Origin of the sequence: Microcoleus sp. CAWBG58 (assembly GCF_020883045.1) — a bacterium.
GTDB lineage: Bacteria > Cyanobacteriota > Cyanobacteriia > Cyanobacteriales > Microcoleaceae > Microcoleus.
The window spans coordinates 1-57671 of the sequence record NZ_JAHRFA010000041.1 but is presented as its reverse complement, the minus strand read 5'-3'; the positions used below and the strand labels follow the sequence as shown (position 1 = coordinate 57671).

Genomic DNA, 57671 nt, shown 5'->3' with positions numbered 1-57671 from the left:
CATTTATTCACATCATCGACTCGATGTTCAACCAACACGCTAAATGGTTGAAAACTACTCGTGAAATTCCTTGGCGGAGACCGATCGCATCTCTCAACTATTTACTCACATCTCACGTTTGGCGGCAGGATCACAACGGTTTTTCGCACCAAGATCCGGGTTTTATCGACCACGTAATTAACAAGAAATCTGAGGTGGTGCGAATATATTTGCCACCGGATGCGAACACTTTGCTGTCCGTTACCGATCACTGTCTCCGCAGCCGCCACTACGTGAACGTGATTATTGCTGGAAAGCAGCCGGCTTTGCAATATCTGGACATGGATGCTGCGATTAAACACTGTACGGCGGGCCTCGGTATTTGGGAATGGGCTAGCAATGACAAAGGTGGCGAACCGGATGTGGTAATGGCTTGTGCGGGTGATGTTCCAACGCTGGAAACTTTGGCGGCTGTTGATATTTTGCGCCGAGATTATCCCGAGTTAAAAGTGCGGGTGGTAAATGTGGTGGATTTGATGACGCTTCAGCCTCACACCGAACATCCTCATGGTTTGTCTGACAAGGATTTTGATGCTTTGTTCACGAAGGATAAGCCGGTGATTTTTGCTTTTCACGGCTATCCTTGGCTGATTCACCGGTTGACTTATCGCCGCACAAATCACCCGAATATTCATGTTCGCGGTTACAAGGAAGAGGGAACGACTACGACACCGTTTGATATGGTGGTGATGAACGATCTCGATCGCTTCCACTTAGTTGGTGATGTGATCGATCGCGTGCCGAAACTGAGTTATGCTGCGGCTTATGGGAAACAGGCGGTGCGGGACAAGTTGATCGAACACAGGTTGTATATCACCGAACACGGCGATGATATGCCGGAAATCCGCGACTGGAAGTGGCCTCACGGTGGGGCTGTTATGTCGGAAATTCCGAAGGAAACTAAAGATCCGACGGTGGTAGGAGATCAAGGTGTGCGATCGGGTGCTCCTGGGTAATAGTTTCGTAGTCAGGACTTTAGTCCTTCTTCACCTAGATTGATGCGGACTAAAGTCCTCACTACGAACCTGGTTTGTAGTGAGGACTTTAGTCCTTCCACTTTTTACCTAAGTCCTGTTAGTATGAATCATATCAATTCCGGTTGGATCGGAATGATTTAACCGCAGAGAACGCAGAGAACGCAGAGCAAGATAAGAGAGAGATGAATAATTTTGATGCTAAAATGAGGCTAGAGTGCGATCGAGTAATACCTCAACTTGGGCGCGAGTTACTCCCGGAAACCATTCGAGAAACTGGTCGATCGAGGCCCCATCTTTAAGGTTCTCGAAAAAGGTGGCAACAGGTACGCGCGTTCCCCTAAATACCCATGCACCACTCACCTTGCTTGGATGCCTTTCAATGACTTCAAAAAAATCTACATTCTGCATAGAGTGTATAATTAAAAGCACCAATCTCAAAGTTATCTTAGCATAAATCAATCGCGAGTCAGGATTTGTACATTCATAAGGGGCGGTAATGCTTAAAGAAATAGAAATCCAAAATTTTAGGTGTTTTGAGCAAATCAAAATTTCTGGGTTTGAAAGAGTCAATTTAATCGGCGGTAAAAACAATGCTGGCAAGACAGCTTTGCTAGAAGCACTTTTTCTAAATATTGCTCCACACGCTAGCAGTCTAGCAATCCTAAAAGAGTTAAGAAGAGAGTCATCAAAAGCTGTACAAGCTATGCCAGATAGAGCCTGGGATAACTTATTTTACGCACTAAAAAAAGATATATCTATAGTAATTATTGGAAAAGACTACAACAACACGGATCGAGTAGAAATTAAATTAGAAATTAATTCAGTTAAATCTAGTATACTTATTGAGTTTATGAGGAACGAAAATCGATCTGCCTTGTCATCAAAAAAGGTTCCTGCGACACATTTAATGAGTTATGATACTTCTACTACTGGCAAGGTACCAATCATTCCATCGTTTACCAGGATTTCAGGGAGAGAACTCACAGTAGCATACGATAACGCCCGTTTAAATGAAAAAGATAGCGAAGTCTTGAAAGCTTTTCAAATTATCGATCCGGCGATCGAATCAGTGGAGAGTTTTTATATTGGAGAACCGACACTTTACTTGAGAAGAAAAGGAGAAAAACGTTTACCTCTCTCATTGTTTGGAGATGCCATGAACCGAGTCGCAGACATTATCCTTAAACTGGTAAACAGCGAACACAAAATCTTGCTAATCGATGAGATAGAAAATGGCATACACTATACAAACCAGCGAGAGTTTTGGAGAATGTTATTTCGGTTGGCGGTTGAACTGGATACCCAGATTTTTGCGACAACTCACAGTTTAGAGATGTTGCAAGCATTTGCTGATGTGGGTTTGGAACCAAATCAAGAATGCAGCAGCGCCTATTTTGAACTAGCAAGGAAACTCAAAACAAATCAAATAATCGGTATCAGACGCGATTTAGAAACTTTGAATTACGCACTAGAGCATCAGAAAGGAGTGAGAGGTGAGTAATATTGTCATCGTAGAAAGCAAAAATGATGCAATTTTCATGAAAGCAATGGTTGAGTTTCTCAACTGCAACATCCAGATAGAACCTCCTATTTGTATAGATGATTATGAATGTTTGGAAGGCTTGAATCCAAAAAAATTAATCACTACGTTAAAAGATTTAGAAGCCGACCTGCAAAAGAGAGATATAGAAAAAATTGGGATTGTTATAGATCTCGATAATTATTCAGAGTCAGAACGGCTGGAATGGGTAAGTGAATGTATAAAAGATGTGTTTGAAGCTGAAATTTTGTCAAGCACTAAACAATTTATCGATATTTGTACAAAACTTGGCACAAATGCAAAATTGGCTTGTTACTTTACAAATGTTGGAGGCAAAGGCGAACTGGAAACTCTGTTAAAGGAAATCAAGGCTAAAGACTCTCCCTATGCTGATTGTTTGGATAGCTGGAAAACTTGTCTAGAAAATCAGGGAAAGAAAATCAGTCAGAAAGAGTTTGATAAATTTTGGATTAGCAACTATATTAGATTTGATACTTGCTCAAAGAAGGAACAAAAACAAGCAGGAGATAAATGTAGTATGTCTAAGTTTGATTATGTTATGGAACATAAAAAAGATATTTGGGATTGGGATAATCCGACCCTCGATGATTTGAAGGAGTTTTTTAAACTCTTTTGTTAATTAGACTAAACTAATTTATAAGGACTGAAGTCCTTACTACGAACCTCTCTCTTCCCTCTTCCTCTGCGCCCTCTGCGCCCTCTGTGGTTAATAAAAAAAATCTCATTCACCAATCAAACAAAACTGGTAAACATGAGCCTAAAAATCTACTTTCTGCGCCACGGTGAAACAGTTTACAGCAAAACAGGTGGCTTCTGCGGCGACCTCGATCCAGAATTAACGCCCGAAGGCGCTCAAATGGCAGCACAGTTTGGCGCAGCTTACGCAAAATTACCTTGGGATGCTGTTTATGTCAGTCCCATGAAACGGACGATCGCAACTGCAACACCTTTGTGCGATACTCTAGGAATTCAAATGCAGCTTCGCGATGGATTGAAGGAGATTAAGTACGGGAAGTGGGAAGGCAAAACCGTTGAGTCTGTTCGCGAAAAATATGCTGAAGATTACATTAATTGGCTGACTGAACAGGCTTGGAATCCACCGACTGAGGGGGAAACTTCGGTGCAGATTTCTAGTAGAGCTTCCTTAGTTATCGCAGAAATTCAGGAAAAGTACAAGACTGGTAATGTTTTGGTGGTTTCCCACAAGGCGACTATTCGGATTATTCTGTGCGGTTTGTTGGGAATCGATCTCGGAAGTTATCGCAATCGCATTGCCACTTTAGCCGCTTCTATTAGTATAGTTAAGTTTGATGTGCGTGGGCCGATGCTGGAGGTTTTGGGCGATCGATCGCACTTGGATGAAAACCTCCGCAATTTACCCGGTACTTAGAAAAGGTGTGCAGTCTTCACCTAGATTCTAAATCGCGCCAATGTAAGACAATCCTAAAATCGTACCTGCGCCCAAAATATGACCGAAGCAGGTGGTTCCCAAGACTGCACCCAAACCAAAACCGCCGAACATATTCGCTGAAGGCATGGCCCCACCTGTGCTCTGATGCTGGATTGTTAATTTGCCGAAAGCAATGGCTAGAATATTGCAGACAATCATAATCAGCCCAATGGTGGGGCTCCATTCTACGGTACGAGGCGCAACGGTTAATAAAATTGTTGTCAACATGGCGATCGGCTCCTTAAATTTTAATCAATGAAAATCTGATGACGAAGATATATCAAATAACCGTAACGCTTGACTACAGATTGCATTAATACTTAATATTTTGATAAATTTCTTAATAAATTCGTCATTAGTGAATAGCTAACAATCAATACGGGTAGCCAGAAACCAGGTTTTTGAGCAAAATACACAGGTTCCAACCAACAGAAAAGGTAAAAATCCGGTTTCTGAGGTTGGAGTGAGTAAGCCCTGAATTACCAATTCCCAATTACCTATTACCATGAAAATCTTAGTTTTAAATGCAGGTTCTAGCAGTCAAAAAAGCTGTGTTTACGAATTAAACGATGTGCTTCCCGATCGCCCGCCACAACCTCTCTGGGAAGCAAAAATAGACTGGAGTCACCGCGAAGGTGCGGGGGAGTTGCAAGTCACAACTGCTGCTGGTAATAGGTTTGAGGAAGAAATTGCCTCGGATTATCGCGCTGGGGCGATCGCTCGAATGCTAGAGACTCTGTGGCAGGGTGAAACTCAAGTTATTAACAGTTTAAACGAAATTGATATTATCGGTCATCGCGTCGTACATGGCGGGGAAAACTATCAGCAAAGCACGCTGATTTCGCCGGAAGTCAAACAGGAAATCGCCCGTTTATCCCAGTTTGCTCCCGTCCACAATCCGATTAACTTGGAAGGTATCGAAGCCGTTGAAAAAATTCTCCCAAATGTGCCGCAAGTCGCAGTTTTTGATACAGCTTTTCACTCGGATTTGCCGCCCGCTGCGTTTGTCTATCCGGGCCCCTACGAATGGCTGGAAGACGGGATTCGCCGCTACGGTTTCCACGGGATTAGCCATCAATATTGCGCGCGCAGGGCTGCTGAAATTCTGAACCGCGATTCTGCCGATTTGCGGCTGATTAGCTGTCATTTGGGCAACGGATGCTCTCTCGCGGCGGTTCGCGACGGCCGGAGTGTTGACACTACTATGGGTTTTACTCCTTTGGATGGTTTGATGATGGGGAGTCGATCGGGCGCGATCGATCCGGGGATTATAATTCATCTGTTAAGGCGATCGCACTTTACTGCTGAGGAACTCGATAATATTCTGAATCGAAATTCTGGTTTGAAGGGGATTTCTGGGGTTTCTAGCGATATGCGGCTGATTGCGGAGGCGATCGCAAATGGCAATTCTCGGGCTCAACTTGCTTTCGATATTTACGTGCACCGTTTGCGCGCCGGTATTGGGGCGATGTTGGCGAGTTTGGGCGGGTTGGATGCTTTGATTTTTACTGCCGGTGTTGGAGAAAATTCGGCTGCTGTCAGGGCTGCTGTTTGCGAGGTTTTTGGGTTTATTGGGTTAAGGTTGGATGGGGAAAAGAATTTGAATTCGCCAATTGATGATGATGTTGCGGCGGTAGATTCTGCGGTGCGGGTTTTGGTGATTCATACTCAGGAAGATTGGGAGATTGCGCGGGAATGCTGGGATATTTCTCGTAGATAATTCGGGATTTTTTCGGCGGTTGAGACGGCGGTTTTTTCGGCGGTTGAAACCGCGTCTACACAGACGAAACCCGACGGGAGCGGGTTGAAGAGTGCGGGGTTAAGTACCGAGTTTTGTGCATTTAAACGATACTATGTACATAGATTGACAAGCTGACTTCGATCGCCCGAACAGCATCCACGACAACCAATATGAACGGCAACAATAAGCTCAAGACTATTTTAACTCAGTTGCGAGATTAATTTGAGATCCTGTATGGCGATCGGCGTAGGTTTAGCAGCAGGCGGTATCGCAGCATCAAGCGGTACAGACAAAGTATTCCTATTTGTTGAGTTGCGCGATCGCCCTTATCGCAGCCAGCATCACCTGGTGGTGCACCAAACCGAAAAAATAGGTCAAAAGGTCGATCGCACAGACTAATAGCGAACATACGCGCGATCGTCCCACCCAACACTCCCACCTCTTGCTGGCGAACATACCTACCAGCCAAAATTTTCATAACTATTAAGAAATATCACATTTTTCGCCAGTTTTTGCAAAGGTGACTTATAGTTTATTTTTCACACAATTAAAACTGTAATATGAATTTAACAAATTCTCGCTATCAGCAATTAGCGCCATATTTAATATTTCTATTTATAGTCACTGTCTTTTTTGCGATCGCCTCAGTATTTCCTTACCAAATAGAGTTCGATCCAATCCCTCAAATCAAAGGAATCAACCAGTGGTTGAGCGGAGTATCTAGTTCGATCAACTCAGTTGTCACCGTAAATCCCAAAGATATATCCCAAGATATACAAACCTGGATAGTCTGGCACGCTCCCGGCGTTACCTTCGCATTTTTACCTTTAATCGCCCTCGGATTGCCTTTAGGAATTGCAGTCAGAACAACCGCATACTTTTTGTTTGTTTCAGGTGGCTTGGGATGGATAAAGGTAATAGATACTCTCACCTCTGACCAGAAAATCAAAATAATTATAGCTGTCCTGTTATCTATCTATTATATAGAAATTGGCTCATTATTGGTTTGTACAGCAGGAGATGTGATTCCTTGGGCAGTCATGCCTTGGGTATTACTGTACGCAATGTATCTGTGTTCAATTTTAGACTCAGGGAATAAATTTGACAGTCGCTTTCTAGTTCATGCAGCTCTACTAGGTCTACTTTTAGGAGGAATTTACTGGTTAAAATACTCTGCTTTTTTAGTTTCTCTAGGAATGCTCGCCTATCTAGCTGTATTTTTATGGTTTTTCAGCAAACAATATACCTTGAAAAACCGTTTTATCCTGTTAGCAGTTTGTACGGCATTCACCCTTTTGCCAGTAATTGGTCTGAGCGCTATTCACCATTCGCTTGCTGGAGTCAATAGTGCTGTAGACCAATTTGAAGCTGCTATTCCTGTGGCATCGCCTTCTACAAGAGGAATGCGTTTTTTATTGAGTTTAATAGGAGCTCCAGGTTTAGGTCTATTTAATTCAGAAATTTTTACTCAAGGCAGGCTGTTGACGTTTACAGCCACAATTGTTAAACAGTTATTTGCTTTAGATATTTCACGAAAAGCAGAAACTTTTAAAATATTTGTAGGTCTGGCAGGAACCTTAGCAGCTTTTTGGTTTGTTGCAGAGTCTGCTCGCAAAAATATATACAATAAAAAACTTATTATTCTTTGGGGCTGCATTACAACGATTCCTTTTATATTCATTGCATATATATCTTATAAAACTGGAATCAATCTATTAATGGCAGGCATCGGTCGTTACAGCAATCCTTTCTTTATACTTACTGTCTTCTTTGTGATTTCTTACTACATTTACTGGATTTCAAATCATGAAAAATCTATACTGTCAAAAATTGTATTGTCTGTTGTATTGGTATTCTTTGTATTGCTGCCCCCGCTCAATTATATAGCTGATTGGGCTGAGGCTATAAGTTTGCGGAAAAATTACGTAACAACAGAGAATTTTCTCTATGTCGATATCTTGTCAAAAAAGAATGTTAAATCGGTAGTTACTCAGATAAACTCTGCCGTTAAATCACCTAAAGATGTTGTCGTTTTAACTAAAGATACCGATGAATTGCGTTTTGGTTCGTGGCTGGAAATGAGACACAGAATCCTCTCACTCCCAATAGTTGACGGTGAAGAAGCTAAGAGTAAAATTACAACAGCGCAAGATTTGAGAGTCATACTTGTTGTCTCCAATGCTTTGGAGACAAATGAAAATCAACTGGCGCTAGTGAAGCAGAGATTTGCCCAATCAACTGGATGGACTCGGCTACCCGAAAATCCAGATGCTGAGGTTTCTATTTGGTTTTCAGATTTGAAGGCTTGACAAGATAGCAATCCTTTCTTGTATTGATTTCAGCATAAATACCTTCTGCATAAGTGCGACAATTCACTGATTGACCTTTTTTTTATGAGAGTTGTAGCCCAGTAAAAATGGCACATAGAGATTCAAACCCCAAGCGATAGGAATCAGGATCAATACAGATAATATCGTGTAAGCTAAGGCAACAATATTTGAGTGGTCTAGGGAACTTTTAGGCACTTTAAATACAAAGACTAAAACACCTGTAAAAAATGGAAATAGCAACAGATGCAACGGAAAGATCACCAGAGTATTTTTGCCGATTTCTGTGAAAAGCTTATTCGGCTTAGTCAATCGAGAAATCTGCGCCCAAAATAATATTCCCGACAGTGCAGCCAAGTAAAAATAGAAATAGTTCTTACCAAAATTTCCAATAATAAAAGCACTTTCCTCATTGAGATTTGAAAACACGATATAAGCTAAGGTTGCCAGTAGCAAAATTGGCCACTGATACCAGACTTTAAAGCTCTCATTCAAAATATAAGGTTTAACTAAGTAGCCTACGCCATAGAAAACTACTGCTGTTAAAGCAATGTCAGCGCCAAATGGCAGTCTAAAGTTGTCTATCCAGACAACTTTAAATAAAAAATAGCCAATAACAGATAAACCAAACAGCGCTAATCCTAGGGTTTTATGAGATGGTAAACGAATCAAGAAAAAGAAGAGTAATTCCGTGATAAACAAACATGGGAAAAACCAGAGAGTAGTATTATAATCTAGCCATTCCCCACCACCTACACCGTATATAATATTACTAAAAAAATGTAAAACTGGATTCGCAGGCAACACATCTCCCTTTATCTTTCCTATCACAAAAAACCACAGAAAATAGCTAAAAATACTGAAAGAAAAATAAGGAATTAGTAAGCGTTGAACCCTTGTTTTTACATAATCAATAAATGTCTGTTGTCGGATAGACTCTTTTACAAAAAGTCCTGAAATAAAGAAAAACAAAGGCATACAAAATGAAGCCACATATAAATCAAGTGCACTATCTAGACGCCCTGTATGCACTAAGACGATCGATAACATACCAAAAGCTCTTAAGTTGTCAATCCAAGCAATTCGACTGCTACTTGATTTTTGTTCAGCTACGTCACTCATTAGACCTTAATTAACCCACTAAACAATATTATTTTTCGTTGAATTTAAACATCTACTTATGATGGATTTATGACTTTGGGGATTGTCATTGTGTATCTAATCTCTTAGAATTAACTATCTAGTTTTCGATCTTACTCTGGTTCTCACATATTGTCAATTAATTAATTATGATTGTCAGGTGCAAATTTATACATTTCATTAATTTTTAATCCGGCTTTACCACGGACTCCCAATCATTACAAAAGCCGACCAATAATAAGGATGCGACAACTTCAAATCTGCAAACCCTTGCAAGGATTGCGGCAACTCCACTCCCTCACCCCGACTCGAACCCCGCAACTTGCCGCCCTCCAAACGCACATCTCCCCGCAACATCGCAATTTGCGCTTCTCGCAGCGCCGCCGCCTTAATTGGGGCAATCTTTAACTGCTGATAAAACTCAGCCATCAATCCCAAAGTACCCTCATCGGAAACATACCACAAACTCCCCAAAGCCGTTTTTACCCCCGCTTGCAGCGCCAAACCTCCAAAACCTAACTCCGCACTGTCATCACCCACGGCAGTCCGACAAGCACTTAAAACTAATAGATTTACCTGCGGATTATTCAATCTCAAATCACGCAATTGATTCAGTCTTAAGCGACTATCCCACAACTGAATAAAAGAATTATTCGGCAGTCCCGGACGAAATTCGCCGTGAGTTGCTAAGTGAATAATCCCAAAAGGTCGGCTTTCATGCTGTTGCTTCAAATTATTGTAAGTGAAACCCTCATTCAGAAAACTAATTCCCGGCCACAATCGCGAAATAGCGGCTATTTCGGCAGGAACCGCTGGCAACGGATTCAACTCCGAAAATTCCGATGCACCCATTGCTAAAACTTCAGATTTCCTGATATCCACGTAGCGAGTATCTGTTAAATTAATGCTGGGCATCAGGCTGAGATTGTACTTTTCGATCAAAAATTGCTTTCCGTCGTGCAAAGCAGCAAAGGGCATACCTCTCAAACCGCGATCGACTACAAAAGAAATAGTATCAGTTTCGCACTTCTTCAAATGCTCCTCCAAAGGCTCCACCATCCACTTATAAAGCTGTTGGGCAGATGGTAGATAACTCGTAGTATTACGCTTGGTTGGATTAGTAATCTCATTTCTAAACACAGTTACAACTTTCAGCAATTCTTCGCGGTGCGCTTCCGGCACAGTTTTGTGAACCACTGCACCGCAAGAATCTACTAACATTAAATCTAATTTTTCCGATCGCGAAAACAGATAAATTAAGCTGGGTTTCGTTTTCGTTTCGGCGCCCACCGATACTAATTTTTTCTTGATGTCGTCTACCGATAGTAAATCCTTGCTGATGTTAAGACCGAAATATTCCTCGAATTCTTGACCAAAAGATTTCTCCAGAAGAGGTAAAGCTGCTGATAGTTTCCCTGCATCAAAGTTCCTGCCGATGTCACTGCGAAATGCTGCCCCAAAAATTGGTTCTCTGGGATTTCCACCGATGAAATTTCTGAGTCCTCTGGGAGATTGCATTCTTTCCGGTAGCATCCTTTCTCCTGGTTTTCCTAAATATCGCGATATTCTGTTTTGGTTCCGTAGCTGTTCGGGATTTAAGGGTTGGTTGGGCTCGGGAAAAATCGATCGCGATTTATCTAATGGAAATCTATCGATTAGCGATGGTGGTAAGGAATTTGGGTTATTGCGATCGATTGGATTGAGTGGATTATTCGGATTATTCGGATTATTCGGATTGAGTGGATTACTGGGATTCAGTGGATTATTTGGATTTAGTGGATTATTCGGATTTATTGGATTATTCGGATTGAGTGGATTACTGGGATTGTTAGGATTGTTGGGATTGTTAGGATTGTTGGGATTATTCGGATTATTCGGATTATTCGGATTGTCGGGATTGTCGGGATTAATTGGTTGGTTGGTAGTGACGATCGCACTATTGCCCTGAGTGTAAGAATTTATGAAAGATTGCCCTTGAGTAATCGTACCAGAAGCATTGCTCGCGATCGCCCCAGCAGTCCCGTTAGTCGTCGCATTTCCCACCGCAAAAGGCGTCGGCGGATTGACATCACCGCCACCGTGGGCAATCCTCACCGTACCCGGTTGAGTGCCACCAATAGTCGAGATACTCACAGGAGTACCGTTTTGGTCAAAAGTACCCGTGACTCGCACCAAACCCGGAGTCTGGATATTCACCGTACCGCCGGGAGCATTGATTGATGTAATGCTAATATCATTTTGAGCGTTAAGATTTACTCCAGAAGTGCGATCGACAACCGCAGGATTAACATTTATTGCCCCGGTTCTGATTTGCCCTCCCGCTAAAATATCCACAACTTCCGCAGCATTGATATTACCAGTAGTGACATTTCCCCTGCGGCTGGTTAAATCAATTCCTACTCCCTGCAAATTACCCGCAGTCACGTTTTGTGCAGCTTCTAAATTGATATTACCAGTTGACAAAGTATTGCCGATCGCAATATTGCCACCGCTATTAACATCAACAGCACTTCCTTGCACATTTCCCGCAGTAAAATTAGTCGGTGTTCTCGAAACAATCCTGGCAGCAGGAGCATTTATCCCGATCGCGCTAATATTATTTCCAGCATTGAGAGTTACCGCCGACAGGGGATTAACTGGCTGTGTAGTAGGGCGAGTAATATTAACTGTCTCGGTTTGAATTTGCTGCCCCGCCGAAATCGTAACTTGTTCGGCAGCGGTGAGATTGCCAGCGGTGACATTTCCGGTGGTGCTGTTAAGATTAATCCCAACTCCCTGCAAATTTTGGGCAGTTAAATTGCCAGAAGCTGTCAACTCTACATTACCTGTAGCGTTGGTATTACCAGTGGCAACAGTTCCCGAATTGCTGGCAATATTAACTCCGACACCTTGCAAATTTCCTGAACTTACATTGCCAGGAGTTCTGATATTGATATTTCCTGTTGACGCAGTATTCGCAGTTGTAATATTCCCCGTGGTGCTGGAAACATCCACGACTCCGCCCTGCAAATCTCCGGCAGTTAAGTTGTTAGTTGCTCTCAAAGCAACGGTGGCAGTGGGAGCATTAACAGATGCAACATTAATATTAGTGTTCGCATCTAGATTGACTGTGGGATTAGTAGGATTAACTGGATTAACTGGATTTGCTGCGATCGCATTAACAGTGATTGGCGCTGTACTGATTTGTTGTCCCGCTACAACTCTGACATCTCCCGTAGAGTCGATCGCACCTGTAGCGACACTTCCGGTGCGGCTGGTGGCTCCAACAGTCGTACCCGTGAGGTTCCCCACGTTTAAGTCTCCAGGAGCTGCCAAAGTGACATTCTCGGTGGCTGTAACGCTTGCAGGTGTTGTATTCGGGACGATTGTATCGGGAGCGTTCAACACTCCCAGAGCGCCGGAGTTGCTGGTAACATTAACTTGAGAACCCCGCAAATTCCCAAAATTGACATTGCCGAATGCTGTAAGTGCGATCGCCCCAGAATTCCCAGTGTCGATCGCGCGCGTTACTATATTACCCGCAGTCGAATTCAGATTAATATTGCCCTTGATATCAGCCGGAACGATGTCATTTGTCAAATTAATATTGTTAGCAGCCTGAATATTGATCGTCGAACCAGATGTTAATCTACCTCCAACGATCGCAGATCCTTCCCTGCTTTCGAGGCGAATCGATCCAGCATTAATATCTCTAGTTACCACCTCTTGCGCCGCTGACAAAATCACAGGCCCGCCCGCAGAAATGTTTTCCACAGCAATCAAACTTCTGCCGCTCAAAATTGGCGTCGAGGTGGTATCACTATCATCATCAGGTAAACTGTCAGGAGAAATATTTACCGGATTTGCCAAACTTGCTACTCCCGCCCGGAGAATTAAGGCTGGACTGCTAGTTAAAATAGCAATATCTGGATCTGAAGTCGCATTTTCAGTCCGCAATGCAACATCCGGGCCGGTAATTGTAATATCCTCGGCCACAATGCTGCCCCTAGCCTCGACTTTCAGCGAAACCCCAGTATAATCTCCCAAGAAAACATCACCTTCGGAACTAATAATCGGGTCAAATAAACTGACAAAATTTCCCGGCCTTCCCGACAGATTCCGCACCGAAAAATTGCCCCTCGAAGCAAAGTGAGCATCCCCAGAAATGACACCGTTGCTGACTAAACTCAAATTGCCACCGCTTTGAAATTGCGGGGGAAGAGACAAGCCGCCCGTCGCGTTTAAGGTGAGAATGTCGATCGCGCGATCGCCTCGAATCTCTAAATTCCCCCCAGCCCGTGCCAAAAAAGGATTCTGCGCGCGATCGCGAACTCGCACCGCATCCCGTGCCAGCAAGTTCAAATCCCCCGCAGTTTGCAGCCTAGCCCCCGCTAACGTCAGATTTCCCGCAGCCGAAACAGTCGCACTTCCGGCATTCACCTGCGGAAGCACAGACAAGCCGGTTTCCGTAGGGGCGGTGCCCCCGTGCCCGCCCTCCACGCTGAAATCTGCTGTAGTCCCAGCAGCAATTGCCACATCCCCAGAATTCACCTGCAAACCAGAGTCCACAAGCTGCACGCTACCATCAGCAGCAACAGCAACACCTGTCGCCTGATTTTGGCCAGAACCTGTCAGCAACTGCGGCAAAGAAACAGGATTCAAACTTTGTTGAGAATTCTGAAAATTAGCACCCGTTGGTATTTCCAAATTCAACAAAAGCCCCCGTTGACCGATCCGCAAAACATTCTCGCCCGGAACAGCAACAACAGTAATTTGTCCGCCCGGTGCCGACAACTGCCCCGTACTCACAACCGTACCGCCCAGCAAAGCCAAACTTTGGCCCGGAGTCACAGCCAAATTGCCAGCATTAACAATACTTCCTGGTTGATTCGCCCCAAAATAAAAAGCATTTGGCGCACCAACTAAGGCACTAAAATTATTTGTACCTGCCGCATTAAACCAATTAGAACCAAAACCCACATTATTAGCAGTAGTCGCAGTAAAAGCACCAGGCACATTCAAACTCGCGTTCGGGCCAAACACAATCCCCGCAGGATTAATTAAAAACAGATTAGAATTGCCACCCGTGACCGTAATTAAACCATTAATTAGCGAAGGGTTCCCACCAGCAATGCGAGCTAATATATTTTGAATAGCCGAATTAGTCAGAAAATTAGCAACTTGACCTTCATTCAAGCCGAACTGCCCAAAACTGTGAAAAAGATTCGCCCCGTCTCCCGACAAACTGCCACCGTTAATATCGTAGCGGTTGCCATTGCGGATGACAGCAGTGCCAGTACCGTCAGCAGCAGGCACAACTGTTTGCGCCTGCGCGAAAGTATTAAAAATTAACAAAGAAAACGGACAAATAAATAGCCCGACCTTTTTAATCTTTAAGTTGACATTTTTCATGGGCAGCTACAGTCGATCGCAATTTCCCTCAATTATCGCACCCGCCAACAAAATAATCGTAAATAACAAATTAATTAACCCATGACAACTCCCACAATCAAAAGCTTGTACACAGACGGCGCTTGTTCCGGCAATCCAGGCCCCGGCGGTTGGGGTGCAGTCATCTGCTTCGCCGACGGCAAATGTCACGAACTAGGCGGGCGAGACCCCCAAACTACCAACAACCGCATGGAAATGCAGGCAGCCGTCGCTGCACTCGAATTTTTTGCCAATTCCGGTCAAACCGAACCAGTCACCGTTTACACCGACAGCGAATACGTTAAAAACGGCATCACCAAATGGATTCAAGGCTGGAAAAACAAAGGCTGGAAAACCTCAACAGGCAAAGATGTCGTCAACCAAGACCTTTGGCACCTGCTAGACAAGCTGAATTCCCGACAAATCAAGTGGGAACACGTCCGCGGCCACTCCGGCGACTTCTACAACGACAGGTGCGATGAAATCGCCCGCAGCTTCTCTCACAATCGCACTCCCGCCCTGCAACAGCATCGACCAACAACAGATGAGTCTGGGTCATCGCCGCTAGACATTGAAAACCCAATTGTTTTGGAAGAAACGGACACAACTGGTAACAAAACGATAGAATCCTATGTCATAACTTCTGACCTTGAGATCTCCAACTCTAACATGATGGATTCAACTGCCGATACCCTGGAGAACTTACCCCGCGAGGTGAGGGTTCAGGAACTCCGCAACCTGATCGAGACGTTGCACATAGCTGACGAAGTTGCCACCAAAGGCTACTTGATTACCAGTTCTGAACTGGCTGATTTGATGGATGTAAATGCCAGCGCTGTCACCAGCCGTGGAGACAACTGGGTTTGGCGCAACTGGGTAGTTTCTCGCGTGCGCCGCGAGGGCAACCAAATTCTCTGGCAATTAGAGCGCATCGACCACGTTAGTACGACTGATTAATCATCAGTCATAAGTCCTCAGTCAGATTGTGACAAATGCCTTCTGGCTGCTGCAATATCTAGGACTAATTGCAAGAACTCAAACGGTAGGTGCGCGCAGCGCACCTTACCTGTTTCCAGAGAGGAAAAATAATTTAACTTATAATTTAAGAAACGCGAACAAATCCTGAATAAACAGTGAAAAACAAGAGTTCGATCGCTTTAATGAACTGGCTGCCACCCAAACCAGAAACCGTTTTGCTTTGCGACTCAATTGCAGCAGCTTCTGAAATGGCATTTATGCTAGGCGGCGAGTGGGATGGCTGCAATAGTTTTGTCCTGCCTAAATCCGATAAGGTAGCAATTGAAATAGCCGCGAGTTTGCTCGAGACATCGTGGTGCTATCAAAAGGCTGCCGAACCGGTTTTAATTCGGCTGGGAGTTGACGAATTGCTGCGCCGTTATGCGGCGGGAGACAGATATTTTGTGAATGCTAACTTGAGATGCGCTCAATTGAGCCAACTTTGTTTGGAAAACATCGATCTGAGTTATGCCAAATTGAATTTGGCTGACCTGGGCGGCACTAATTTAAATAAAGCAAATTTAGCAGAAGCACAGATGCAATCGGCTAATTTGAGTGGCTGCAACTTGCATAAGTCACAAATTGTGAGGGCAAATTTAGCTGGGGCAAATTTAAGCAATGCTAATCTCAGAGGTGCAAATTTGACTAATGTAGATTTAAGTAATGCTGACTTAACAAATGCTGATTTAAGAGGTGCAACTCTAGGTAAAGTAGACTTGAAAAAAGCTTGCTTAGATGGGGCTATCTTTGAGTAAAATAAGTCGCTGCCCGACAGTTCGTAGTGATGAAGTTCGTAGTGCGTCCTGGTGTCCGCAGCTTGATAGCGGACACCAGGACGCACTACAAACCGCCGATCGCGCCACTAAGTCGCCAAAATCAAACACCGTTCGTAGTACGGACTTCAGTCCGTAGCATTATGCGGACACCAGGACGCACTACGAACCAATCCAAACAACGTTAAAGTCCAGGTATTTTATGCAAATTACGACTGTCGTCGGCCCTGCGGGGCGACTCAATCTCACCGACACGGGCGCAGCCAGCAGCGCAGAAGCACAACCCATCCCCCTCCTGTTAGTACACGGTATGGCATACCACCTCGGAGTCTGGGACGAGACGATCGCACTTTTGGGCGCCAATCTCGGCCAAAACCAGCGCATTTTGGCGATCGACCTCCGGGGCCACGGCGCATCCGATCCGCCCGCAGATGGCGATTACACCCCCGATAGCTGCGCCACCGACATCATCGCCATCCTCGACGCCCTGAATATCCCCCAAGTAGCCCTCGTCGGGCACAGCTTCGGTTCCCTCGTCGTCCTCGCCACCGCCGACGCAGCCCCAACCCGCATCACCCGCGTCATCCTAGCCGATCCTCCCGGTGACTTTAACTACCTGCCGCCCTCCGTATACGAAGAACAGATGGTTCCCTTCCTCGCAGCGCTAGCGGGCGATGACTACCGCGCTGCGGCAGAGGAAAAGTTCTCCCAAGCCCTCGAAGGCGGTACTGCTGCGACGCGGGAAACCACGATCGCAAACCTCCGGGCCACGCCGCGCGATCGCCTCATCGGTATGTACAAAGGTATGTTTGCTTACGATGCAGTTGGTGCGATCGATCGCATCCTGGCAACTGGGGGCACGCAAATCTCAGCAGTCCTCGCGCCCGCCAACTCCTGGCCCTTCAGCCTCCACATACTCCGCCCCCAAATTGCCACCACCGTCATACCAGAAACCAGCCACTGGTTGCAGCTTGATGCGCCGGTTCCCTTTGCCGAAGCAGTGACAAATCAGTTGACAGTTGACAGTTGACAGTTGACAGTAGTCATTAGTCATCTTCGGTGGATTGACCACAATCAGATTGGTTCGTAGTGCGGACTTCAGTCCGCATAATGCTGCGGACTGAAGTCCGCACTACCAACCGTTTTTGTGATGGTAATCTACCGGATATGATATGAGTCATTGAAGGCGATCGATCTCCTATGTTGAAAACTATTTAGGCATTTGCGAAATCCGAAACCGACTTTTTAACCACCAAGAATTGGTTGAAAGCCGGAACCCTTTTCCGGTGACTGTTTAAACAATATCGATGTAACCGGAAACGATATCATTACTCCAATCCTCTTCCTTCCTTTATCAAGTGCACTCAAGCGGTCAACTGTCAACTGTCAACCTGTCAACGACAATCATCCAACAAAGCATCAAGTTCAGCAGCGACTTTCCACGGATTTCGACCTTTGAAAACAGCAGCGATCGCAGCTTCATAGGGATTTCTACCAGTTTTTTTGACAGCCGCGATCGCCTCTGGGTTAGAAAATCCCCGCCCGCTAACCAACCAAGCAGCCAAAACCTGTCCTGTGCGCCCAATCCCGCCACCGCAGTGAACTACCACCCGATCGCCCGATCGACTTGCAGATGCTAAAAACGGTAAAATGCGATCGACTAAAATCGAGCGATCGACCAATTCAAAATCTGCGATCGGAGCCCAGCAAACGCGATCGCACCCAAAAACATTTCGATAGGTTCCCAACAAGTCAGAATAGCCCGTGAGTTGTGTCTCAGGAAGCAAGCAGCAAACTCGATCGATCTTCTGTCGCCGCATAAAATCAATCCAGCCAGCAACTTCCTCATCGCGGTATCCCGGTTTTGCCGCACCAAACACAACTAATTCATCCTCCGCAGCCGCCGCAAACTTGTACATCAGGCCTCAATTTAAATCCTAAAATAACTTAGAGCTTTTTAGATATTCTTACTTTACTTCTTAAGTGGCTAGCTTAACTGTCTAACTGTCCTGGACGTTCACCATAAATCAGGACAAAGTTGATATATCAGCGTGCAGCGTTAGATTTCAATAAATCAGGCAATCAACCATGCTATTTAAGTATGGCGATAAGTCCTATTATTCCAATTCACATTGCACTCAAATTCACAGCAAAGTCTTGAGTGCAATGCTCACCTATCGCCGCATCTGGCATCTGCAAATAGCCAATTAGATTTGCAATTTGTAGATAAGCTCTTAACGTATCGCGATACTTTCTATCGCCCGATACAGTTCAGACAAATAGATCGTTATTCTTGGAGAAATTTAACATGGCTAGGATTCGAGGTACTTTTAATGACGATTTGCTAGAAGGCACTCCTGACAACGATACCCTGTCAGGGTTGGCAGGGAACGACACACTCTACGGTAGAGCCGGAGACGATGAGCTTGATGGTGGTTCTGGTGCAGACAAAATGTATGGTGGTAGCGGTAATGACAAGTACATTGTCGATAATATTGCTGACATAGTTGTCGAGAATACTGCCGAAGGTATCGATCTGGTAGAATCCACCGTCAGCTACACTTTAGGAGCAAACGTCGAAGACTTGCATTTGAAGGGAACTGCTGCTATTGATGCGACCGGAAACAACACCCACAATGCTATGGTAGGCAACGATGCCAACAACTCGATGTATGGTTTGGGCGATCGCGATTACTTATTTGGCGCAGGCGGTAACGACTTCCTAGATGGTGGTGATGGCGATGACCAAATCTATGGTGGTACGGGGGACGACATCATATATGGTCGTGCTGGTGCCGACGACATGAATGGTGGTAGCGGTAATGACCTTTATTTGGTTGATAATGTTGCTGATTTAGTTACCGAGAAAGCTGCCGAAGGTACTGATACCGTAGTCACTTCCACTATCAGCTATACTTTGGGTGCAAACGTCGAAAACCTCACCTTGAGTGATGCTGCTGATATCGATGGCACTGGTAACGAATTGAATAATTATATGCTGGGTAACGCCGGCAAGAACTTCATCAAAGGTGAGGGTGGAGACGATCAAATTAATGGTAGAGGTGGCAATGATATCATTCGTGGCGATAATGGGAATGACACGCTTACAGGTGATACCGGCAATGACTTTGTGTTTGGCGACAAGGGTAACGATATCCTGTACGGCAACGATGGTAATGACCAACTTTTAGGTGGCGGTGGCAACGATACCCTCAATGGCGGTAATGGTAACGATATCTTAACTGGAGGTGGGGATATAGATCCTGCCGGCAACAACATTCTCTGGGGTGGTGCAGGTGCCGATGGATTCAGATTCTATTTTGCTCCCACAGGGATTGACACCATCAAAGACTTCCAGGTGAGTGAAGTTGACAAAATTGAAATTCACCGCAGTTTTGGTGCTACCTCCCTCGACCAATTCAGCTATAGCAAGACTACTGGTGATTTATTCTTCGGTCAAGTTAAGTTTGCCACTCTTGAGAATAAGCCAGCAGACTTCTTAGTATCGCGAGATATTGTGCTATTACCATGAGGAGGAATTGAATTGTATCTGAGTTAAACAGACTTAATGTCAAGTCTGTTTAACTCAGATATTACATCATCATTATCTAAGGTATGTAGTTGCGCTTCAGCGCTCTTCGGTATGTTGTTGCGCTTCAGCGCTCTTTGGTATGTAGTTGCGCTTCAGCGCTCTTTGGTATGTAGTTGCGCTTCAGCGCTCTTCGGTATGTAGTTGTGCTTCAGCGCTCTTCGGTATGTAGTTGCGCTTCAGCGCTCTTTGGTATGTAGTTGCGCTTCAGCGCTCTTCGGTATGTAGTTGCGCTTCAGCGCTCTTCGGTATGTAGTTGCGCTTCAGCGCTCTTTGGTATGTAGTTGCGCTTCAGCGCTCTTTGGTATGTAGCCTTTCCATAGATGAAGTATGACTGTAAATCGAGTTTTTAGGCGCATACCTTAGTACATAATAACTCTAACGAGTGAGTTCATCCCAACAGCATCCGCCAATCTTTCGCTCGCAGTATTATATTTAGAAAGAGCGCTGAAGCGCAACAACGTACCTTTTGGAAAACATCAAAATCTGACGCACCATAAAAGTCTATAGTAGCGTGCTAGTTACAATACCGGATGCAAACAAAAGAGTACCCAATGGGTACTCTTTTGTTTGTTTAGATGAAAGCATAACTGACTGAATAGCTAAATCTGACACTCTCATAAAAACCTAAATCCTTTGCAATATCTATCTTTCAAACTTAATGCCTAGATGTTTTTTGGACTTCGGCTTAAGTGGCTAGCTTAACTGTCTAAATGTCCTGGACATTGGCTGTCACTCAGGACAAAGTAGATACATCAGCGTGCAGCGTTAGATTTCAAAAAATCAGGAAATTAACTAGATGATGTTTAATTATTCCGGGATTTCCGATTGTTCTAATTCGCATTCAACTCAGATTCACAACAATGTGTTTAGTGCGACGCTCACCTATCGCGACAGCTTGTATCTGCTCGATCGCAAAATCGATCGCTTGTGAATCTAATTCGCAATTTGCAGATTGGTTCTGAACTTTGAGAACCAGAGAAAACAAGCAAACAAACTACAAATTTCAGGAGAAACTCCGATGGCAAAGCCAATTATCGGTACATCATTCAACGATACGTATTTGGATGGTACTAGCGGGGCTGATACAATCTACGCCTTAGCTGGTAACGACTCCTCATCTGGCGGGGCGGGCAACGATACGATGTATGGAGGGTCTGGCAATGATACCTTGTGGGGATACTCGGGCAATGACTTGATCTTCGGTGAAGAGGATAATGACTACCTCTATGGCGAACAAGGCGCGGATACCGTCTGGGGAGGTGCAGGCAATGATTATATCAACGGTAGCAATGGTTTATTCAATCTTACCGATTCTGCCGATCGACTTTACGGACAAGTCGGCAACGACACCTTAGATGGTTGGACTGGTAACGACACCCTTTACGGTGGATATGACAATGACCTCTTGCTTGGTTCCTTTGGTAATGACTACCTCGACGGTGACTATGGAAACGACAATCTTTATGGCGAACCTGGGAACGATACGCTGTATGGAGGTGGAGGGGCAGATAGGTTTATTTTCAACTCCACCCCCGCCTATGAAGGCATTGATTTGATCCAAGACTTTCATTACTGGGAAGGTGATAAAGTAGAAGTCTCCATCAGCGGGATGGGAGTGTCTTCAATCAATGATTTCCAATACAACAACAGCACTGGCGCCTTGTCGTTTAAAAACCAACAATTTGCCAAAGTGCCGGGTGGATTCCGTCCCAGTTCGGATATCGTTTTCGTTCCTTAGGACTCCTAGCCCTTGTTAGGAAATTCCTGGACGCATTAGCTAAAAGAAACCGGGTTTTTCACCTAATCTATGGACTTCAACCAATGATTTTGGTGAAAAACCCGGTTTCTGATTATTTGTGTGCCGAAAAATGAAAAATTAACATCCGTAAACCGTATTGCGGTATAATTATAATTCAATACCGTTTAGTTCGGAGCGTCCTGGGGGGTAAACCGCTATGAAAAATAGATATGGAGATTGCTTCGTTCCTCGCAATGACCATTTTAAGTAAACCGTATTGAATTATAACTTGGATTTTCAGCGCATGACTTGATAAAAAAAATCAAGCAATTTATAATTATGAGAGCCATTATTAGCCCATACTTTAAAGCTCAAGGCCCGTTACAAATGCTCTATAGAGGTCAATTTGTAAAGCATTACGATGTTGAATGCAGAGGTCAAGAAATCTATTTGGGTTTGATCGATGCGGAATGTGCTATTGAGTTTGTCTCAATGCCAGAAATTGGTGAATCAAATTTGCGTAAGTCAATCTCGTCTGTCCATGATGTTAAGTATATTGACTATCTCCAAAGCGCTTGGGAAAATTGGTCTAAAATACAGAATTCAAGTGCTGAAATACTGCCAAATATCTTCCCCAACCGACATATTGCTCGATTCAATGAACACCCTGTGGCTTTAGCAGGCTGGTATATCGGTGATGCTGCTGCACCAATTGGCGAAAATACGTGGCGTAATGCTTTGGGGAGTGTGTCGGCGGTGATTGAAGCGGCATCTCGATTAAAAAGTGGAGAGTTGTCTGTCTATGCCTTGTGTAGGCCCAGCGGGCATCACGCTTGTCAAGATATGGCAATGGGAATGTGCTTTTTGAATATACCTCTTGCAAAATAATTTTATGCTATAATAGAGGGTTTGGCTTAAGTGGAGCAGATTGCAGGTTAGATCGGCATTTTACAATTATGAGTTAGCTCTCAGGTCTAAAACCCAAAACCTTTAATTGTAACATAGATTTTTTTTGCAAGAGGTCTAATAATGTGGCGATCGCAGCTCAATTTCTACGCACGCAGTTTAGACGAGTCGCGATTCTTGATATTGATATGCACCACGGTAACGGCACACAACAGATTTTTTATCGTCGCGATGATGTTTTAACAGTATCAATTCACGGCGATCCGAGTAATTTTTATCCTTTCTATACGGGTTTTGAAGAAGAAACTGGTTCCGAACAGGGTGAAGGCTATAATCTTAACTTGCCATTACCTGCTGGTACAAATGAGATTTCTTACCTAGAAGCTCTCGATACTGCTAGAAATAAAATACTGGAGTTTGACGCAGAAGCCTTGATTGTGGCTGCTGGCTTTGATACGTTTAAAGACGATCCGCTGGGTTGTTTTGAACTTGAGTCTGGTTCTTATTGTGCGATCGGCAAAATGATTCGCTCGTTAAAACTACCTACCTTATTTGTACAAGAAGGAGGTTATTTTGTGCCCGCATTGCGAGAAAATGTTCGGCAATTAGTTGTAGGATACGAAACTATTTGAGTTTGCACGAACGGCATCAAGTTTATTTACGAACTGAGAGTTCTTTTTTCGGCTGCAACTCATAGAGTCTCTAATGGGTACTCTTTTTTGTTTTTAGATTACAGCATAAATTTCAGAATTACTAGATCGATATTTTTGTGAAAAGTCTAAAAGCCTTGTAAGTCAAAGCTTTTAAAATTAAAAAATCTTTTTTTTCGTAACATTTCTTAAGTGGCTAGCTTAAGTGGCTAACTGTCCTGGACATGATTCATGGAGTTGAGTTATTTTTTTGATGTGCTGATAAGTCGCAGCAATGTTTAAATTTGTCAGAACTCCAATCAAAAACTTGAGTCTGTTGATTGGCACTGCGACCTATAAATCAATACCGTTTACTTAAGACCGCCCTCGGGGTAAACTGCTATGAAAAATAGATACGGAGATTGCTTCGTTCCTCGCAATGACCATCTTCAGTAAACAAACAGTATTGACTTACAAATAGTCGGTTGGCAAATTCCATTCGACTTTACCTATTTGTTTGACTCCCAAAAAATGTAATCATTGAATTTTTAATTGTTGTCAAACACTTATAGTTTCATTATTTCAATGACAACTTATTATCAGGTAAGACATCATGGCTTTACAAACGGATCCATCGGAACCGCGTCGGTTAATTGGTGACAATACATCCGAAAATGTTTTTTTATCGATCGCAGATACCAATAATTTTCCTTTGGGAGTCTGGATGCTCGAAGGCGACGATACAATCAACAGCTCAGCAGCTAACAGTTTGGTGTATGGCAATGAAGGAGAAGACGTTCTCAGGGGAAACTCGGGTAACGATTCCTTATTTGGAGGCAGGGGGAAAGACTTACTAGGTGGAGAGGCTGGAAATGACTATCTCAGCGGAGGGCAAGATGCAGATTTGATTTATGGGTTTGGGGGAAACGATATTTTATTGGGCGGTAGAGGCAATGATTTCTTAGTTAGCGGTAATGGGTTTGACACTCTGATCGGGGGTTTGGGACGAGATATTTTATTGGGATTTGATGACAATGTTTCTGGGCCTAAAACCGGCAGCAACTTGTATGTTTTGCAAGCAGAACCCGGAGTTACAGATGTCAATAATGCGGATGTGATTAGCCTTTTCAGAGTTGGTTTCGATCGAATTGGATTAGCAGGGGGTTTGACTGCTGGCGATGTAGTTTTGGAAAACCTGACAAATGTGACAATTGTATTGGCATTTGATAGGCCACAAGTTTTAAAAAACCAAGGTCTGACAAGTTTACTAAATCCTGGCCCTATTGTAACGACAGGAACTCTCATCAAAGTTAAAAATTCCGGCAATATATTAGGTTTTGTTGATGGTGTAACTTCGGCACAGCTTCAAGGCAATATTACCTCGGTTCAAGGATTCTAATTTTTGATAACCACACGGTACTCTTGACTGGATAGAATCACTTTGTGCGGTTGGATTGGTTGCATCGTAATAATCGGGGCAAAGCATTAGGATACAAATCTAATTGAATTTATTTCAAAAATCATTGTCTGAATGCTTCTCCCTTACAACTATCAACTAAAAGAGGGCGGGCCCGCACCATCCACCGCCCCTACAACTCTCAACTGTTTACGATCGCCCCCAAGACTTCCAAAGTGGCTTTCTGAGCTTGTGTAATGCCCGTGACTCCGGTAATATTCATACCTTCGTAGGGGCGATCGGCGAACCAATCAATAGTCGGGTTTGATGTTTTAAAATATAGTTTCGGTCTATAGCACTTCAAAAATGTATTAGACCGCAACTGCGGTATAATTATAAGTTATGCAGCCTGGTTTGGTCGAGTTGGTAGCAATTGAAAACGTACTCATTGCAGTTCAAAATGACGATTGTAAGGAATTGATGTGTCGCCGCACGAGGTATTGTTGTTGCTCCGCTGAGAACTGCTCAGGGCAGATGACAACTCCAGTGCCAATGCCATCCACTAGCGCGATGAGCGCATTGGCTTCAAGGGTTAAATCAAGATCGCCTCGAATCAGCTTAGCTGTTTGTAAGTCAGCTAACTCTTGACAAATAACCTGACGTAAAGAGTCATAGCGTTTTCGGTGTTCCTGAACTAAATGTTCGCGCCCGATCGAATAACCCAAAAATGCCACCCAAACCTTCCAATCATCTCTATCAATAGACTCCATCGGGAGAGCCAAAAAAATCATTTTCTCTAGTCTCTCAGTTCCTTGCCATTGATCGGCACAGGCTTTCATATCTTCTACAATATTTTCAAAAACTTGTTCCAAAGCAAACAAAATGAGTGCTTCTTTGTCTCGAAAGTAGTGGGTGACAACCCCAGTCGAAGATCCCAGCTCTTGAGCGATCGCCCGCATACTGGTGCGATCCAATCCTTCACGGACAATCACCTGCCATGCTGCTTTAGCAACTTCAATACGGCGATCGTTAAAACTCATAACTCTCCTCGGTTTACAGCAATATGAAACAATCATATTGACACTTTATTACAACAGTTGTTATATTGTTTAAATTCATCACAGATGTTGTGATTTTCCCTCCAACGGCTGAACAGTTTTACACGTATACGGAGTTCGCTATGATTCGACCTACAACATCCGATGATACTTCTGCACTGATCGCTCTAGCCGAGGCATCTGGGCTATTCGAGCCGAACCAGACAGACGAACTCTCGCAAATGCTTGCTCAGCATTTCGATGGCAATGGTAATAGTCGTGACTTCTGGATCACTGACGATGATAACGGTCCGGTAGGTGTTGCATATGTTGCACCGGAACGAATGACTGAAGGGACTTGGAATCTGTATTTAATTGCTGTCCACCCTGACCGCCAGCGCCAAGGACGCGGTAAAATATTACTCGAACACGTTGAGCAAATGCTGGCAAATCGTGGCGAACGTGTACTGCTGGTCGAAACTTCCGATACTGAAGACTTTGAATACGTCCGGACGTTTTACCGCAAGAGCGGTTACGCCGAGGAAGCGAGGATTAGAGATTTCTATGCTGCTGGTGTTGATAAGATCGTTTACCTAAAATCACTGCATAAACCGGATGCATAACAATTCGGTTGCAGCGGATGGTCAAAAGCTGCTTCTGGGGTGGCAAAAGTTATCTGCCACCCCACCAGCGAGCCGTTATACAGCTAGAATCAAGCATTTTATTATGTAGCAAGTGACATGATTAAAAATGTAAAATCCCGACAAGAAGTGCTGGAGTTGTCTGATAATAACGGTTTGACGATCGAGGAAAGTTCCATTCACTTCAATGAATCGGGTCTGGATTTTCAAGTAGTGTTAGCAACGGACGTAGATGGAACACGCTGGATTTTACGTCTTCCTCGGCGGGAGGATGTTCTGCCATCAGTAGATAAGGAAAAACGAACGCTGGAACTGATTGCTCCGCTTCTTAGCGTAGACGTGCCGCGGTGGACGATTTGCACTAATGAACTGATTGCTTATCGGGCATTAAACGGTGTGCCAGCAGCTACGATCGATCCGGAAGCAAAAGCCTATGTGTGGGAGATTGACCTAGCGAACGTACCCGATCGCTTTCATGAATCGTTGGCGAGGGGAATCGTTTCGTTACATCAAGTTGGCGTTGAGCAAGCCCGAGCAGTGGGGCTTCCTGTTAAGACTGCTGAAGAAGTCCGTGTTGAGATGAAGCATAGAATGGATGCCGTCAAAAAGGAATTTGGTGTCGATCGGACGTTATGGGAACGCTGGCAGTCCTGGCTTCATAACGATGAAGTTTGGATGCGAGAAACGGTTTTAACTCATGGTGATTTACACGCTGGTCACATTCTGATTGATGCACAAACGCAAGTAACCGGATTTATCGATTGGACGGAGGCATCTGTCACTGACCCAGCGAGAGATTTTGTTGCTCATTACCGCACGTTTGGTCAAGATGCTCTCAATAAACTGATCTCGGCATATGGAGAAGCAGGTGGACACACATGGTCAAAGATGGCAGATCATGTCATTGAACTAAACGCCACTGCTGCTATAGACGTTGCGGAATTTGCACTAAAGTCGGGTTTGGATGAATACAGACAAATGGCTGTGCAGATGCTCTGCGAATCAGAGCAATAGATGTCTGAATAGCTGGTGGAATAAAATTGACTGGCAAATTCTGGGATTGTCGTATCCCTGTAGAACCATCCCGTTGCACGCCGATCGCATCAAGTAGATCGCTCATTCCACAAGATTGCTAGTTGTAGGATATTAAACCCGGATTTGGCATAATCCTGGCTAATTTACGATCGCCCCCAAGACTTCCAAAGTGGCTTTCTGAGCTTGTGTAATGCCCGTGACTCCGGTGATATTCATACCTTCATAGGGGCGATCGGCTTTGAGAGTTTTCAAGCATTCACCTGTATTGACATCCCACAGCTTAATCGTCTCATCCGCACTGCTGCTTGCCAGCACAAAGTCGCAATTTTTTGCCTCATTGGAGACAACGGGACGCCAAGCAATAGACCAAACTTGACTCGTGTGATCCTCTAGAATTTTCGTGCATTCTCCCGTACCCGCATCCCAGAGTCGAATTGTGCGATCGTGCGAACAACTAGCTAGCATTTCACCGTCGGGACTCCACACCACTGCCCTTATCCTATTGTTATGTCCCTGGAAAACTTTCAAACACTTACCAGTGTTGCTATCCCAGAGTCGGATGCTTCCATTCTGCGAACCGCTAGCAAGGATTTTGCCATCAGGAGTCCAAGCTACAGATTCCACCCAGTTGTTATGTCCTTGCAAGATATTTAAGCATTCGCCGCTGCTGCTATCCCAGAGTCGAATAGTTCGATCGTGACCACCACTAGCAAGGATTTTACCATCGGGACTCCAGGCTACACTGGTAATCCAATTGCTGTGTCCCTGCAAGATTTGCATGGATTTCCCCTGGTGAATATCCCACAAGCGAATGTTCAAGTCGCCCGCTGCACTCGCAAGAATTTGACTGTTAGGACTCCAAGCGACAGTCCATACCCAGGACGCATGACCTTGCAGAGTTGTCAAGCATTCGCCGCTGCTGGGATTCCAAAGCTTGATATCGCAGTCATCGGAACCACTGGTGAGGATGCTGCCATCGGGACTCCAAGCTAAACTCCAAATCCAATTGCGATGCCCCTGCAACATTTTCAAACACAATCCTGTGTCGGCATCCCACAACCGAATCCGACTGTCGGCACTGCTACTGGCAAGGCTGCGCCCGTCGGGACTCCAGGCTGCGGCAAACATGGAATTGCTGTATCCCTGGAAGGTTTTGAAACTGCGGCAATCACTCGATCGCTCGCCGTATACTTCCCACAGTCGCACAGTTTGGTCGTGGGAACCGCTGGCGATGGTTTTGCCGTTGGCACTCCAAGCCACAGTCACAGCCCAAATCGAGTTGGTGTGTGCATCTAAGGTTTGCAAGCATTGACCGATTTCTGTATCCCAGATTGTGATGTTATCGCCTCCACTGGCAGCGGCGAGCATTTTGCTATCGGGACTCCAAGCGACTGAGAATACACCGGAATCATATCTTTGCAAGGTTTTGAGACATTGACCGCGATCGGCATCCCAAATCTTCACATTGCCATCTTCGCTACCTGTGGCGAGTATTTCTCCATCGGGGCTCCAAGCCATAGACCAAATTTCACTGTTATGTCCGGATAAGATATTGAGGCACTCACCGCTGTGGATATCCCAGAGTCGAATGGTTCGATCCAAGGAGGCATTGCCGAGGATTTTACCGTCGGGACTCCAAGCAACAGACGAAATCCGATTGCTATGTCCCTGGAAGATGTTGATACATTCTTGGGTACGAGTATCCCAGAGTCGAATTTCGCGATCGTCCCCAGCAGCGAGGAGATGTCCGTTCGGCTGCCATGCTAAGCTTCTGACGGTGGCTTGATGTCCTTCCAAAATTACCAAACAATTGCCAGATTCAATATCCCAAAGCCTGATGCTGCGATCTTCACCTGCACTGGCTAGCATTTGACTGTCTGGACTCCAAGTAATTCCCCAAATCCAACCAAAATGCTCTCTCAATATCCCCCTGCATTGTCCGTCAGCAACCTGCCAAACTGACACTATATTGTTGCTATCGCCGATCGCCAATAGTTGACTGTCCGGGCTGAAAGCAACTCTTAAAATACCGCCTAAAGGCTGAGTAAACCTGGCTTTTGACAAATCGGAATGGGCAAAATTAACTCGATGGAGATTGGCATCTTGAAAATCTGCTTGCCAAATACTGAGATAGGAAAAATCGCTGTCGCTGAGGTCAACTTCCAGGTGTCGCAACAGATTGATGATGTTACCGCCCGCATATCCAGTTTGATTTGGACACTCGGTTTGCAGGCGATATAAGATTTGATGCAATTGATAAACAACGTCTTTTTTTGAGCCTAACTGGTTCAGCAACCGGGCGATCAGTGGCGTTACAATGATGCGAATTTGGCTGTCTCGAATATAGTCTTTGTCCTGTGCTTTCATCAGGGCATAGGTTTGCAACAGGGAAGTTGGGGACAAGGGAGTAGGGGATAAGCTGTCTGCAATCTCCTCACAAACTCGATCGATCAGCGTCTGCGTGACATATTCCATCACCACAGGTTGTAATGTAAACTGACCTGCGTTAGTTTCAATCAACGATCGCCATTTCAAAGTTTGCAGGGCTTCCATCAACTGCATTTGGGATACGCCGGCATTCAAATCTTCTCGAAGTTGGGCAAACGAAACCCATTCGCGATCGATCGCCAACCAGCACATGACTTGATTCTCTAAGATTGAAAGACGACTGCATTGTTGTTGAATCAAATCTGAAACATCACCAAATACAGTAACGTTTTGTTCGAGAAAAAGAGCAATATTGCCGCTGAACAAATCTCGAATGGTGGTGGCAACGATTTTTAATGCCAAGGGATTGCATCGATAGCGATCGCACAACTGGTGTTTTTCACTGTCCGATCCAGTTAATCCCGTCACCTCAATCAATGCTTCGGAGGCTTCGGGAGAACCGCCCAAGGACAAGCTTTGTACAGCCAATTCGCCGGCTTCCGATTGAGCGAATTGAGGGCATTTTTCCCGGCTGGTTAACACCAAACAGCTTTGATGGGGAGTCTCGGCCACCACTCGCAGCATTTCTCCGTAAGCTTCATAACCGTGACGGTATTGTCCGCTGCGATCGCCAGGTTGTGACAAGCTTTCGGTATTATCTATAACGAGCAGACAGCGATTATTTCGCAGACACTCAATCAAGCTGCTAATTTCAGGTTTTGTATCCTGTTGTCCTGATAGGAATGAGACTAATTCCGCTAAAAACATTTCCGGCGGCGGGGCATTGCGGAGACTTCGCCAAATGACGTAGGTAAATTGGTTTTGTAGCTGTTGGGCCAGTTTGACAGATAAAGCGGTTTTGCCGATGCCACCAATCCCAAAAATACCCACCAACCGACAATTATCTTGTAGAATCCATTGGGTGAGGGTGGTAAGTTCTGCGGTACGCCCGTAAAAGCGGGAAACATCTATGGCTTCTCCCCAATTTTGGGCGATCGACTTTACGGGTTCTCGTTGTGGGGCTTCGGGTTCTGGCTGGATGTAGTCTTGCTCGGTTACAGTCAGGTTAAAGGCGCGAAATAGCTCTTCTAGGGTTTGGCGATCGACTGCTGCTTTGCCACTTCGCAGTCGTCCGATCGATCGAGCACTGAGCCCTGTCAAATTGCTTAATCGCTCCAATGTGTAAGCAGAACCGCCATTTTCAGCAATGGCTAATTGTTCCTGGGTATTCTGTAGACGCTGCAAACCCCAATCTGAAAGAATCACGCCTCGGCGCTTGCGCTTTTGTGGCAGTTTAGTCATATCTTAAATTTCAACTATTCCAACTTGAACTTAGGACTTGTGGTTGAATTCGTAGTGCCATTAAAGAGCGATCGCTCTTTCTAACCTCAACCTATCATAAGTGACTTAGTTTTCGTTTACTTTTGCTTTGCAACTTATCCCCAAAAATACGAGGCTCGGCAAAGTGTCAGTAATTCGATTGCATATCTTGACAATTTAAAGGCAATTTTTGTTCCGGCGTTAGTTCAAAGTGCTAAGCAAACATTAGATGAACTTGGTTTATGAAAAATAAATATCGGGTTTGTAGTGAGGACTTTAGTCCTTCTTCTGTCAAGGACTAAAGTCCTCACTACGAACCTTTTTTACTAGGGTAATCGAGCGGACACGATCTCAAGAAAACCGCATAATACCAATTATCTAAAATTGTGCAACAGTCTTCGACCCCCCCTAGCCCCCCCCTTGCTAAGGGGGGGGACAAGAATACTGTTATTTCGTTTAAAATTGGTATAATTTACGCGATCGATAAACCTCGTACATTCCAAATAGGTTTGGGCGCGATATTTTTGTCAGAAACCAGGTTGCTTTAGTCGCGTGTGCAAGTCGTCAAGATACCAGATTCGCGTTTGTAGTGAGGACTTTAGTCCGCAGAAATGATGCGGACTAAAATCCTCACTACGAACCTTTTTTACTATGATAATCGAGCGGACACGATCTCAGGAGAACCGGATAATTTACGCGATCGATAAACCTCGTACATCAATAAATTGTTAATTCAGGAGATGCCGCTCCGATGGCTCAGACTAATGATGAGTCGATCGCACTTGCGATCGCGATTACCGCTATTCCTCAAAAAAACCGGCGTTGCGTTAGAATCAATCGTGGCGAATTATTCAATCCAAAATCCAGAATCCAAAATCCCAAATCCAAAATAGCATGAGTCTCAGCTTGCGAACAGTCACTGCTACCAGATATGTCACTCCCTTGCGCGAGGGTGGCTCGCTACCGGCGATCGTCGAAGCAGACGATGATGGTATGTACGTGCTCAAATTTCGCGGTGCGGGCCAGGGAGTAAAATCTTTAATTGCAGAGCTCGTGGCGGGGGAAATTGCTCGCGTTTGCGGGCTACCAATCCCCGAAGTCGTGTTTGTGGAACTCGATCGCGAACTCGCACGCACGGAACCAGATCCCGAAATTCAAGATTTAATTCGCGCCAGTGCAGGCCTCAACCTCGCCCTCGACTATCTCCCTGGTTCCATCACTTTTGACCCGATAGCGGACAAATCTAATGCGGATCTCGCCTCGGAAATCGTCTGGTTCGATGCTTTTGTCACCAATATCGATCGCACGCCGCGCAATGCAAATATGCTGATCTGGCACCGCCAGCTTTGGCTGATCGATCACGGGGCAGCCCTCTACTTCCAACATACTTGGAAAGATTATCTCTCCCGCAGTCGCGATCGTTTTCCGGCCATCAAAGACCACGTTTTGCTGCGCTTTGCGAGCAAGTTGGAAGTGGCAGATTTAAAAATGACTCAGATCCTAACGCCAGAAATTATTCGCAGCATCGTTGAATTAATTCCTGATACTTGGCTGGTTGAAAATTCCCCTTTTAGCGATAGCAACCAACATCGGGATGCTTATATTGAGTATTTGCTAAACCGACTAGAATCACCGCACATTTTTTTGGAGGAAGCGATTAGTGCCCGATCGATGTCTGTATGATTATGCGATTATCCGCGTGGTTCCGAAAGTCGAGCGCGAAGAGTTTGTTAACGTCGGTGTTATTGTTTCCTGCGGTGCCAAAAAATTCCTCGAAGCCCGCATCGAAATTGATGAAAGTCGCTTGAGGGCGATCGACTCAACCTTGGATCTGGAACTGATTCGCCACCACCTAGCCGTGATTCCTGTCATTTGTGCGGGCGCTAAGGAGTCTGGTGCGATCGGTCAACTTCCCCACAGAGAGCGGTTTCACTGGCTGGTAGCGCCCCGCAGTACGATCGTTCAGACATCACGGGTACACACTGGTTTTTGCGAAAATCTCCCAAGTGCGATCGAACATTTGCTCGATCGAATGGTGCGCCCTTCAGTCGATCGTAGATTGTAGATTTTAGATTTACTTTTTTTGGGTAAAGATGAGAATACAAGAGTAAAAGCAGATCGAGTTAATTGATTTTATATCATGTCCGCTAGATTACTATAACAAACAACTGTTCGTAGTGCGGACTTCAGTCCGCAATATGCTGCGGACTGAAGTCCGCACTACGAACGATTTTGTTTTCAGATCGCGGACGGTTGCATCATAATATATTTGGATTAAAGCAGTGCGAGCATCCCCGCTCGCGTGCTTTATAAAGCACGCGAGATAAAGCACGCGAGCGAGACGCTCGCACTGAAAGAAAAAATGCTTTTTACCAAATTGGGATGCTTCCCGAATATCGAGCTACTTGGGACGTTATTGCTCATTTTGCAAAACCAGGATAAAGCATTGCCATCCCTTGCGGTTCGTGGCTGTATTTCCCACTTTGCGAAGGTTTGTATGTCTCGTTATACAAACAGAGACTATCAGGATTTTTCACCACAAACTGCATCATCCGCCGGTGGGCTTCACCTCGGAAAAACTGTTTCAGATCGGCTTCTGAATGCCAGTAACTTACCATAATCACTTCCTTTGGCCCGCAAATTCCTGCTTTAACTTGCACGCAGCCTTCAGCTTTACGAGTCGAAGTGCCGATCGACAACAGATTTTTCCACATCCAGAAAAAACCCGCGCGATCGCGTGCCACAAAGCCGTTGACAAACACCACTGCCTCCGGGCGATCGGGCAAATCGATCCCGTATATGGAATATCTGTTTGCATTTGCCATTTTCAGACTCCTTGACAATCTTGCTACCTGGAAGTTACATATTCAATATTACGACTATTCATTAAATTGAATATGTTGCCTAGTGTATATTCAACTTATTGAGTATGTCAACCCCCAGCCTATGTCTCTTAGCTATGCCATTCTGTCAGTCTTAGTAAGCGCACCCAGCAGTGGTTACGACCTAGCCAAGCGCTTCAATCCCTCTGTGGAAGGATCGGTTGGTTTTTTTTGGAGTGCCAGCTTCCAGCAGATTTACCGAGAATTGAGCCGCCTGGAAGAAAAGGAGTTGCTGCAAGCCGAATCCGTACAGCAGGAAAATCGACCCGACAAACGTGTCTATACGGTGACGCGATCGGGCAAACAGCAGTTGTCTCAATGGATTGCTGAGTCGGAGGAGATGGCACCGATCAAGGATGAGTTACTCGTCAAACTCTATGCTGGCAATCTGGTTTCTTCTCAGATAATCGTGGCAAAACTCGAAGCGCACCGCCAGCAACACCAGCAGCGATTAATGATTTACCAACAAATTAAAACTCAGGAATTTACAAATCCCCAAAAGTTGTCAAACAGCCTAAAATTTCAGTACATCACGTTACTGCGCGGAATTCACTACGAAACAGGCTGGCTAGCTTGGTGTGACGAGATTCTGCTGTTGCTGCAATAAGTGCAAGATGAAAGCAATAATTTAAGTAAGTCGGCGTAAATAATTCAAGGTTTGTAGTAAGGGCTTTAGCCCTGTTTTGAGGGCTAAAGCCCTCACTACGAGCAAATTGAGCGTATTTTAAAATTACTTAACATACTTTCTCTTATTACTGCCTACTTACTTACTAAAATTAGACTAGATTGCAAAATCGTAAAAAAACCTGAAATTATCTGCGTTTATCTGCGTTTATCTGTCTGACATCTGCGGTTGAAATATCGACTGAAAACTTATGCAATAAATCTCTTGTAAAATGTTTATATTTTGCACTTCAATTAGCGAAACTTTTGCTAATTGCGTTAGCAATTTTTGACTGAAATAACAAGCTCTTTTAGTTTTTATATTTGGGACTGACTGGCGTCCCCAGCCAACAAAAACTGGATTATTTTTGAGATTTGATTTAAATACTGAGCGATCTTATTTTCAAACATAAATCGCATTTTTTTGAAAATTTAATTGTTAATTTTCCGCAATCGTCCTGACAACTGCTGTATCAAAAGGCTAAGCTAGTTACAAGCTTAAACTTCTGAGCTAGAGACAAACCGCAGCCAATTTCACTCGCCTTTTAACTATGGCAAAAGAATTAGCAATAGACACTCGCGGACTTACCAAACAATTCGATCGCCATATTGCCGTCAATGACATCGATTTGCAAGTCGGCGCCGGGGAAATCTGCGGCCTCATCGGCCCCAACGGTGCGGGCAAAACTACCTTGCTGCGAATGTTGGCCTCCGCTGAAGAACCTACTACAGGGGAAATTTACATCAACGGCAAGCGCTTGTTGCGCGATCGATCCAACCCCACTCTCAAACAGCGCATCGGTTTTCTTCCCGACGACTTTCCGCTTTACGACGATTTGACTGTTTCCGATTATTTAGATTACTTTGCCCGACTCTACAACCTGCGGCAACCCCGGCGCAGAGAGCGCATCTATGCAGTTTTAGAACTCGTGCAATTAACCAACAAGCGCAACAGCTTAATTTCCACTCTGTCGCGGGGAATGAAGCAGCGCCTGAGTTTGGGGCGCACGATCATTCACGAACCGCTGTTGTTGCTGTTAGACGAACCAGTTTCGGGTTTAGATCCGATCGCGCGATCGCAATTTCGCGAAATCATCAAATGCTTGCAACAAGCCGGCATGACTGTAGTCATATCATCCCACGTTCTCAGCGATTTAGCCGAACTTTGCACCTGGGTAGGGATTATGGAATTGGGCTATCTTGTCGAAAGTGCCCCTTTACAAGAACTTTACAAACGCCTCGGAAAACAGCAAATTTTCCTGTCAACTTTGGGCGATTTAGAAGCACTGACATCCGAACTCAAGAACTTTCCTTGGGTTGAAAGTTGGGAAATAGTGCCGGAAACTCAGCAGGTGTGCGTTCATTTTTCGGGAAGCCGGGAAGATGCAGCAAATTTATTGCGCGAACTCGTCAATGCTAATATTCCCCTCACCGAATTTCACTGCACTCAAGAAGACTTAGAAACTATCTTTCTGAAAATGGGACACAAACAAGCATCTTAGATAGCCTTGGACGCAGGGGCATCGAAAACCGGTTGTTTTACCAAAATCTGCGATCAAAGTCGCGAGACTCACAAAAAACCCGGTTTCTTGGGTCTCAATGCGTCCCAGACTATTAATATCAAGTCTGCTAGATTAGCATAACAATGAAAGTCCGCAAAAGCGCATTTCAGTCTGCATAATGCGGACTGAAGTCCGCACTACGAACCAATTTTATAACGGTCAATCGACCGGACGCGATCTAAATCTCACAACTTCCAATTTTTCACTTACAACTCAAAACAATTAGCTATGACTCTCAACTTGCTAGACACAATCGGTAACTGGAATTCCCAGTTATTTCGAGAACTTAAAGGCCGGCTGAAAATGGGGCATATTGCGATCGCCAGCGTCCTTTCCCTCAGCGGTCAACTGGTGCTATTTTTGTCGTGGAGCAGCCAGATACCCGTTCCGCCCGCTGCCACCAATTACCAGTACCCGACTCATCACAGATTCTGCACTGGATTTGATGGCAATGCCAAAGGTGATTCAATCAAGTGTATCAAAGATGCGGCAGGAAATTTCATCATTCACTGGCCGTCTTGGTGGCTAGAAATATTCGTTTACCTGAGCATATTTAGTGCGATCGTACTTTTCGCAGCCGGCACTTATATGCTCGTCAGTGACTTAGACAAAGAGGAACGTCGAGGCACACTCAACTTTATTCGCCTCAGCCCCCAATCTGCCACCACAATTTTTCTCGGCAAAATTCTCGGCGTCCCAATTTTATTGTATCTGGCAGCAATTCTTGCTGTACCGCTACACCTGTACAGCGGATTAGCAGCTCAAATACCCCTGCATCATATTTTAGGTTTCGACATAGCAATGGTAGCTAGCTGTGCTTTATTTTACAGCGGCGCCATGCTATTTGGTTTAACAACCAGTTGGTTGGGAGGGTTTCAACCTTGGCTGGCTAGTGTTGCGGTTTTGGGTTTTCTTACCACAGCTTTTAATGCACCATCCATCGGTAATGCTGGCGACTTGTTAACATTTTTATCTCCGGCTGCTGTCTTGAAACAGGTAGTTTATCAAGTTAATCAGTCATCCCATTCTAACATTAGCTGGTTGACTGGAGAGATCGATCGTGTGGAATGGTTTCATTTGCAGATTGGCAAAAATTTTGTATCTTCTACTGCCCTATCTTTATTAATTTGTGTAGTAGCAACCTACTGGATGTGGCAGGGATGGCAGCGTCGCTTTCCCAACCCCACCGCCACTGTTTTGAGCAAGCGACAAAGTTATTTGCTGGTGATTTCCTATCAGTCAATAATTTTAGGATTTGCACTCCAATCAAATAAATACTCCCTTGATGAAATCGTCTGTTTGTCGATTCCAAATTTGATGATTTTCTTAGCTTTGATTGCGGCTTTAACCCCGGAAAGACAAGCCTTGTACGATTGGGCGAGGTATCGCAGACAAATAGTTCCCACTGGCAGTCAGAAGCTGTGGCGCAAATACCCGATTCTCGATTTGATTTGGAGTGAAAAAAGCCCAGCATTAATTGCCATAGCAATCAATCTTCTCAGTTCTACGGTGATTTTAATACCTTGGCTGCTGGTGAATCCCTACGCTTTTCCCGCCACGATCGCCTTTATCAATCTCATCCTGATTTACGCGGGTATCGCTCAGCTATTCATGTTCGCAAAAATCCGAAATCAGGCAGTTTGGGCGACTTGTACAGTCGGAGGTGCAATCCTTTTACCACCAATTATTTTGTCTGTACTTTCCTTCTACCCAGCAAAAGCTCCTTTCATGTGGCTGTCTTTAGTATTTCCCATCTTTGGATCTTCACTCGATGGGTCAATATATACGATTTTGCCCGCGATCCTGGGACAGTGGACTGTGTTGGTGCTGCTGAATCTACAATTGATTCGGCAACTCCGTATCGCTGGGGAATCGGCATCTAAAGCTTTGCTGAAGGCTTGAAAAAATAGAAAGGCGGTTTCAACAGCCTGCTATTTTGGAAAGGGACACTCCAAGATTCCAAGGAGTGTCAACTTAAGACTCAAACCCGTGAGAAATCTCGTTTATATCCGAGTCCAGATCCCCCTAAATCCCCCTTAAGAAGGGGGACTTTGAGTATACTAGACTTGAATTGCAAAAATCGGAAAATACCCTGAAATTATCTGCGTTTATCTGTGTTGATATGTTTGACATCTGCGGTTTCTGGATCGATCGAAGACTTGTGCAAGATGTCTACTCTTGTTCCCCCCTTCTTAAGGGGGGCTAGGGGGGATCGAGATTTAATAGTCAAACAGCCGTCTCTGATTCACATTAAATTTGTATTAAATCTTATCAAGCTGTTTGGGTAAATTCAATCCTTTATTCTGATATTTTGAAGCACTCAAAAGTTAACTATACTTGCGGCCGCGCCACTGAGTCGGCTGATTGAATGCAGAAATTAGAATTCGCAAAAATGCCAAAGGATCGGCTAAGGGTGACAGCCAAAACAGCCATTTACCAGAAGCTTGGGTTCGATCGTATGAAGGAGCGATCGCAAAACACAAAGCCGATCGCACTGCAACCAAAAATACATTCAATCCCCACAGCCCAAACTGCCCAGATACAGCGATCGCAGGTAGGGAACCAGATAGCAAATACCACAGGACGATCGGCACCGGCAAACCTTGAACCGCAAACAACAGCCACAAATCGCCCCAAATTTGACCGCCAGAAGCAGCATCTTTGAGATCGAGCGATCGCCCCCACTCGTTCCAAGTCTCGATCGCCCCCTCATACATCCGCACCTTCAAGACTTTCGCCCCGTCCAAAAATCCCACCTTAAAGCCTTTAGCAGCAGCATAGCGAGCCAGAGTCACATCATCGCAAAAAGAACCTTTTGCCACTTCATAGCCCCCTAAAGCCACCAAAACCTCGCGCTTGCAGAGGAAACACTGACCGTTTGCCATCACCCGTTCCGGGACATCTCCGCCGGTTCCCGTGGGGCCGAAGCGATACACCAAAGTCATTAACAGGGCAGGTTGCAGCCACAACTCGCCCGGATACTTGAGAATGAACTGCGGCGATAGCGAAATCAAATCATAATTTCCCGCAGCAGCAGTTTTGAGCAAACTTGCGATCAAACCCGGATGGGGCTGAGTATCCGCATCGATGCCCAAAATCCACTCGCACTTCTGGGAACTTGCCAAAAAACCCCAATTCAGCGCCCACGGACGCCCCACCCAACCAGGCGGTAACGGATCGTCGTTAATTAAGCGAAACCGGGGGTCTTTTTGCGCCGCAGCCTTGACTAAATCTCCGGTTCCATCTACCGAATAGCTGTCAACAACTACCACCTCTCGGAGCTCGTAACTTTGGTGGCTCAATCCTTCCAAACAAGGTGCAATTCTTTCTGCTTCATTCAAAGTCGGAACCACCGCAGTACAAGCACCCAACAAGTCCAGCGTCGGCGAATCTGGTTCTAGGGGCGGGATGCGCGAGGGGCCTTTAATTAACCGCGACATTAAAAGGGCGGTGGCGGGTAATTGCAACAGCAAAAGTGCGGCAGGGATGATGGTTGTCAGGAGATTTGGAATATTGGGAGAAATCATATCTATTTTAGATTTTAGATTTTCAATTGAAGAATTGGGAATTACGGCTGGTGTCAATTTAAAAAATTTAATCAACTTTTCATATCATGTCCTATCGATTACCACAACAAAAACGGTTCGTAGTGCGGACTTTAGTCCGCAGCATCAGAGCGGACTTAAGTCCGCACGCGCGAACCTTACTTATTGAGGTTAATCGACGATCGGACACGATATAACCTCAAACATATTAACGGTTCGTAGTGCGGACTTTAGTCCGCAGCATCAGAGCGGACTTAAGTCCGCACGCGCGATCCTTAACTTATCGCGGTTAATCGACAGGACACGATATAACCTCAAACATATTACAGGAATTTGGCATGAAAATATAATTGCTGAAAAACCCGGTTTCTTATAATAAAAACCGGGTTTTTCAATTAGCTCAAAATTTCCTGTGAATTTTTGCCAAATTAGCAGTGAGCTCGTGTCCGCTCAATTACCATAACAAAAACGGTTCGTAGTGCGGACTTAAGTCCGCAGCCTGAGTGCGGACTTAAGTCCGCACGCGCGATCGAATATTATTGCAGTCAATCGACCGGAAACGATATGATTCCTCATCAGCCGCTTACTTCCGCAAAGCGCCTACGCGCTGAGATGGAATTTCAGCTTTGAGAGCAGATTCCAAAGACGGAATTGCTTCTGTTAAGTCATCTGCTGCGGGTTTAGCGATCGAGCTTAATACGATCGCCGGAACTACACCCAAAAGCACAGCTAGCGATGTCGGGAACCAGAACCGAGAATCCAAGGAAGTGACAGTTATAATCGCTCCGAAAGCAAAGTTTACCAAATAAACAATTAAAGGCAAACTCATTTCCGATCGCTCTAATTTTATCGAAGTTTTTCTCCACAAGAAAGCTGCTACAGACATAAACAGCGCCCCGGTGCCCATCCAGCCCGCCAAATTGCGGTAAGGCATCCCAAAGAAAGCGCCAAGTTCTTCAAATTCCCAAAAAGGTACAGAAGTTTGACTCATCGCCGGATCTAGTACAAAATCCCAAGCTGTCAATAATAAAGCGCCAAGGGCGATCGCGCCTATTTGGCGCACCCAATTCAATTCGCCTTTACCGCCAGCCAGTCCAGCGCGAGCAATTATATATGAAACCAGTCCTAGATAAAACCACGACATGGGAATTGTAAACGGCACCAGCCCTGCAATTTTGTAGCCCAACCCGCTTAAATAGTGGTAATGGCCGAAGGGAAAACCGGTACTCGTTCCCAACAACTCGCTACTCAAAGATAAAAACACAGAAGGCAGCAAAAATGTCAGAGTTGCACCCAGCCCCAACGTCCGATAGGCATAGAGAGCAACCGCTGCTGCGCCAAAAATGATATAAACTACTCCACCCCCAGCCATCCCCCATTGGAACAAAGTTTGTCCGGCGGGCGATAAATTCATCACAAATTCGGGATGGGGTAAAATCAGCAGCAACCCTGCCAATCCAAAGGCCATTGACAAGACGTGGGCAATCAGGCAAAAGCGCTCAGCTATCAAAAGTTGCTTCATGGGACTCCTCGAAAAAATATTAGATGCAGAAAGCACTCGTTACAGTTTACAATTTTTTACAATAAACCAACACCAATAGGGCACTGGCATTTTTCCAAGATTTGCGCCCAAGCCCGAGAAACCCAGTTGCTGATTGACTGTCTGGTTGCAACAAGCCCAGACAAGATTGCAAAAATAGCTGGGAAGCACCCCAAAATAGGTACGTTGTTGGGATGCGAGCCCTCTTTCACAGATCTAAGGAAAGAGGGCTCGCATCCCAACAACGTACCTTGGACGGCCAACTGTCAACTTATTGCCAATTCCCTACTAGCACGAAAGGCGCCCAGAAATAAGGATTTTGATACTCTTCGTTTTGCAGCAGGGTTAATTGAGCGTTGCGGAGGGCTTCAGCTTTGCTGGCTTTAGAACCACCAAGCTGGCGGTAAAACTCAGTCATAAAAATAGCGGTAGATTCGTCGTTTACTTGCCAAAGGGTGGCGACTGTGCTGCGAGCACCCGATCGAATTGCGGCGCCAGCTAAACCCAATGCGGCCCGGTTATCGCCGGAAGCAGTTTCGCAAGCACTCAACACCAAAAGCTCGATCGGCTGTTGTTTCTCCCCACTGCGCGATCGCAAAAGTCGATCGAACTCCTTAACATTTACCCGATCGTCCCAAGTCACAATAAAAGTATCCGCCGCATTCGAGCTAAACTGACCGTGAGTTGCCAAATGGACGATCGGGTAAGAGAAAGCTTTAATGCGATCGTGCAACTGCGCGCTGACAAAATCTTGATTCAGCAGCGCACTCGCCGGCATCTGGGCTGAAATCTGTTCGAGTTCCTCTTTCACCCCCGGCAAAGCCGAGAAGCCTTGACGCGATTCCGACAAGCCACCTGTTAGCACTTTTAACTTTACTTGGCTCAGCGGTTTCGGTGCCAGCAATTGCAGTCCAGGGGCCAAAGCAATACTGTATTTTTCTACCAAAAACTTTTCGCCATCGTGCAGCACTGCCATCGGTAGATTTCGCAAGTAACCATCGAGCACAAATACCAGCGTTTTAATCCCGCTGGCAGTCAAATCGGCTTCTGCGGGGCGGATTAACCAGTCGTAAACCTGTTGAACAGGTGGGAACCTGTCGCGCACAAAAGCAGAAGGCCTGATGGTATTTTTGGCTAGTCTGAAGGCTGTTTCTAATTCGGCTTGAGACTTCTTAGTCGTATAGCGGCGCAGAGGCTTGCCGGGAATTGACAAAATTACCTCCAAACGATCGCTCAAAATAATTGGGTAAATCACCGCCGCCGTCGGATCGATTTCCTCGATCGACTTTGGTTTAGCATCAGCACAAGCATCCCGAAAAAAGTTATCCAATTCCGCCAACTGCAAAGATTCCACAATTTGGCGAGCCTGTTTTAACTTATCTTGAGTGGGCGATTCATCTTGCAACAGCAGCCCGACTAATTCCCGATAAACTGGTTCGGCACTTTCGCGAAACGAAAATTGCACTTCGGGATTCACTGTCACCAAATCGCCGCGCAGAGAAGACAATACATTTACAGCTTGAGTATATTGAACGATCGCCCCTTCTGTATTCCCCTGAGCTTGCCGAATCCGTCCGAGTTGCCACAATAATTGATAGGCAATATCGGGAGATTGAAACGCCGGTGCTAAACTCAAAGCTTCAAGAGTCAAAGTTTCAGCCATAGAATGCTGTTGTTTGAGTTCGTAAACCTTTCCCCTAGCTCCTAAAATATAAGCTTGTATTCGTTTGTCTCCCAAACGGTTTGCCGATTCCCCAGCCAAGGAAAGCATTCGATCGATATCGCTCAAACCTGGAGTACCGATTGGTAATTTATCCAATTTCATCAAGGTCTGTGCTAGATTAATTTGAGCGTAAATCCCCGCACGATTGGAGGGAAATTGAGCGACTTGAGGCTCAAGAGAACGCCACAAAATCTTTGCTTCCGAGGCATTTTGGCTATCTGCAAATAGGCTCAATTGATTCAACCTCGCCTGCATCCCGATAGTTGATTTCCCCGGCATTGCCTCTGCGGCTCTAGCATAATATTCTAAGGCGGAGCGTTCCAAATCAGTCCGCTTTTCGATATTCAAACCCGGTTTATTGCTTTTAGCCCGGGCTGTGTTTCCCAAATTCAAATAAATTGCAGCCTCTTCTTGTCGGACACCTATGTTTCGGGCTGCTTCCATTCCCGCTGACAGCAAATCGTCGGAGCGTTCCAGTTGTCCCAAAACCCGCAGCACCCTGGCTAAAGCATTAATTGCCCGAATACTTTCTAAGGAAACAGATATATTTTTCAAACTTAGTAAGCCTGCGGGCAAAACTTCACAGGTTTTGTTTTCCAGGTTCAAAGAACCTAACAATATTTTGCAAGCTCTGGGGTAAAGTCCGAGAGTTTCCCAAGCTCGACTTTGATTGATTTGAACTTGCAAAAGTTGATTTTTGCTATCAATTTGCTCGAAAATTTTAGCAGCTTGCGTCCAAATGTCGATCGCATCTTGAGTCTGCCCCCGCTCGAGTTTAATTTGTCCTTGAATGTTGAGAGTTTCCGCCCAAATCCGCTGCTGTTGGGGAGTTTTGGGTTGCGCCCGCACCACCGACAAACTCGAATTCACAGCTTGTTCTGCTTGTTCCCAAAGCGTTAATTGCCCGTAGGTGGCAGCTAAATTGCTCAAAGCCGCCGCGCGATCTAGATTTTGACCTTTTACCTCAAATTCCGCCACCGCTTGCTGCAACAGCGGTACAGCTTCAGAAAAACGTTCCGAAGCGTACAGAGTTCGAGCTTGTCGAACAAGCTGCACCGCTCGTGGTGACTGCATCTGAGCAACTGCGGGAGGAATCGCCACCGATAGCAGACAGGATATCAGAAATAAGAGAATTGCTTGTCGGAGCGATCGGGTAAATTTCATCATAAAGAACTTTTAGGAAGAGAGTGGGAGAGTGGGAGAGTCGGAAATAGGGCATTAAAATACAATAGGTTTGGGTTATAATTGTCATTGCGAGGAACGAAGCAATCCCAGAATCTATTTTTCACATTGATTTTACTCTCTTGGCGGTCTGCTCTGCATTGTATTGCATTAAAATATACCATTTAAATTCAGTACACTTTACACTATTTAGGATTAGAAATTAAATAATTTACACTCTTGAAAGTGGGATGGGCGTCTCGCCCGTTCTTTCTGGACGGGCGGGACGCCCATCCCACAAGAACCATCAATCTGTAAGTTATTTAATTCTGATTAGATATCTTGCAAAAATCATTTTTATCAATTGATGAGATGGGTTCTTCGGCCCATCCCACAAAAAACAAATATTGTGGGATGGGCATCTTGCCCGTCCTCATTATTGTTGCAAGAGGTCTATTCCTTACTAATCACTAATTAATCAGGGTTGATCCGCCGTAAAAACATCTTGTCAGCGCGACGGACAAAGAGAATTCGATCGAGGATTGCGAGACTCAGCAGCATTACCTGGATTGTATCCAACCAGTGTCACCTCCCCTCGGGCATTCACCACCCAACCGCGCGCGGCAACAACTTCCCGAGCTATTTTTTCTCCTTCTTCCCTCCTGATTTCTTCCGACTTCCCTGCGACTGCTTCTTCCCTTATGAATTCTGACTTCTGACTCCTTTGTTGCTCTTCTATTTCTATCCACGGAAATGGTGTTTCTGCGCTAGCCAGAGAATCATTGGGGCTGGGCGGCACTCCTCCCCGACCAGTAACGGTAAACTCGTTATCGGCTCCTGCAACGCAGGGATTTGCCACAATCAATGCAGCCGGATTCACCACATTTTGCGGCAATTCTACTAAACCTTGAGCGGGATTCACCCCCGAAGAACTAAATGTAACTGTACCTTGCAAAGCCGGGCCTGCACTTTGGGAAATCGCGGCGATGTCGCTGCTTGTAAGCAGAGATGTTGGACTGACTTGCAAAGCTGCAAATTGCGCGTCAGTGAGATTCAACCTGTTTCTGACTTGTTCCCGGCCGACTGCTGCAAAGCCCAAGACATTCGGGACATTAACATTGACGCGGCCGCCGCCTGCGGTGCGGGCGTTGGCTGTGATGTCGCTGTTTTCTTGGGGAAGGGCCAGCAAAGTATTGCTATTAATATTGATATTGCCACCTTCAGAAGTACCCGCATCGGTGGTAATTCGACTCCCGCGGCGCAATTGGATGTCTCGTGCTTGCAGGTTAATATTTGCTCCGACACCGGATGCACTTCTGCCATCAATGCTGCCTTTGTTATCGAGGTCGATCGCATTTGCGACAATATTAATATTACCAGCCCGCCCGGTTCCCAAAGCTTGCACCGTCACATTGCCTTCATTCCGGACAATCAATCGATCGACATTTAGGTTCACCGAACCTGCATTTGCCGTAGCATTGGGATTATCACCCGTCGCCTTGCCAACGGAAGCATCAATAGAACTGTTAAAACTAGGATTACCCAAACTACCATTTACTTCGATGCGATCGGCATTAATCGTAATATCCCCCACGTTTCCTTTACCCGCAGAATTAGAAGAAATGAAGCCCCCATCCCGCAGAATCAGGTTTCGCGTGTCAATGCGGATATCCCCGGCCCGGCTAGAACTAATTGTTCCAGAGGAAAAAGCACTAGCAACTTGATTCCCATTTGTCAAAACTTCAGAAATACCTGCAATTTCTACTGATTCGCTAGCCCTAACAGTTAAGTTTCCTCCGGGCCCCCCATTCGTAGAGAAGATAACTCCGCCAACCGAAACACCGCTGCCCAAGGTGAACGCGGAGCCCCCAGAAAGACTCAGCCGTTTTGTATCGACAGTGATATCTCCCGCCTTTCCGGTAGAGCCGATGGTAAGCGTGCTGATGCCACTTGCGACAGCAGTTTGAGAAATGGTGTTCGACAATTGTACCGATTCAGCAGCTTTAATTGTGATATTTCCCGATCGGGCAGCGTTGTAGCTAGTGCTAGCGAGAATAGCACCATCCCGCAGGATCAATCTTTCGACATCAACGGTGATATTTCCTGCCGCACCGGTACTCCCTTTAGTTGTTGCGTTGTTGCTCCCAGAACCCTGCATCTCAAAAGTATTAGCACGGATGCTTAAATTTCCACCATTTCCGGCACCAAAAGCTATGCTGCCAAATATTGCCCCATCCCGCATCAGCAGGCGTCCAGTATCGATTTTAATGTCTCCGGCTGCTCCAGGGCCAGCAGTAGCATTAAGCAACACAAAGTTCGGAGCTAATGGGTCGATTAGTCCCGATACCAGATATTTAACTACACTCTGTTGAAAGCCCTCAATTCCCTGCCCGCTGATTTCTATTGCATCAGCAGCGCGCAAATTGATATTACCTCCAGCACCATCTCCTAAAGTAAAAGTAGACAATTGCGTGCCATTTTTTACTTGCAATTTGTTGGCGTCTATATCAATACCTTTGCCGTCGATATTTCCGAAGGTAAACGCATATATTCGTGCAGCATCAATCCCGATATTTCCACCTTTTAACTCAACTCTACCCCCACCTGTTCCACTCGTGTTAATCAGCGTACCGTTGGATATTTGAATATTCCCAAAGTTTTGAATCTTGCTATAATTTAAACTTAAACTCCCCTGCTGTGAACTCGATGTCAGTGCCAAATCTACTAAACCGGGACTAGCTACGCTACCGAGCAAAATTTGTCCGCCGCTCGCGGTTAAATTGCCACCTGGGATTTGGATGTCGCCGCCAATCAGTGCTAAAGTTTGACCCTTGTCTACTGCTAAGCCTACTCTTTCTGTAATCGGAATCGGTACGGGAGATGTTGCGGGGAGATTGACTGTTCCTGTAGCCGTGGATTGATTGACAATTGTACCGGGATTGTCTCTAAATCTCAGACCAACTGGAATATTAACTGTTAACAGCGGGGATGTTTGCCCTGTGGTGCTGCTAAATTCAAAGCCATTATTAAATACAATACTCTCAGCCGTTGAAGCGATGAATGAACCGCGCAAATCTAAGCTTGCATTGGGGCCGAAAATAAGTCCTCTGGGATTGATTAAAAATAAGTTGGCATTACCTTGGACTCCGAGGGTTCCTAAAATATTTGAGGGTTGCCCGCCCGTGACGCGGGTGAAAATGTTAGAAATATTGCTGGGATTTGCAAAATAAGCTCCCTCTCCAATTTTTATATTGAATTCTCGGAAACTGTGAAATAGATTAGAGCCGCGAGTTGCGCCGCCAGTGATTCGCTCTGATGGTAAGTTGTTGATTGTATCCGGTACCAGGCGAGAACTTTCGGCACCTAAAGTGCTGTCGGGGACGATTTGGGCGATCGCACTTTCTGCAAACAGACACAGGTAAAAGAATGCAAATAATATCAGGTTCCGTCGATTGACGGCAACAAGAAGCAAGGTTCGTAGTGCGGACTTTAGTCCGCTCTTATTCTGCGGACTAAAGTCCGCACTACAAACCTTTTTAATGTAAATCAGTCTTGAACTATAGTATTTGTCTCGGTCTTGGAGTTCATTAATTTGGCAAATCTGCCATAAGTAGAGATATTGGAAAATCATAATCAACCTATTGTTAGCTAACATTCGGTCATAAAATTTCTAGCATTTGCCCTATTTGTAGTTATCGAGGCTGACAAACAGAATCAGGACGCCTCGTGCGCTGTGGAAATTGACCCGCAGCTTCCGCAGCCACCAGCGTAACTTCCCCTTTCTCATTCATCACCCAACCTTGAGTAGGAACAATTTCCCGATCGCGAATTTCCGCGAATTCCGTTCTGACTTCTGACTTCTGACTCCTTTGTTGCTCTTCTATTTCTATCCACGGAAATGGTGTTTCTGCGCTAGCCAGAGAATCATTGGGGCTGGGCGGCACTCCCCCCCGACCAGTAACAGTAAACTCGTTATCGGCTCCTTCAATGCAGGGATTTGCTGCAATTAATGCAGCCGGATTCACCACATTTTGCGGCAATTCTACCAAACCTTGAGCGGGATTCACCCCAGAAGAACTAAAAGTAACAGTACCTTGCAAAGCTGGGCCTGCACTTTGAGAAATCGCGGCGATGTCGCTACTTTTAAGCAGAGATGTTGGACTGACTTGCAAAGCTGCAAATTGCGCGTCAGTGAGATTCAACCTGCTTCTGACTTGTTCGCGGCCCGCTGCTGTAAAGCCAAAAACACTGGGAACATTGACATTGACGCGGCCGCCGCCTGCGGTGCGGGCGTTGGCGGTGATGTCGCTATTTTCTTGGGGGAGGGCGACTAGAATCTGGCTGTTGAGATTGATGTTGCCGCCGTCGGAATTGCCTGCATCGGTAGTAATCCGGCTGCCGCGCCGCAAGGAGATGCTTTGTGCTTGCAGGTTAATATTTGCACCCGTACCGGATACAGTTGTGCCGTCAATGCTGCTTTTGGTGTCAAGGGAAATTGCATCTGCGACAACATTGATATTACCAGCCCGTCCGGTTCCCCTAGCCTGCACCGTGACTGTAGCGCCATCGCGAACGATTAATTGACGGGTATTAAGATTCAGCTCGCCAGCATTTGCCGTCGGGTTGGGACTATTAATCGGGAACCGGCTGCCGACAGAAGCATCAATTGAACTGACAGATAAACCGTTATTGCTGATGCCACTAACTTCAATGCGATCGGCATTAATAGTAACATCACCTCCATGTCCAGCACCAAAAGATCTCGTAGAAATTAGCCCCCCATCCCGCACCACCAACCTCGGCGTATCGACGCGGATATTCCCGCCCCGACTTGAACTCAAAGTTGCAGAACTCAGCGCACTATCAGTGCGATTCCCGCTAGTCAAAACAGGAGAAATTCCTGTAATTTCCACTGACTCGCTGGCCCTAACTGTTAAGTTTCCCGCCGGCCCGCCGTTCCTAGAAAACAGAAAGCCCACTAATATACCTGTTCCTAATGTAAAAGCAGAACCGTCCTCAAGGCGCAAGCGCTTGGTATCAACCGTAATATCCCCTGCTCTGCCGCTAGAACCGATACTGAGAGTGCTGATTCCAGTTGATATAGCAGTTCTGCTACTGGAGTTGGAAAGTTCTACCGATTCAGCAGCTTTTACAGTGATATTTCCCGACGGCCCGTTACTGTAACTCGTGCTGCCGAGAAGGGAACCATCGCGCATAATTAACCGCCCAACATCAAGGTTGATGCTTCCTCCGGCACCGCTACTATCTTTAGCTGTGGCGTTGTTGACTCCAGAACTCGCAATTTCAAAAGTGTTGGCGCGGATATTCAGATTGCCGCCATTTCCAGCACCAAAAGTAATCCCGCTACCTACTACCCCATCGCGCATCAGCAGCCGTCCGGTATCGATGTTGACGCTTCCCCCATTTCCAGCGCCAGCAGTACCGTTAAAAAACATAAACTTAGGGTCGTAGGGGTCAACTGTTCCTGATATGAGATATTTAATTACAATTTGTTGAAAGCCATCAATTCCCTGCCCGCTCATTTCTACCGAATCAGCAGCGCGCAAATTGATATTACCTCCAGCACCATCTCCTAGAGTAAAAGTAGAAAATTGCGTCCCGTTTTGCACTTGCAACTTTTGGGCATCTATCTCAATACCTTTTCCATCAATATTTCCGAAGGTGATCGCATATATTCGTGCAGCATTGATGCCGATATTTCCACCTTTGAGTTCTACTCTACCGCCACCTATTCCACTCGTGTTAATCAGCGTACCGTTGGATATTTGAATATTCCCAAAGTTTTGAATCTTGCTATAATTTAAACTTAAACTCCCCTGCTGTGAACTCGATGTCAGTGCCAAATCTACTAAACCGGGACTAGCTACGCTACCGAGCAAAATTTGTCCGCCGCTCGCGGTTAAATTGCCACCTGGGATTTGGATGTCGCCGCCAATCAGTGCTAAAGTTTGACCCTTGTCTACTGCTAAGCCTACTCTTTCTGTAATCGGAATCGGTACGGGAGATGTTGCGGGGAGATTGACTGTTCCTGTAGCCGTGGATTGATTGACAATTGTACCGGGATTGTCTCTAAATCTCAGACCAACTGGAATATTAACTGTTAACAGCGGGGATGTTTGCCCTGTGGTGCTGCTAAATTCAAAGCCATTATTAAATACAATACTCTCAGCCGTTGAAGCGATGAATGAACCGCGCAAATCTAAGCTTGCATTGGGGCCGAAGACAATTCCTTTCGGATTGATTAAAAATAAGTTGGCATTGCCTTGGACTCCGAGGGTTCCTAAAATATTTGAGGGTTGCCCGCCCGTGACGCGGGTGAAAATGTTATTAATTCCGCTGGGATTTTCAAAATAAGCTCCCTCTCCACTTTTGATGTTGAAGGAGCGGAAACTGTGAAAGAGATTGGAGCCGCGAGTTGCGCCGCCAGTGATTCGCTCTGAGGGTAAGTTGTTGATTGTATCCGTTACAAGGCGCGAACTTTCGGCACCTAAAGTGCTGTCGGGTACGATTTGGGCGAAGGTTTTTGAGGGAAATAGGAATAAGAAAACAAAAAACAGGGCGGAAGATAGACGAGACATAGCTGAAATCCTGTTATATAAATCATATCGTTTCCGGTTCCATCATAATTATATAGTTGGATCGTAGAGCGTGGGAGTATCCCCAATCACTATCCAAATAGCGATCGAGACGCGATCGCCAGTTAATAAAATTTGACCGTCAGTGCTAAAGATGTGAAAAATTTATCGAAGGTTTTGAATGTAATATCGTTGACCGTTGCATCGGAATGATTTAACCACAGAGAACACAGAGAACACAGAGGAAGATAAGAGAGATGAATACAGGACGATGCTACCGGATTTGATATAACTCAGAGGAGAAAGAGTCATGAGTTTGAATGAGTTACTGGGATCGGATCTAATTCTACCTGGTCATGGAGAACGCAATCGTTCATACTAGATGGTAGACACCTGCAATCTTAGGAGCCGTCTATGTTGCTACAAGAAGTCAAGGAGCACGTCTTTAAACTGCCACCGAGCGATCGCCTTGCGTTAGTCAGTGCCATCATTGAGTCCTTACAAGATCGGCCTGTTGCCAGGGGCGATCGTTCTGGTGCGATTCAGCGGATGCGAGGCTTACTAAAGACAGACCAACCCGCACCGACAGATGAGGAAGTGGCTGCAATGTTGGAAGCGCGACGCCGATTGTTTGGATATGACTCGCTATCCTTTAGATAGGAAGGATTAATTAGGAAAACTCAAATGGCAATTAACACTTCTTTAGAGGAACGGCTTGCAGCAGTGGAAACAGCGATCGCCCAGTTGCAAAAGCAAATTGTGGCTCCTCAACCGACAAATTGGTTGCAACAAATTATCGGGTCTTTCAAAGATGAACCTGCCTTTGAGGAGCTACTTGCCTATGGACGAGGGATTCGCCAAGGGGATGAGTTTTTCCTCAAAGCCGAAGATAAGCTATGAAATATTTACTGGATACCGATCATCTGATTTACAGGGTAGAATCAAGAGGAAATATAGTAGAGACTAGGAGTCAACCTATGCAAGCGATCCTGTTAAGCAGCGAAGAAGTTGCGAAACGTGCCAATCTACTGTACGAAAGCAAAATTCGTCAAAAGGTTGAGACAGACGGAAATATAGGCAAAATGGTTATCATCGACATTGAGACCGGTGACTATGAGGTTGATGAAATGGGTATTCAAGCTGCGCGCAATCTCTATGCAAAGCACCCGTATGCAAGACTATTTGGGATTCGTATCGGCTACAATGTAGCGGCTTCTTTAGGTGGTGTCATGGAGCGTGTGAGTAGTGATTTCCGGTATAGTAACTGATAGAAATGCGATCGTCACCTTGACATTTCTCCTGGTGAACGGCGCAACTTTCCCGATCGAGTTTGTTGTAGATACAGGTTTTACCGATCGCATTTGTCTACCGCCAGAAGCAGTAAATTTACTGAGGCTGCCGTTTTTGTACAATCTGTCTGCGAACTTGGCAGATAATAGTTCCGTTTCTCTGGCAGTTCATCAAGCGACAATCTTTTGGGATGGAGTGGAGCGAGATGTTCGTGTATTGGCTACAGGGCGACGACCTCTGATTGGAACTGCCTTGTTGAATGAACAAGAACTGGTGATTCAGCTCACAGAGGGTGGTTTTGTGACGATCGATGAGTTATAAATGCCATTATTCCAAACGGCTAGGAAGATTTGCTACTATTAGAATATAGAATTTGAAGATGCTTATGACACTGACAATCGTAGCTGAACCTGCTCCTTTAAATGCAAATGAAGATGGTGTGATTCTCGTCGGAAAAACTCGCGTTACATTAGATACTGTAATCGCTGTCTTTCAGCAGGGTGCGACCGCAGAGGAAACAGTTTATCGCTATCCGTCTCTGAATCTAGCTGACGTTTATGCCACGATCGCCTTCTATCTCAAGCACGAATCGGAAGTAGAATCGTACTTGCAACAGCGACGGCAGCAATCGCAAGAGATTCGTGCTATTAATCAAGCAAAATTCGACCCACAAGGCTTGCGCGATCGCCTGCTTGCCCGCAGAACAGTGCAATAACCATGTTAAAATTTCTTGCTGATGAAAACTTCGATAAATCGCTTTGAAGCGATTGTACCCGAATTAATACGATAATTCTAACTATGAACTACCGAAACCACATTACGATCGAACCCAATAAACGCGGTGGTAAGCCTTGTGTACGCGGCTTGCGAATTACGGTTTATGAAGTGCTTGAGTACCTGGCTTCCGAGATGACCGAAACAGAAATTCTCGACGATTTTCCCGATCTGACGCGAGAAGATTTAAAAGCCTGTATTGCTTATGCTGCTGACCGTGAGCGTCGGTTTATGACCGCCCCATTATCCGCATGAAATTACTTTTTGATGAAAACTTGTCGCCCAACTTGCCGAATCGTTTGAGCGATCTTTTTCCAAATTCGCTTCACGTTAGAGATGTGGGCATGAAAGCAACGATCGACCCAATAGTTTGGGATTATGCAAAAGATAATAATTTGATGATTGTCTCGAAAGACGCGGATATGCACGACCTGAGTTTGGTATTTGGAAACCCACCAAAAGTTATTTGGCTTCGCCTTGGAAACTGTTCGACATTGCAAGTTGAAAATTTGCTACGTCGGGATTTTAACGCGATCGAATTATTTTATGAAGACGAGAATTTATCGCTGCTTGCTTTATCATAGTGCACCGAGCGCCCCATTGTTCGATCGACTCTAAATGCTCTCTAATCTAAAATCTAATAAAGATAGCTTTTTTCAGTGCTGCGGCTTAAGTGCTTGAGTCGAATCGTGCGGCGAACTCGATCTAGGAAAGGAGATTCTGATGGGGAGTAAGAAGGGGTTGACATACATCCTTGAGCTGGCGTATTATTCGACTATATGCAGTATTGTACCGCAACTGCGATACAATTATAAGTTAGCTGGACATTGAAGAACAGGGCATAGAGATGTTTAAAGGTTTATTTACCCGTATCACAAGCCAGAAGCCACATATCTATGCGATTATCTATCTACTATTGATTCCAATTTTTGCACTTCTGTTTTGTTTTTTGCCTGGATTAGAAATCAAATATACAGAAAATTCTCCTAAAATTATTCAAAGCATATATTTTAGTGTCGTCACGATTACAACACTTGGATATGGCGACATAACTCCTCAAAATTCCTACGCTCAACTATTGGCTGCTTCAGAAGCAATTTTTGGGGTAGTTGTTATTGGATTATTTCTTAATTCTCTGTCACACAACCTCAGTTTATTGTCACAAGAAGCTGAAAAAAGGAAGGAAATCCACAAAAGATATAAGGATGAAGTTCTGAAATTACAGGGTTACGATCGGCTCGTACAGCTAAACATTGATTATTATTTGAAATACACAATCCCAGTTACGACTCCAATTTCAGATCGCAATAGTGAAAAAGTCAATAGAGATTTTTCGTTTAACGATATGCAAGACTTGTTTAAGACAACTTTGAAATTTACTGACAATCAATTTAAACCAGCAATAAACTACTACTTCAAAAGCCAGGTAGAACTTCAAGCATCGGTAAAAGAATTAATTTGCAATGTAAATGTAAGATATTGGCCTGACTTAGAAGAACTTTGTCTGAACTTTTTGAGAAATTGTAAGACTTTGGATTTTAGTGAACATATCTTAAATCAGCCTAACACTTGTCTAGGGGATGAAAAAGGTTCAGAATTTGATGAGGAGATGATTAAAAATCACACAGGAGAAGTCAAATATCTCAAAAGCAATGCTATTAATCCCTATGTTGCATTGTTTTATTTGATTAAAGGAAACCTTGAATTTATCGATAAGTATCAAGCTCAAGTAAGTGAAATAGTAAAAGGCTCTGAAAGGCGTTAAAATTAATTAGTGAAATTTCCCAATCTAAAAAATAACTTCAACTTACCTTCTATGGTGGCCCCAGCTAACAATCCCGTTGCACACCGACCGTATAAAGTTGGTTGGTTGATTCCAAAAGGCTGTTAGCGCCGGGTGAACTGGGCCGTTATCTCGTAAACGCTGCCTGACTTTGGAGATGATTCGGAATCTCGATCGAGAGTGTCAAATCAAAGCCCCCAACGCTTTCAATGTCGCTTTTCAATTCGTCAATCAATTTAAAACGGAAAATAATTAATCCGAAAATAGATGCCTTTTTCTTGGAAAGTTCGATCGCCCCCTCTGACACTTATCAAAGGAATACCATAATCTAGGCGCGCATTAAATCGATCGCCCATTTGCCAAATTACGCCCACACCCGCACCCAGCAGTTTGTCAGACTCAGCATTCGCTTTTTCTCCTGAATTGTTCCAGCCTACCCCAAAATCCACAAACGGAGCGACTTGCAACAATCCTTTGACTTTCGGCACGCGCCACACCGGGATTCGCACCTCCGCAGATGCGATCGCACCGCTATCAGTTAACAGCAAATCTTGCCGGTATCCGCGCACGCTTTGCACGCCGCCAATCCCGATTTGTTCGAGGGAAAGCAGCGGGCGATCGGCGAATTGAATGTCGGAACGCACTATTAGTAAGGTTTCCGGTGCTAGCAACCGCACGTACTGCGCTTGGCCTCGCCACGCTAGGAAGCGACTGTCAGGGCCGCTATCGTTCTCAGTAGCACCCAAAAAATTGGTACCGATGGAAAACTGCGATCGCGCTGCGATCACTTGTTGGGTATTCCGCTGCACGTATTCTTGAAAAAACCGCACCGCCGAAACCCGCGTTTCGCCGCGCTCGTTTGCTCCCGCCGACAGTGCAAATCTTTCTCCCAACAGGAATGTATCGCTTTCTTGCCGCGAAAAAGTTACTCCCACAGCCAAAGTGCGATCGGGCTTTTCGACGATCGGCTGGCGGTAAGTTAACTCGTAAGTCCGCGATTTCCCCTCAATTTCCGCAGCATCAAACGGTTCCTCGATGACGTTTGTACTCGCAGCACTCGCAGCAAATCGAATCGTGCCGTTGCGCGCGTTGACGGGGACTGTGTAGCTGCCGTTGAATTCGTTGCTGCCATCGGTGTTAGCGTAGGATAGCTCTAATCCGTCGCCCAAACCGAGCAAATTCGCTTGGTTGATGCGGATACCGCGCCGAAAACTGCCGACGCTGGGCGATCGATTGTTGTCTAGAAAAACTTCGCCGCTGAAGCTGTCTGCTTCTTTAATCCGCACTTCCAAACGGCTGTTTTCCGGGCGGCTTCCAGCTTGCAATTCTGCCGAAATGTTGGCAATTAACGGGTCGAGTTGCAGCATTTGCAAAGCTTCCAGCAGGCGATCGCGATTCAATGGCCGTCTGGTGACACGTTCTAGGCGCGATCGCACGTAATTGGCATTTAAACGTTTGTTTCCACTAATCGCAATTTCATCCAATCCGCCTTCGACAATCCGAATTTTCACCACACCTCCTTCTCGGGGAAAGGTTTGGTTGGCGGGAATTACAGCCCCGGAATTGATGTATCCTGCTGCTACGTATTTTTGAGTCACTGCCCCTTCTGCTGCGATCAGTTCGGCAAAGGTGATGTCCCGCCCCGCAAACTGTTGCGTAACTTCTGCGAGTTCGCGATCGCTAAAAGCTGTGTTTCCCTCAAATTCAAAGCGCAAAACCCGAATTGTACCCGGAATCCCCGGCTTCTCGTCGCTGGGAACGGGTGTCAGCGGGGTTGGTTGGAGGGGAGGCGGTGGCGGAGGTTGCGGTGCTCTTGGCGCAGGTAATTCCGGCTCTCTCGGTTGAATAGGGTTGGGCAGTTGGCTGATATCAATTCCGGTTGCACTGTCAGGTGATGTTGACTGTTGACTGTTGGCTGTTGGCTGTTGGCTGTTGGCTGTTGGCTGTTGGCTGTTGGCTGTTGACTGTTGACTGTTGACTGTTGACTGTTTAAATAATTCCGATGCAACCGGAAACGATATGATATTGCGATCGTAGAGTGCTGTCTCGCTTTCCGATGTCACGGGATTTGAGATCGGTTGCGAATCTCGATCGGCATCCAAACCGATTTTTTTGACCCTAATATTTTCTTTTAGCTTTCGATCTCGGTTAGAAAGCTGAGTTTCTCCAGCATTGGTGTCTAATGTGCGATCGACAGAATTGCCAGCTTCTGGCTGTAAATCGGGAGTTTCCGCAGGTAGAATTAATGCCAAAGTCGATCGATCGGAATCGGTGGCGGGCAAGTCTTCGCGGGTGTCAAAATTCGTGTCGTTGGTTCGTAAAGGTCGATCGGCTCCGCTATTGACTGTTGCCAAATCCTCAACAGTTGAACTCAAATTTTCAACGTTGCTCGCGGATGTTTTCGCCGGTTTTCCCAACCAAACTAAGCCAAAGATTCCAGCAATTAAAAATATTTTTTGCGATCTACAGTTCATATGATATAATTACTATTTCGATAGATTTGGGTGGAAATATTTTAAGGAACCAGCGCACCCTAAACTAACAATTAATCTTAACCGAAAAAAAGGCAACACCGGGCGCTGCCAAGAATTTCCCAACGGCTAAAAACCAAAAGGTCGATCGACCTTTTGGTTCCTCCGCCAAAACTTACGCAGCAACCGGATGCAGATCCGCAAAAATATCGTGTAAGTCGATCGCAGATTCTCAAAAAAAATCTGTTTGGGCGATCGTAAAACCTGCGATTTCCAAGCCCTCATACAAGCAGAATAGCCTTAGAACGCACCAGTAGCAAGAAACCAGGTTTTTTCACAGTAATCAAAAGATTGTAGCCTGCACAACCAAAAAATCGAGTTTTTCATAGATCGTGCGTCAAGGTTTGTAGTGAGGACTTTAGTCGAATGGCACTGAAAAAGTGACCAAAAAAAAATCTGTAAGGCAAGATATACATAGATAGTTGCCTTACAAACCAAAATATCTTTCTCCATTATGCCAAATCGT

General features: G+C 45.3%; 49 protein-coding genes (1 of these 49 running past the window's edge). 32 read left to right on the top strand and 17 right to left on the bottom strand.

Going from position 1 to position 57671, the window contains the following annotated elements:
• Positions 1 to 995, top strand: partial view of a phosphoketolase family protein gene (locus tag QZ918_RS18970; protein WP_293337624.1) — the 3' end only. It extends 1483 nt beyond the left edge of the window; only the last 995 of its 2478 coding nucleotides appear in the window; its start codon lies beyond the left edge, outside the window; its stop codon occupies positions 993 to 995.
• A 219-nt stretch (positions 996 to 1214) separates the two neighbouring features.
• Here QZ918_RS18970 and QZ918_RS18965 read toward each other — a convergent pair whose 3' ends face one another.
• Complete coding sequence (locus QZ918_RS18965) at positions 1215 to 1424, bottom strand: DUF433 domain-containing protein (RefSeq protein ID WP_293337622.1); 210 nt, start codon at positions 1422 to 1424, stop codon at positions 1215 to 1217.
• Between the two features lie 88 nt (positions 1425 to 1512).
• On the opposite strand from QZ918_RS18965, the gene QZ918_RS18960 reads away from it, so the two are divergent.
• The 3 genes from QZ918_RS18960 to QZ918_RS18950 all read left to right on the top strand — a co-directional run bounded on the left by QZ918_RS18960 (position 1513) and on the right by QZ918_RS18950 (position 3967).
• Positions 1513 to 2517: an AAA family ATPase gene (locus QZ918_RS18960; protein WP_293337620.1), complete on the top strand. Its 1005-nt coding sequence runs from the start codon at positions 1513 to 1515 to the stop codon at positions 2515 to 2517.
• Entirely contained in the window at positions 2510 to 3196 is a 687-nt protein-coding gene (locus QZ918_RS18955; RefSeq protein ID WP_293337618.1) for a DUF3226 domain-containing protein, read from the top strand. The genes QZ918_RS18960 and QZ918_RS18955 overlap by 8 nt, the downstream gene beginning before the upstream one ends.
• Before the next feature lie 132 nt (positions 3197 to 3328).
• Positions 3329 to 3967: a histidine phosphatase family protein gene (locus QZ918_RS18950; RefSeq protein ID WP_293337616.1), complete on the top strand. Its 639-nt coding sequence runs from the start codon at positions 3329 to 3331 to the stop codon at positions 3965 to 3967.
• 27 nt (positions 3968 to 3994) lie between these two features.
• Here the strand turns inward: QZ918_RS18950 and psaK are convergent, their stop codons facing one another.
• On the bottom strand, positions 3995 to 4255 hold the full coding sequence (gene psaK / locus QZ918_RS18945; protein ID WP_293185258.1) for a photosystem I reaction center subunit PsaK: 261 nt from the start codon (positions 4253 to 4255) through the stop codon (positions 3995 to 3997).
• 277 nt (positions 4256 to 4532) lie between these two features.
• Here psaK and QZ918_RS18940 point away from each other — a divergent pair, with 277 nt between their 5' ends.
• From QZ918_RS18940 to QZ918_RS18930, 3 genes are all read left to right on the top strand, one after another.
• The gene (locus QZ918_RS18940) at positions 4533 to 5747 is read left to right on the top strand and encodes an acetate kinase (protein WP_293337614.1); all 1215 of its coding nucleotides are present in this window, start codon (positions 4533 to 4535) and stop codon (positions 5745 to 5747) included.
• Positions 5748 to 5990: 243 nt separating this feature from the next.
• Positions 5991 to 6167: a hypothetical protein gene (locus tag QZ918_RS18935; protein WP_293337612.1), complete on the top strand. Its 177-nt coding sequence runs from the start codon at positions 5991 to 5993 to the stop codon at positions 6165 to 6167.
• Positions 6168 to 6328: 161 nt separating this feature from the next.
• On the top strand, positions 6329 to 8077 hold the full coding sequence (locus tag QZ918_RS18930; protein ID WP_293337609.1) for a hypothetical protein: 1749 nt from the start codon (positions 6329 to 6331) through the stop codon (positions 8075 to 8077).
• 63 nt (positions 8078 to 8140) lie between these two features.
• Here QZ918_RS18930 and QZ918_RS18925 read toward each other — a convergent pair whose 3' ends face one another.
• Both QZ918_RS18925 and QZ918_RS18920 read right to left on the bottom strand, forming a co-directional pair.
• On the bottom strand, positions 8141 to 9217 hold the full coding sequence (locus QZ918_RS18925) for an acyltransferase family protein (RefSeq protein ID WP_293337607.1): 1077 nt from the start codon (positions 9215 to 9217) through the stop codon (positions 8141 to 8143).
• 216 nt (positions 9218 to 9433) lie between these two features.
• A complete protein-coding gene (locus QZ918_RS18920) occupies positions 9434 to 14626 on the bottom strand; it encodes a CHAT domain-containing protein (protein WP_293337605.1) in 5193 nt (1730 codons plus the stop codon).
• Positions 14627 to 14707: 81 nt separating this feature from the next.
• On the opposite strand from QZ918_RS18920, the gene rnhA reads away from it, so the two are divergent.
• From rnhA to QZ918_RS18905, 3 genes are all read left to right on the top strand, one after another.
• On the top strand, positions 14708 to 15601 hold the full coding sequence (gene rnhA / locus QZ918_RS18915) for a ribonuclease HI (protein ID WP_293337603.1): 894 nt from the start codon (positions 14708 to 14710) through the stop codon (positions 15599 to 15601).
• A gap of 176 nt (positions 15602 to 15777) precedes the next feature.
• Positions 15778 to 16416: a pentapeptide repeat-containing protein gene (locus tag QZ918_RS18910; RefSeq protein WP_293337601.1), complete on the top strand. Its 639-nt coding sequence runs from the start codon at positions 15778 to 15780 to the stop codon at positions 16414 to 16416.
• Between the two features lie 220 nt (positions 16417 to 16636).
• Positions 16637 to 17464, top strand: coding sequence for an alpha/beta fold hydrolase (locus QZ918_RS18905; RefSeq protein WP_293337599.1), 828 nt, complete (start codon positions 16637 to 16639; stop codon positions 17462 to 17464).
• A 16-nt stretch (positions 17465 to 17480) separates the two neighbouring features.
• On the opposite strand, the gene QZ918_RS18900 is transcribed toward QZ918_RS18905, so the two are convergent.
• Together QZ918_RS18900 and QZ918_RS18895 are read right to left on the bottom strand one after the other, a co-directional pair.
• Positions 17481 to 17615 (bottom strand): hypothetical protein, encoded by a 135-nt coding sequence (locus QZ918_RS18900; protein WP_293337597.1) that lies wholly within the window; start codon positions 17613 to 17615, stop codon positions 17481 to 17483.
• Between the two features lie 213 nt (positions 17616 to 17828).
• Positions 17829 to 18353 (bottom strand): protein-tyrosine phosphatase family protein, encoded by a 525-nt coding sequence (locus QZ918_RS18895; protein ID WP_293337595.1) that lies wholly within the window; start codon positions 18351 to 18353, stop codon positions 17829 to 17831.
• A gap of 389 nt (positions 18354 to 18742) precedes the next feature.
• Here QZ918_RS18895 and QZ918_RS18890 point away from each other — a divergent pair, with 389 nt between their 5' ends.
• From QZ918_RS18890 to QZ918_RS18865, 6 genes are all read left to right on the top strand, one after another.
• A complete protein-coding gene (locus QZ918_RS18890; RefSeq protein WP_293145578.1) occupies positions 18743 to 19966 on the top strand; it encodes a calcium-binding protein in 1224 nt (407 codons plus the stop codon).
• An 856-nt stretch (positions 19967 to 20822) separates the two neighbouring features.
• Positions 20823 to 20957: a hypothetical protein gene (locus QZ918_RS18885; protein ID WP_293337593.1), complete on the top strand. Its 135-nt coding sequence runs from the start codon at positions 20823 to 20825 to the stop codon at positions 20955 to 20957.
• A gap of 87 nt (positions 20958 to 21044) precedes the next feature.
• Positions 21045 to 21764: a calcium-binding protein gene (locus tag QZ918_RS18880; RefSeq protein WP_293337591.1), complete on the top strand. Its 720-nt coding sequence runs from the start codon at positions 21045 to 21047 to the stop codon at positions 21762 to 21764.
• A 339-nt stretch (positions 21765 to 22103) separates the two neighbouring features.
• Positions 22104 to 22652 carry an arginase family protein gene (locus QZ918_RS18875; protein WP_293337589.1) on the top strand — a complete coding sequence of 183 codons (549 nt, stop codon included), beginning with the start codon at positions 22104 to 22106 and terminating at the stop codon, positions 22650 to 22652.
• A 143-nt stretch (positions 22653 to 22795) separates the two neighbouring features.
• Positions 22796 to 23302, top strand: a complete 507-nt coding sequence (locus QZ918_RS18870) for an arginase family protein (RefSeq protein WP_293337587.1) — start codon at positions 22796 to 22798, stop codon at positions 23300 to 23302.
• Between the two features lie 610 nt (positions 23303 to 23912).
• The gene (locus QZ918_RS18865) at positions 23913 to 24698 is read left to right on the top strand and encodes a calcium-binding protein (RefSeq protein WP_293337585.1); all 786 of its coding nucleotides are present in this window, start codon (positions 23913 to 23915) and stop codon (positions 24696 to 24698) included.
• A gap of 199 nt (positions 24699 to 24897) precedes the next feature.
• Here the strand turns inward: QZ918_RS18865 and QZ918_RS18860 are convergent, their stop codons facing one another.
• Together QZ918_RS18860 and QZ918_RS18855 are read right to left on the bottom strand one after the other, a co-directional pair.
• The gene (locus QZ918_RS18860; protein WP_293337583.1) at positions 24898 to 25059 is read right to left on the bottom strand and encodes a hypothetical protein; all 162 of its coding nucleotides are present in this window, start codon (positions 25057 to 25059) and stop codon (positions 24898 to 24900) included.
• A 91-nt stretch (positions 25060 to 25150) separates the two neighbouring features.
• Positions 25151 to 25735, bottom strand: a complete 585-nt coding sequence (locus QZ918_RS18855; RefSeq protein WP_293337581.1) for a TetR/AcrR family transcriptional regulator — start codon at positions 25733 to 25735, stop codon at positions 25151 to 25153.
• Positions 25736 to 25875: 140 nt separating this feature from the next.
• Between QZ918_RS18855 and QZ918_RS18850 the strand changes: the two genes are divergently transcribed.
• The gene (locus QZ918_RS18850; RefSeq protein ID WP_293337579.1) at positions 25876 to 26355 is read left to right on the top strand and encodes a GNAT family N-acetyltransferase; all 480 of its coding nucleotides are present in this window, start codon (positions 25876 to 25878) and stop codon (positions 26353 to 26355) included.
• Positions 26356 to 26472: 117 nt separating this feature from the next.
• Positions 26473 to 27387 carry a macrolide 2'-phosphotransferase gene (locus QZ918_RS18845; RefSeq protein WP_293337577.1) on the top strand — a complete coding sequence of 305 codons (915 nt, stop codon included), beginning with the start codon at positions 26473 to 26475 and terminating at the stop codon, positions 27385 to 27387.
• Between the two features lie 159 nt (positions 27388 to 27546).
• On the opposite strand, the gene QZ918_RS18840 is transcribed toward QZ918_RS18845, so the two are convergent.
• Positions 27547 to 31137 (bottom strand): WD40 domain-containing protein, encoded by a 3591-nt coding sequence (locus QZ918_RS18840; RefSeq protein ID WP_293337575.1) that lies wholly within the window; start codon positions 31135 to 31137, stop codon positions 27547 to 27549.
• A gap of 769 nt (positions 31138 to 31906) precedes the next feature.
• Between QZ918_RS18840 and QZ918_RS18835 the strand changes: the two genes are divergently transcribed.
• The 3 genes from QZ918_RS18835 to QZ918_RS18825 are packed head-to-tail and all read left to right on the top strand — an operon-like array spanning position 31907 to position 33220.
• A complete protein-coding gene (locus QZ918_RS18835; RefSeq protein ID WP_293337573.1) occupies positions 31907 to 32053 on the top strand; it encodes a hypothetical protein in 147 nt (48 codons plus the stop codon).
• A complete protein-coding gene (locus tag QZ918_RS18830) occupies positions 32050 to 32838 on the top strand; it encodes a HipA family kinase (protein WP_293337571.1) in 789 nt (262 codons plus the stop codon). The genes QZ918_RS18835 and QZ918_RS18830 overlap by 4 nt, the downstream gene beginning before the upstream one ends.
• Positions 32816 to 33220, top strand: coding sequence for a DUF3037 domain-containing protein (locus QZ918_RS18825; RefSeq protein WP_293337569.1), 405 nt, complete (start codon positions 32816 to 32818; stop codon positions 33218 to 33220). Before QZ918_RS18830 ends, QZ918_RS18825 begins: the two co-directional genes overlap by 23 nt.
• Positions 33221 to 33575: 355 nt before the next feature.
• On the opposite strand, the gene QZ918_RS18820 is transcribed toward QZ918_RS18825, so the two are convergent.
• A complete protein-coding gene (locus QZ918_RS18820) occupies positions 33576 to 33980 on the bottom strand; it encodes a monooxygenase family protein (RefSeq protein ID WP_293337567.1) in 405 nt (134 codons plus the stop codon).
• Positions 33981 to 34101: 121 nt separating this feature from the next.
• Between QZ918_RS18820 and QZ918_RS18815 the strand changes: the two genes are divergently transcribed.
• From QZ918_RS18815 to QZ918_RS18805, 3 genes are all read left to right on the top strand, one after another.
• The gene (locus QZ918_RS18815) at positions 34102 to 34644 is read left to right on the top strand and encodes a PadR family transcriptional regulator (RefSeq protein WP_293337565.1); all 543 of its coding nucleotides are present in this window, start codon (positions 34102 to 34104) and stop codon (positions 34642 to 34644) included.
• Between the two features lie 607 nt (positions 34645 to 35251).
• Complete coding sequence (locus QZ918_RS18810; RefSeq protein ID WP_293337563.1) at positions 35252 to 36202, top strand: ABC transporter ATP-binding protein; 951 nt, start codon at positions 35252 to 35254, stop codon at positions 36200 to 36202.
• A gap of 288 nt (positions 36203 to 36490) precedes the next feature.
• Positions 36491 to 38164, top strand: coding sequence for a hypothetical protein (locus QZ918_RS18805; protein WP_293337561.1), 1674 nt, complete (start codon positions 36491 to 36493; stop codon positions 38162 to 38164).
• 425 nt (positions 38165 to 38589) lie between these two features.
• Here the strand turns inward: QZ918_RS18805 and cruG are convergent, their stop codons facing one another.
• From cruG to QZ918_RS18780, 5 genes are all read right to left on the bottom strand, one after another.
• The gene (gene cruG / locus QZ918_RS18800) at positions 38590 to 39789 is read right to left on the bottom strand and encodes a 2'-O-glycosyltransferase CruG (RefSeq protein ID WP_293337559.1); all 1200 of its coding nucleotides are present in this window, start codon (positions 39787 to 39789) and stop codon (positions 38590 to 38592) included.
• 601 nt (positions 39790 to 40390) lie between these two features.
• Positions 40391 to 41329 carry a gamma-carotene 1'-hydroxylase CruF gene (gene cruF, locus QZ918_RS18795; RefSeq protein WP_293337557.1) on the bottom strand — a complete coding sequence of 313 codons (939 nt, stop codon included), beginning with the start codon at positions 41327 to 41329 and terminating at the stop codon, positions 40391 to 40393.
• Between the two features lie 289 nt (positions 41330 to 41618).
• Positions 41619 to 44237 carry a CHAT domain-containing protein gene (locus QZ918_RS18790; RefSeq protein ID WP_293337555.1) on the bottom strand — a complete coding sequence of 873 codons (2619 nt, stop codon included), beginning with the start codon at positions 44235 to 44237 and terminating at the stop codon, positions 41619 to 41621.
• A 502-nt stretch (positions 44238 to 44739) separates the two neighbouring features.
• Entirely contained in the window at positions 44740 to 47703 is a 2964-nt protein-coding gene (locus QZ918_RS18785; protein ID WP_293337553.1) for a two-partner secretion domain-containing protein, read from the bottom strand.
• A gap of 220 nt (positions 47704 to 47923) precedes the next feature.
• The gene (locus QZ918_RS18780) at positions 47924 to 50830 is read right to left on the bottom strand and encodes a beta strand repeat-containing protein (RefSeq protein WP_293337551.1); all 2907 of its coding nucleotides are present in this window, start codon (positions 50828 to 50830) and stop codon (positions 47924 to 47926) included.
• Between the two features lie 411 nt (positions 50831 to 51241).
• On the opposite strand from QZ918_RS18780, the gene QZ918_RS18775 reads away from it, so the two are divergent.
• The 8 genes from QZ918_RS18775 to QZ918_RS18740 all read left to right on the top strand — a co-directional run bounded on the left by QZ918_RS18775 (position 51242) and on the right by QZ918_RS18740 (position 54656).
• Positions 51242 to 51487, top strand: a complete 246-nt coding sequence (locus tag QZ918_RS18775; RefSeq protein ID WP_293337549.1) for a hypothetical protein — start codon at positions 51242 to 51244, stop codon at positions 51485 to 51487.
• Positions 51488 to 51511: 24 nt separating this feature from the next.
• On the top strand, positions 51512 to 51727 hold the full coding sequence (locus QZ918_RS18770) for a hypothetical protein (RefSeq protein ID WP_293337547.1): 216 nt from the start codon (positions 51512 to 51514) through the stop codon (positions 51725 to 51727).
• A 77-nt stretch (positions 51728 to 51804) separates the two neighbouring features.
• Positions 51805 to 52095 (top strand): hypothetical protein, encoded by a 291-nt coding sequence (locus QZ918_RS18765; protein WP_293337545.1) that lies wholly within the window; start codon positions 51805 to 51807, stop codon positions 52093 to 52095.
• Positions 52073 to 52438: a clan AA aspartic protease gene (locus QZ918_RS18760; RefSeq protein WP_293337543.1), complete on the top strand. Its 366-nt coding sequence runs from the start codon at positions 52073 to 52075 to the stop codon at positions 52436 to 52438. Before QZ918_RS18765 ends, QZ918_RS18760 begins: the two co-directional genes overlap by 23 nt.
• Before the next feature lie 64 nt (positions 52439 to 52502).
• Complete coding sequence (locus QZ918_RS18755) at positions 52503 to 52832, top strand: DUF433 domain-containing protein (RefSeq protein ID WP_293337541.1); 330 nt, start codon at positions 52503 to 52505, stop codon at positions 52830 to 52832.
• An 83-nt stretch (positions 52833 to 52915) separates the two neighbouring features.
• Positions 52916 to 53146: a DUF433 domain-containing protein gene (locus tag QZ918_RS18750; RefSeq protein WP_293337539.1), complete on the top strand. Its 231-nt coding sequence runs from the start codon at positions 52916 to 52918 to the stop codon at positions 53144 to 53146.
• Entirely contained in the window at positions 53143 to 53475 is a 333-nt protein-coding gene (locus QZ918_RS18745) for a DUF5615 family PIN-like protein (protein ID WP_293337537.1), read from the top strand. Before QZ918_RS18750 ends, QZ918_RS18745 begins: the two co-directional genes overlap by 4 nt.
• A gap of 263 nt (positions 53476 to 53738) precedes the next feature.
• On the top strand, positions 53739 to 54656 hold the full coding sequence (locus tag QZ918_RS18740; RefSeq protein ID WP_293337535.1) for a potassium channel family protein: 918 nt from the start codon (positions 53739 to 53741) through the stop codon (positions 54654 to 54656).
• A gap of 254 nt (positions 54657 to 54910) precedes the next feature.
• Here QZ918_RS18740 and QZ918_RS18735 read toward each other — a convergent pair whose 3' ends face one another.
• Both QZ918_RS18735 and QZ918_RS18730 read right to left on the bottom strand, forming a co-directional pair.
• Positions 54911 to 57148, bottom strand: coding sequence for a ShlB/FhaC/HecB family hemolysin secretion/activation protein (locus QZ918_RS18735; RefSeq protein ID WP_293337533.1), 2238 nt, complete (start codon positions 57146 to 57148; stop codon positions 54911 to 54913).
• 126 nt (positions 57149 to 57274) lie between these two features.
• Complete coding sequence (locus tag QZ918_RS18730; protein ID WP_293337531.1) at positions 57275 to 57430, bottom strand: hypothetical protein; 156 nt, start codon at positions 57428 to 57430, stop codon at positions 57275 to 57277.
• Positions 57431 to 57671 lie beyond the last annotated feature (241 nt).

What these genes read in the sequence shown, in the direction of transcription:
- QZ918_RS18965 (WP_293337622.1), bottom strand. Translation starts at nt 1,424, where the DNA reads ATGCAGAATGTAGATTTTTTTGAAGTCATTGAAAGGCATCCAAGCAAG.
- QZ918_RS18960 (WP_293337620.1), top strand. Translation starts at nt 1,513, where the DNA reads ATGCTTAAAGAAATAGAAATCCAAAATTTTAGGTGTTTTGAGCAAATC.
- QZ918_RS18950 (WP_293337616.1), top strand. Translation starts at nt 3,329, where the DNA reads ATGAGCCTAAAAATCTACTTTCTGCGCCACGGTGAAACAGTTTACAGC.
- psaK (WP_293185258.1), bottom strand. Translation starts at nt 4,255, where the DNA reads ATGTTGACAACAATTTTATTAACCGTTGCGCCTCGTACCGTAGAATGG.
- QZ918_RS18940 (WP_293337614.1), top strand. Translation starts at nt 4,533, where the DNA reads ATGAAAATCTTAGTTTTAAATGCAGGTTCTAGCAGTCAAAAAAGCTGT.
- QZ918_RS18930 (WP_293337609.1), top strand. Translation starts at nt 6,329, where the DNA reads ATGAATTTAACAAATTCTCGCTATCAGCAATTAGCGCCATATTTAATA.
- QZ918_RS18925 (WP_293337607.1), bottom strand. Translation starts at nt 9,217, where the DNA reads ATGAGTGACGTAGCTGAACAAAAATCAAGTAGCAGTCGAATTGCTTGG.
- QZ918_RS18920 (WP_293337605.1), bottom strand. Translation starts at nt 14,626, where the DNA reads ATGAAAAATGTCAACTTAAAGATTAAAAAGGTCGGGCTATTTATTTGT.
- rnhA (WP_293337603.1), top strand. Translation starts at nt 14,708, where the DNA reads ATGACAACTCCCACAATCAAAAGCTTGTACACAGACGGCGCTTGTTCC.
- QZ918_RS18905 (WP_293337599.1), top strand. Translation starts at nt 16,637, where the DNA reads ATGCAAATTACGACTGTCGTCGGCCCTGCGGGGCGACTCAATCTCACC.
- QZ918_RS18900 (WP_293337597.1), bottom strand. Translation starts at nt 17,615, where the DNA reads ATGACTCATATCATATCCGGTAGATTACCATCACAAAAACGGTTGGTA.
- QZ918_RS18895 (WP_293337595.1), bottom strand. Translation starts at nt 18,353, where the DNA reads ATGTACAAGTTTGCGGCGGCTGCGGAGGATGAATTAGTTGTGTTTGGT.
- QZ918_RS18890 (WP_293145578.1), top strand. Translation starts at nt 18,743, where the DNA reads ATGGCTAGGATTCGAGGTACTTTTAATGACGATTTGCTAGAAGGCACT.
- QZ918_RS18885 (WP_293337593.1), top strand. Translation starts at nt 20,823, where the DNA reads ATGATGTTTAATTATTCCGGGATTTCCGATTGTTCTAATTCGCATTCA.
- QZ918_RS18880 (WP_293337591.1), top strand. Translation starts at nt 21,045, where the DNA reads ATGGCAAAGCCAATTATCGGTACATCATTCAACGATACGTATTTGGAT.
- QZ918_RS18875 (WP_293337589.1), top strand. Translation starts at nt 22,104, where the DNA reads ATGAGAGCCATTATTAGCCCATACTTTAAAGCTCAAGGCCCGTTACAA.
- QZ918_RS18865 (WP_293337585.1), top strand. Translation starts at nt 23,913, where the DNA reads ATGGCTTTACAAACGGATCCATCGGAACCGCGTCGGTTAATTGGTGAC.
- QZ918_RS18855 (WP_293337581.1), bottom strand. Translation starts at nt 25,735, where the DNA reads ATGAGTTTTAACGATCGCCGTATTGAAGTTGCTAAAGCAGCATGGCAG.
- QZ918_RS18850 (WP_293337579.1), top strand. Translation starts at nt 25,876, where the DNA reads ATGATTCGACCTACAACATCCGATGATACTTCTGCACTGATCGCTCTA.
- QZ918_RS18845 (WP_293337577.1), top strand. Translation starts at nt 26,473, where the DNA reads ATGATTAAAAATGTAAAATCCCGACAAGAAGTGCTGGAGTTGTCTGAT.
- QZ918_RS18840 (WP_293337575.1), bottom strand. Translation starts at nt 31,137, where the DNA reads ATGACTAAACTGCCACAAAAGCGCAAGCGCCGAGGCGTGATTCTTTCA.
- QZ918_RS18835 (WP_293337573.1), top strand. Translation starts at nt 31,907, where the DNA reads ATGGCTCAGACTAATGATGAGTCGATCGCACTTGCGATCGCGATTACC.
- QZ918_RS18830 (WP_293337571.1), top strand. Translation starts at nt 32,050, where the DNA reads ATGAGTCTCAGCTTGCGAACAGTCACTGCTACCAGATATGTCACTCCC.
- QZ918_RS18820 (WP_293337567.1), bottom strand. Translation starts at nt 33,980, where the DNA reads ATGGCAAATGCAAACAGATATTCCATATACGGGATCGATTTGCCCGAT.
- QZ918_RS18815 (WP_293337565.1), top strand. Translation starts at nt 34,102, where the DNA reads ATGTCTCTTAGCTATGCCATTCTGTCAGTCTTAGTAAGCGCACCCAGC.
- QZ918_RS18810 (WP_293337563.1), top strand. Translation starts at nt 35,252, where the DNA reads ATGGCAAAAGAATTAGCAATAGACACTCGCGGACTTACCAAACAATTC.
- QZ918_RS18805 (WP_293337561.1), top strand. Translation starts at nt 36,491, where the DNA reads ATGACTCTCAACTTGCTAGACACAATCGGTAACTGGAATTCCCAGTTA.
- cruG (WP_293337559.1), bottom strand. Translation starts at nt 39,789, where the DNA reads ATGATTTCTCCCAATATTCCAAATCTCCTGACAACCATCATCCCTGCC.
- cruF (WP_293337557.1), bottom strand. Translation starts at nt 41,329, where the DNA reads ATGAAGCAACTTTTGATAGCTGAGCGCTTTTGCCTGATTGCCCACGTC.
- QZ918_RS18790 (WP_293337555.1), bottom strand. Translation starts at nt 44,237, where the DNA reads ATGATGAAATTTACCCGATCGCTCCGACAAGCAATTCTCTTATTTCTG.
- QZ918_RS18780 (WP_293337551.1), bottom strand. Translation starts at nt 50,830, where the DNA reads ATGTCTCGTCTATCTTCCGCCCTGTTTTTTGTTTTCTTATTCCTATTT.
- QZ918_RS18775 (WP_293337549.1), top strand. Translation starts at nt 51,242, where the DNA reads ATGTTGCTACAAGAAGTCAAGGAGCACGTCTTTAAACTGCCACCGAGC.
- QZ918_RS18770 (WP_293337547.1), top strand. Translation starts at nt 51,512, where the DNA reads ATGGCAATTAACACTTCTTTAGAGGAACGGCTTGCAGCAGTGGAAACA.
- QZ918_RS18765 (WP_293337545.1), top strand. Translation starts at nt 51,805, where the DNA reads ATGCAAGCGATCCTGTTAAGCAGCGAAGAAGTTGCGAAACGTGCCAAT.
- QZ918_RS18755 (WP_293337541.1), top strand. Translation starts at nt 52,503, where the DNA reads ATGACACTGACAATCGTAGCTGAACCTGCTCCTTTAAATGCAAATGAA.
- QZ918_RS18750 (WP_293337539.1), top strand. Translation starts at nt 52,916, where the DNA reads ATGAACTACCGAAACCACATTACGATCGAACCCAATAAACGCGGTGGT.
- QZ918_RS18745 (WP_293337537.1), top strand. Translation starts at nt 53,143, where the DNA reads ATGAAATTACTTTTTGATGAAAACTTGTCGCCCAACTTGCCGAATCGT.
- QZ918_RS18740 (WP_293337535.1), top strand. Translation starts at nt 53,739, where the DNA reads ATGTTTAAAGGTTTATTTACCCGTATCACAAGCCAGAAGCCACATATC.
- QZ918_RS18735 (WP_293337533.1), bottom strand. Translation starts at nt 57,148, where the DNA reads ATGAACTGTAGATCGCAAAAAATATTTTTAATTGCTGGAATCTTTGGC.
- QZ918_RS18730 (WP_293337531.1), bottom strand. Translation starts at nt 57,430, where the DNA reads ATGAGGGCTTGGAAATCGCAGGTTTTACGATCGCCCAAACAGATTTTT.